The organism is Nesterenkonia alkaliphila, from assembly GCF_009758175.1.
Taxonomy (GTDB): Bacteria; Actinomycetota; Actinomycetes; order Actinomycetales; family Micrococcaceae; genus Nesterenkonia; species Nesterenkonia alkaliphila.
This window is the reverse complement of the sequence record NZ_WRPM01000069.1, coordinates 1-57,671: the sequence shown is the minus strand read 5'-3', so window position 1 is coordinate 57,671 and position 57,671 is coordinate 1. Positions and strand designations below refer to the sequence as shown.

The 57,671-nt window shown below is 65.0% G+C and carries 50 protein-coding genes and 1 tRNA gene (1 of these 51 running past the window's edge); 35 read left to right on the top strand and 16 right to left on the bottom strand.

Annotation, left to right across the window (positions count from 1 at the left end):
- From GNZ21_RS09770 to hutH, 4 genes are all read left to right on the top strand, one after another.
- Window positions 1-1,504, top strand: the 3' portion of a protein-coding gene (locus GNZ21_RS09770; RefSeq protein WP_157323746.1) for a urocanate hydratase. 188 nt of this gene lie to the left of the window's left edge; 1,504 of the gene's 1,692 nt are visible here — the last part of the coding sequence; the start codon falls outside the window, past its left edge; the stop codon is at window positions 1,502-1,504.
- Between the two features lie 51 nt (window positions 1,505-1,555).
- A complete protein-coding gene (locus GNZ21_RS09765) occupies window positions 1,556-2,890 on the top strand; it encodes a YjiH family protein (RefSeq protein ID WP_157323744.1) in 1,335 nt (444 codons plus the stop codon).
- Between the two features lie 61 nt (window positions 2,891-2,951).
- The gene (gene hutI / locus GNZ21_RS09760) at window positions 2,952-4,157 is read left to right on the top strand and encodes an imidazolonepropionase (RefSeq protein ID WP_157323742.1); all 1,206 of its coding nucleotides are present in this window, start codon (window positions 2,952-2,954) and stop codon (window positions 4,155-4,157) included.
- Window positions 4,157-5,752, top strand: coding sequence for a histidine ammonia-lyase (gene hutH, locus GNZ21_RS09755; protein ID WP_157323740.1), 1,596 nt, complete (start codon window positions 4,157-4,159; stop codon window positions 5,750-5,752). Before hutI ends, hutH begins: the two co-directional genes overlap by 1 nt.
- Before the next feature lie 15 nt (window positions 5,753-5,767).
- On the opposite strand, the gene GNZ21_RS09750 is transcribed toward hutH, so the two are convergent.
- From GNZ21_RS09750 to sdhC, 4 genes are all read right to left on the bottom strand, one after another.
- Complete coding sequence (locus tag GNZ21_RS09750; protein ID WP_157323738.1) at window positions 5,768-6,556, bottom strand: succinate dehydrogenase iron-sulfur subunit; 789 nt, start codon at window positions 6,554-6,556, stop codon at window positions 5,768-5,770.
- Window positions 6,556-8,343, bottom strand: a complete 1,788-nt coding sequence (sdhA, locus tag GNZ21_RS09745; protein ID WP_157323736.1) for a succinate dehydrogenase flavoprotein subunit — start codon at window positions 8,341-8,343, stop codon at window positions 6,556-6,558. Before sdhA ends, GNZ21_RS09750 begins: the two co-directional genes overlap by 1 nt.
- An 83-nt stretch (window positions 8,344-8,426) precedes the next feature.
- On the bottom strand, window positions 8,427-8,936 hold the full coding sequence (locus tag GNZ21_RS09740) for a succinate dehydrogenase hydrophobic membrane anchor subunit (RefSeq protein ID WP_157323734.1): 510 nt from the start codon (window positions 8,934-8,936) through the stop codon (window positions 8,427-8,429).
- A gap of 3 nt (window positions 8,937-8,939) precedes the next feature.
- Complete coding sequence (sdhC, locus tag GNZ21_RS09735; RefSeq protein ID WP_268234854.1) at window positions 8,940-9,344, bottom strand: succinate dehydrogenase, cytochrome b556 subunit; 405 nt, start codon at window positions 9,342-9,344, stop codon at window positions 8,940-8,942.
- 225 nt (window positions 9,345-9,569) lie between these two features.
- On the opposite strand from sdhC, the gene GNZ21_RS09730 reads away from it, so the two are divergent.
- From GNZ21_RS09730 to GNZ21_RS09710, 5 genes are read left to right on the top strand one after another with little or no spacing between them, the layout of a single operon-like run.
- Window positions 9,570-10,724: a mannose-1-phosphate guanylyltransferase gene (locus GNZ21_RS09730; RefSeq protein WP_188503721.1), complete on the top strand. Its 1,155-nt coding sequence runs from the start codon at window positions 9,570-9,572 to the stop codon at window positions 10,722-10,724.
- Window positions 10,714-11,952 carry an amidohydrolase gene (locus tag GNZ21_RS09725; protein WP_157323732.1) on the top strand — a complete coding sequence of 413 codons (1,239 nt, stop codon included), beginning with the start codon at window positions 10,714-10,716 and terminating at the stop codon, window positions 11,950-11,952. Before GNZ21_RS09730 ends, GNZ21_RS09725 begins: the two co-directional genes overlap by 11 nt.
- 9 nt (window positions 11,953-11,961) lie before the next feature.
- Window positions 11,962-12,360: a cytidine deaminase gene (locus tag GNZ21_RS09720; protein ID WP_157323730.1), complete on the top strand. Its 399-nt coding sequence runs from the start codon at window positions 11,962-11,964 to the stop codon at window positions 12,358-12,360.
- Window positions 12,361-13,743, top strand: coding sequence for a thymidine phosphorylase (locus GNZ21_RS09715; RefSeq protein WP_188503720.1), 1,383 nt, complete (start codon window positions 12,361-12,363; stop codon window positions 13,741-13,743). It abuts the gene before it with no gap.
- Window positions 13,744-13,765: 22 nt separating this feature from the next.
- Window positions 13,766-14,518, top strand: coding sequence for a DedA family protein (locus GNZ21_RS09710; protein WP_157323728.1), 753 nt, complete (start codon window positions 13,766-13,768; stop codon window positions 14,516-14,518).
- Here GNZ21_RS09710 and GNZ21_RS09705 read toward each other — a convergent pair.
- Both GNZ21_RS09705 and GNZ21_RS09700 read right to left on the bottom strand, forming a co-directional pair.
- Complete coding sequence (locus tag GNZ21_RS09705) at window positions 14,515-14,952, bottom strand: MazG nucleotide pyrophosphohydrolase domain-containing protein (protein WP_157323726.1); 438 nt, start codon at window positions 14,950-14,952, stop codon at window positions 14,515-14,517. The genes GNZ21_RS09710 and GNZ21_RS09705 overlap by 4 nt on opposite strands.
- Window positions 14,945-16,087 carry an adenosine deaminase gene (locus GNZ21_RS09700; protein WP_157323724.1) on the bottom strand — a complete coding sequence of 381 codons (1,143 nt, stop codon included), beginning with the start codon at window positions 16,085-16,087 and terminating at the stop codon, window positions 14,945-14,947. The genes GNZ21_RS09705 and GNZ21_RS09700 overlap by 8 nt, the downstream gene beginning before the upstream one ends.
- Window positions 16,088-16,249: 162 nt before the next feature.
- Between GNZ21_RS09700 and GNZ21_RS16315 the strand changes: the two genes are divergently transcribed.
- The 9 genes from GNZ21_RS16315 (at window position 16,250) to GNZ21_RS09650 (ending at window position 24,160) form a co-directional block, all read left to right on the top strand.
- On the top strand, window positions 16,250-16,804 hold the full coding sequence (locus tag GNZ21_RS16315; RefSeq protein ID WP_373868449.1) for a matrixin family metalloprotease: 555 nt from the start codon (window positions 16,250-16,252) through the stop codon (window positions 16,802-16,804).
- Entirely contained in the window at window positions 16,791-17,336 is a 546-nt protein-coding gene (locus GNZ21_RS09690) for a hypothetical protein (protein WP_157323720.1), read from the top strand. The genes GNZ21_RS16315 and GNZ21_RS09690 overlap by 14 nt, the downstream gene beginning before the upstream one ends.
- A gap of 102 nt (window positions 17,337-17,438) precedes the next feature.
- The gene (gene eno, locus GNZ21_RS09685; RefSeq protein WP_157323718.1) at window positions 17,439-18,719 is read left to right on the top strand and encodes a phosphopyruvate hydratase; all 1,281 of its coding nucleotides are present in this window, start codon (window positions 17,439-17,441) and stop codon (window positions 18,717-18,719) included.
- 221 nt (window positions 18,720-18,940) lie between these two features.
- The gene (locus GNZ21_RS09680; RefSeq protein ID WP_157323716.1) at window positions 18,941-19,561 is read left to right on the top strand and encodes an FtsB family cell division protein; all 621 of its coding nucleotides are present in this window, start codon (window positions 18,941-18,943) and stop codon (window positions 19,559-19,561) included.
- A gap of 11 nt (window positions 19,562-19,572) precedes the next feature.
- Window positions 19,573-20,190: a DUF501 domain-containing protein gene (locus GNZ21_RS09675; RefSeq protein WP_188503719.1), complete on the top strand. Its 618-nt coding sequence runs from the start codon at window positions 19,573-19,575 to the stop codon at window positions 20,188-20,190.
- Entirely contained in the window at window positions 20,187-21,185 is a 999-nt protein-coding gene (locus GNZ21_RS09670) for a Ppx/GppA phosphatase family protein (protein WP_157323714.1), read from the top strand. Before GNZ21_RS09675 ends, GNZ21_RS09670 begins: the two co-directional genes overlap by 4 nt.
- A gap of 2 nt (window positions 21,186-21,187) precedes the next feature.
- Entirely contained in the window at window positions 21,188-22,678 is a 1,491-nt protein-coding gene (locus GNZ21_RS09660; protein ID WP_229659535.1) for a S8 family peptidase, read from the top strand.
- Between the two features lie 25 nt (window positions 22,679-22,703).
- Complete coding sequence (locus tag GNZ21_RS09655) at window positions 22,704-24,080, top strand: NAD(P)/FAD-dependent oxidoreductase (protein WP_157323712.1); 1,377 nt, start codon at window positions 22,704-22,706, stop codon at window positions 24,078-24,080.
- A gap of 6 nt (window positions 24,081-24,086) precedes the next feature.
- Window positions 24,087-24,160: transfer RNA gene (locus GNZ21_RS09650), tRNA-Leu, on the top strand.
- 39 nt (window positions 24,161-24,199) lie between these two features.
- On the opposite strand, the gene GNZ21_RS09645 is transcribed toward GNZ21_RS09650, so the two are convergent.
- Window positions 24,200-25,177: a hypothetical protein gene (locus GNZ21_RS09645; RefSeq protein ID WP_157323711.1), complete on the bottom strand. Its 978-nt coding sequence runs from the start codon at window positions 25,175-25,177 to the stop codon at window positions 24,200-24,202.
- Window positions 25,178-25,345: 168 nt separating this feature from the next.
- Between GNZ21_RS09645 and GNZ21_RS09640 the strand changes: the two genes are divergently transcribed.
- A complete protein-coding gene (locus GNZ21_RS09640) occupies window positions 25,346-26,401 on the top strand; it encodes a hypothetical protein (RefSeq protein WP_157323709.1) in 1,056 nt (351 codons plus the stop codon).
- Window positions 26,402-26,404: 3 nt separating this feature from the next.
- Here GNZ21_RS09640 and GNZ21_RS09635 read toward each other — a convergent pair whose 3' ends face one another.
- The 6 genes from GNZ21_RS09635 to GNZ21_RS09610 form a co-directional block, all read right to left on the bottom strand.
- Window positions 26,405-29,371: a BTAD domain-containing putative transcriptional regulator gene (locus GNZ21_RS09635; protein ID WP_157323707.1), complete on the bottom strand. Its 2,967-nt coding sequence runs from the start codon at window positions 29,369-29,371 to the stop codon at window positions 26,405-26,407.
- A gap of 45 nt (window positions 29,372-29,416) precedes the next feature.
- A complete protein-coding gene (locus GNZ21_RS09630) occupies window positions 29,417-31,636 on the bottom strand; it encodes an LCCL domain-containing protein (protein ID WP_157323705.1) in 2,220 nt (739 codons plus the stop codon).
- Window positions 31,637-31,644: 8 nt separating this feature from the next.
- Window positions 31,645-32,229 (bottom strand): hypothetical protein, encoded by a 585-nt coding sequence (locus GNZ21_RS09625; protein ID WP_157323702.1) that lies wholly within the window; start codon window positions 32,227-32,229, stop codon window positions 31,645-31,647.
- Between the two features lie 122 nt (window positions 32,230-32,351).
- Window positions 32,352-32,927, bottom strand: a complete 576-nt coding sequence (locus tag GNZ21_RS09620; RefSeq protein WP_157323699.1) for a hypothetical protein — start codon at window positions 32,925-32,927, stop codon at window positions 32,352-32,354.
- A gap of 103 nt (window positions 32,928-33,030) precedes the next feature.
- On the bottom strand, window positions 33,031-33,654 hold the full coding sequence (locus GNZ21_RS09615) for a hypothetical protein (RefSeq protein WP_157323697.1): 624 nt from the start codon (window positions 33,652-33,654) through the stop codon (window positions 33,031-33,033).
- A 23-nt stretch (window positions 33,655-33,677) separates the two neighbouring features.
- Window positions 33,678-34,370: a hypothetical protein gene (locus GNZ21_RS09610; RefSeq protein WP_157323695.1), complete on the bottom strand. Its 693-nt coding sequence runs from the start codon at window positions 34,368-34,370 to the stop codon at window positions 33,678-33,680.
- A 141-nt stretch (window positions 34,371-34,511) separates the two neighbouring features.
- Between GNZ21_RS09610 and GNZ21_RS09605 the strand changes: the two genes are divergently transcribed.
- The 7 genes from GNZ21_RS09605 (at window position 34,512) to ilvA (ending at window position 40,931) form a co-directional block, all read left to right on the top strand.
- Window positions 34,512-35,033: a TetR/AcrR family transcriptional regulator gene (locus GNZ21_RS09605; protein WP_157323693.1), complete on the top strand. Its 522-nt coding sequence runs from the start codon at window positions 34,512-34,514 to the stop codon at window positions 35,031-35,033.
- A 36-nt stretch (window positions 35,034-35,069) separates the two neighbouring features.
- Window positions 35,070-35,702, top strand: a complete 633-nt coding sequence (locus GNZ21_RS09600; RefSeq protein ID WP_157323691.1) for a biotin transporter BioY — start codon at window positions 35,070-35,072, stop codon at window positions 35,700-35,702.
- Window positions 35,703-35,733: 31 nt separating this feature from the next.
- Window positions 35,734-36,441: an energy-coupling factor ABC transporter ATP-binding protein gene (locus tag GNZ21_RS09595; protein WP_229659534.1), complete on the top strand. Its 708-nt coding sequence runs from the start codon at window positions 35,734-35,736 to the stop codon at window positions 36,439-36,441.
- Window positions 36,438-37,082: a CbiQ family ECF transporter T component gene (locus tag GNZ21_RS09590; protein WP_229659533.1), complete on the top strand. Its 645-nt coding sequence runs from the start codon at window positions 36,438-36,440 to the stop codon at window positions 37,080-37,082. Before GNZ21_RS09595 ends, GNZ21_RS09590 begins: the two co-directional genes overlap by 4 nt.
- A 73-nt stretch (window positions 37,083-37,155) precedes the next feature.
- Window positions 37,156-38,061: a Bax inhibitor-1/YccA family protein gene (locus GNZ21_RS09585; RefSeq protein WP_229659532.1), complete on the top strand. Its 906-nt coding sequence runs from the start codon at window positions 37,156-37,158 to the stop codon at window positions 38,059-38,061.
- A 96-nt stretch (window positions 38,062-38,157) separates the two neighbouring features.
- Window positions 38,158-39,663 (top strand): AI-2E family transporter, encoded by a 1,506-nt coding sequence (locus GNZ21_RS09580; RefSeq protein WP_157323689.1) that lies wholly within the window; start codon window positions 38,158-38,160, stop codon window positions 39,661-39,663.
- The gene (gene ilvA / locus GNZ21_RS09575) at window positions 39,660-40,931 is read left to right on the top strand and encodes a threonine ammonia-lyase (RefSeq protein ID WP_157323686.1); all 1,272 of its coding nucleotides are present in this window, start codon (window positions 39,660-39,662) and stop codon (window positions 40,929-40,931) included. Before GNZ21_RS09580 ends, ilvA begins: the two co-directional genes overlap by 4 nt.
- Window positions 40,932-41,045: 114 nt before the next feature.
- Here the strand turns inward: ilvA and greA are convergent, their stop codons facing one another.
- Both greA and GNZ21_RS09565 read right to left on the bottom strand, forming a co-directional pair.
- Window positions 41,046-41,549, bottom strand: a complete 504-nt coding sequence (greA, locus tag GNZ21_RS09570; RefSeq protein WP_188503718.1) for a transcription elongation factor GreA — start codon at window positions 41,547-41,549, stop codon at window positions 41,046-41,048.
- A gap of 288 nt (window positions 41,550-41,837) precedes the next feature.
- Window positions 41,838-42,278 (bottom strand): DUF4307 domain-containing protein, encoded by a 441-nt coding sequence (locus GNZ21_RS09565; RefSeq protein ID WP_157323684.1) that lies wholly within the window; start codon window positions 42,276-42,278, stop codon window positions 41,838-41,840.
- Window positions 42,279-42,299: 21 nt separating this feature from the next.
- On the opposite strand from GNZ21_RS09565, the gene mca reads away from it, so the two are divergent.
- The 4 genes from mca (at window position 42,300) to GNZ21_RS09545 (ending at window position 47,670) form a co-directional block, all read left to right on the top strand.
- Complete coding sequence (mca, locus tag GNZ21_RS09560; RefSeq protein WP_157323682.1) at window positions 42,300-43,298, top strand: mycothiol conjugate amidase Mca; 999 nt, start codon at window positions 42,300-42,302, stop codon at window positions 43,296-43,298.
- Between the two features lie 151 nt (window positions 43,299-43,449).
- Complete coding sequence (locus tag GNZ21_RS09555; protein ID WP_157323680.1) at window positions 43,450-43,854, top strand: hypothetical protein; 405 nt, start codon at window positions 43,450-43,452, stop codon at window positions 43,852-43,854.
- Window positions 43,855-44,194: 340 nt separating this feature from the next.
- Complete coding sequence (locus tag GNZ21_RS09550; RefSeq protein WP_157323678.1) at window positions 44,195-45,181, top strand: PDDEXK family nuclease; 987 nt, start codon at window positions 44,195-44,197, stop codon at window positions 45,179-45,181.
- 146 nt (window positions 45,182-45,327) lie between these two features.
- Window positions 45,328-47,670 carry a thioredoxin domain-containing protein gene (locus GNZ21_RS09545; RefSeq protein ID WP_157323676.1) on the top strand — a complete coding sequence of 781 codons (2,343 nt, stop codon included), beginning with the start codon at window positions 45,328-45,330 and terminating at the stop codon, window positions 47,668-47,670.
- 116 nt (window positions 47,671-47,786) lie between these two features.
- Here the strand turns inward: GNZ21_RS09545 and trhA are convergent, their stop codons facing one another.
- Window positions 47,787-48,473 carry a PAQR family membrane homeostasis protein TrhA gene (trhA, locus tag GNZ21_RS09540; protein WP_157323674.1) on the bottom strand — a complete coding sequence of 229 codons (687 nt, stop codon included), beginning with the start codon at window positions 48,471-48,473 and terminating at the stop codon, window positions 47,787-47,789.
- An 84-nt stretch (window positions 48,474-48,557) separates the two neighbouring features.
- On the opposite strand from trhA, the gene uppS reads away from it, so the two are divergent.
- The 5 genes from uppS (at window position 48,558) to GNZ21_RS09515 (ending at window position 57,621) form a co-directional block, all read left to right on the top strand.
- Window positions 48,558-49,403: a polyprenyl diphosphate synthase gene (uppS, locus tag GNZ21_RS09535; RefSeq protein ID WP_373868446.1), complete on the top strand. Its 846-nt coding sequence runs from the start codon at window positions 48,558-48,560 to the stop codon at window positions 49,401-49,403.
- Window positions 49,404-49,714: 311 nt separating this feature from the next.
- On the top strand, window positions 49,715-51,157 hold the full coding sequence (locus tag GNZ21_RS09530) for a PhoH family protein (protein ID WP_157323670.1): 1,443 nt from the start codon (window positions 49,715-49,717) through the stop codon (window positions 51,155-51,157).
- 201 nt (window positions 51,158-51,358) lie between these two features.
- Window positions 51,359-52,084: a hypothetical protein gene (locus GNZ21_RS09525; protein WP_157323668.1), complete on the top strand. Its 726-nt coding sequence runs from the start codon at window positions 51,359-51,361 to the stop codon at window positions 52,082-52,084.
- Entirely contained in the window at window positions 52,081-56,370 is a 4,290-nt protein-coding gene (locus GNZ21_RS09520; protein WP_157323666.1) for a hypothetical protein, read from the top strand. The genes GNZ21_RS09525 and GNZ21_RS09520 overlap by 4 nt, the downstream gene beginning before the upstream one ends.
- Before the next feature lie 204 nt (window positions 56,371-56,574).
- Window positions 56,575-57,621 carry a hypothetical protein gene (locus GNZ21_RS09515; RefSeq protein WP_157323663.1) on the top strand — a complete coding sequence of 349 codons (1,047 nt, stop codon included), beginning with the start codon at window positions 56,575-56,577 and terminating at the stop codon, window positions 57,619-57,621.
- The last annotated feature ends 50 nt before the right edge of the window (window positions 57,622-57,671 follow it).

The following is a 57,671-nucleotide window of genomic DNA, read 5'->3' as shown; positions in this document are numbered from 1 at the left end:
CTGGGAGGCATATGACGCGATCGTGGAGACGCTCAAAGATCTCGAAGAGGACGAAACTCTGCTGGTCCAGTCCGGTAAGCCGGTGGGCGTCCTCCGGACGAACACGTGGGCCCCACGGGTGCTGATCGCCAACTCCAACCTGGTCGGCGACTGGGCCACCTGGTCCGAGTTCCGCAAGCTGGAGGCCGAGGGGCTGATGATGTACGGGCAGATGACCGCCGGCTCTTGGATCTACATCGCCACCCAAGGCATTCTCCAAGGCACTTTCGAGACCTTCGCCGCCATCGGGCGAAAGCGCTTCAATAACACTCTCGCCGGCACACTGACCCTCACCGGCGGCTGTGGAGGTATGGGAGGCGCACAGCCGCTGGCGGTGACCCTCAATGGGGGAGCGGTGCTCATCGTGGACGTCTCAGAGGAACGCCTGAACCGCCGAAAGTCCAAACGCTACCTCGACGAGGTGGAGACCGATCTCGAGACAGCCCTGGCCAAGGTCGCCGCAGCGAAGCAGGAGCAGCGGGCGCTGTCGGTGGGGTATGTGGGCAACGCGGCCGAAGTCTTCCCAGAGCTGCTGCAGCGCCAGAAGGCCGGGGACGTCTCCTTCGACATCGTCACCGATCAGACCTCGGCCCACGACCCGTTGTCCTATCTGCCTGTGGACTACACCGTGGAGGAGTGGCAATCTGCGGCCGAAGAGGACCCGACCGGTTTCACCAAGAAAGCTCAGGAGTCCATGGCACGTCACGTGGAAGCCATGGTGGGTTTCCAGGACCTCGGCGCCGAGGTCTTCGACTACGGCAACTCCATCCGCGATGAAGCCCGTGCTGCCGGTTACCAGCGAGCATTCGATTTCCCCGGGTTCGTCCCGGCATACATCCGACCGCTGTTCTGCGAGGGGCTGGGTCCGTTCCGCTGGGTGGCTCTCTCCGGAGACCCAGAGGATATTCGTGTCACCGATGAGGCCATCAAAGAGCTCTTCCCAGAGAATAAGCACCTGCACACTTGGATCGATGCGGCAGCAGAGTACGTCGAGTTCGAGGGCCTGCCCGCCCGGATCTGCTGGCTCGGCTACGGGGAACGCCATAGGGCCGGACTGCTGTTCAACCGACTGGTCGCAGAAGGGAAGGTCAAGGCACCGATCGTCATCGGCCGTGACCACCTTGATTCTGGATCAGTGGCTTCCCCCTACCGTGAGACGGAGGCGATGCTCGACGGTTCGGACGCCATCGCAGACTGGCCGCTGCTGAACGCGCTGACCGCCACCAGCTCCGGGGCGACCTGGGTCTCGATCCATCACGGCGGGGGAGTGGGTATCGGCAGGTCCATCCATGCCGGCCAGGTGGGCGTGGCTGACGGCACCGAGCTGGCTGCTGCCAAGCTCGAGGCGCTGTTGACCAATGATCCAGCCATGGGCGTCATCCGGCACGTCGACGCCGGCTACGAGCGCGCGGCTCAGGTCTCCGCCGAGCGCGGAGTCCGCATCCCGATGAGCCCGGCCGGCTGATGACAGGCTCACTTCACCAACCTCCCCTTGAGAGACCGTAAGCGAGAGATCATGACCACAGCAGAAACTCCCCCGACCACCCCTGCGCGGCCCCCGGCTGTCTGGCGGTTCTTCCTCTACAGCGGCATCGGCGTCTTCATGTTCTTCGTCCCGATCACCATCGGTGAGAACAGCACGATCCCCCTGGATCACCTCGTGACCTTTCTGCGCGAAGGGCTCGGCGACGCCGACAGGTATGTCGCGCTAACCCTGATCGCCGCCGGCACGGCCTACCCGTTCGTCTCAGGCCGGTGGCGGCAGTCACCGCTGCGGACAGTCTTCGCTTTCCTCAACATCCTTGGGTTGGTGGCCGGGTCAATGATTGTCTCCGACTACGGACCGGGGTGGCTCTTCGACCCGGATCTGGGGCCGTTCCTCTACAATGCCCTGGTCATCCCGGTGGGGCTGCTGGTGCCTGTCGGCGCAATCTTCCTGGCCCTGCTGGTCGGCTACGGGCTCATGGAGTTCCTCGGGGTGCTGCTGCGGCCGGTGATGCGTCCGCTGTGGCGAACGCCGGGACGCTCAGCAATCGATGCTGTGGCCTCCTTCGTGGGCAGCTACTCGGTCGGGCTGCTGATCACCAACCGGGTGTACAAAAGCGGGCGGTACAACGCCAAGGAGGCAGCGATCATCGCCACGGGGTTCTCCACGGTCTCCGCCACCTTCATGATCGTGGTGGCCAATACCCTGGACCTGATGGGCATCTGGCTCTGGTACTTCTTCCTCACCCTGGTGGTGACCTTCGCAGTCACCGCTATCGTGGTGCGCATCCCGCCGCTGCGCACTATCGGTGAGGACTACTATCCCGGCGTCGAGCCCAAACCGGAGGAGAAGATCACCAACGGTCGGGTCAACGCGGCCTGGGGTGAGGCCGGTCAGGCACTGCGTACTGCTCCGCCGCTGTGGAAGAATGTGCTGACAAACTTCCGAGACGGTCTGCTGATGTCGATGCAGATCCTGCCCTCCATTATGTCGGTGGGGCTCATCGGACTCGTGCTGGCACTTCACACCCCGGTCTTCGAATGGATCGGCTATCTCTTCTACCCCTTTGCCTGGGTCGTCCAACTGCCAGACCCGGGGCTGGCCTCCACAGCTGCCGCAGTCGGCGTGGCTGAGATGTTCCTGCCGGCTACGCTCGTAGCCGGCCACGAGTCCGAGGTGCTGCGACTGGTCATCGGCGTGCTGTGCGTCTCGGCAGTGATCTTCTTCTCCGCGATGGTGCCCTCGGTGCTGGCTACAGAGATTCCGGTGAAGCTCTGGCACATGCTTGTCATTTGGTTCCAGCGTGTTGTGCTGTCGCTGGTGATCGCCACCCCGCTGGCCTATCTCATCGTGGCTCTCACATGAGGACTGACCAGAAAATCTTCTCAACCTTCACACCACAGCTTCGCTGCGAGAGGAGCTCGCTATGACCACCACGCTCATTACGAATATTGGGGAACTGGTCACAGTGGATCAGGCTGACCGGGTGCTGCGTGATGCGGCCCTCATTATCGAGGGCGGCCGCATCGCCTGGATCGGATCCGCTGACCAGGCCCCCCCGGCCGACGAGAGGTTCGACGCCGCCGGCCGGACTGTGCTGCCCGGCTGGGTGGACTCCCACACCCACCTGGTCTTCGACGGCGATCGCAGTGAAGAGTTTGAAGCTCGGATGGCGGGGGCCGACTACGTGGCAGGTGGGATCAGCACCACGGTGGAAGCCACGCGGAAAGCCTCCGACGCACAGCTGAAGACCCTGGTGAGTCGACGCATCGCTGAGGCTGTCGCAGGGGGGACCACTTACCTGGAGACGAAGACCGGCTACGGACTCAGCCTGGATGAGGAAGCCCGGCACGCCCGGCTGCTGGACGAACTGCGACAGGCAGGTGAGGTCGACGCCGTCACCTACCTGGGTGCCCACCTCGTTCCTCCGGGTGAGAAGGCGGAGTCCTACACCGCCCTGGCAGCCGGCCCCATGTTGGAGGCTGTCAGCCAGCACGTCCAATGGGCCGACGTCTTCTGCGAGGAAGGAGCCTTCACCGCCGACCAGTCGCGGCAGGTGCTCAGCGCAGCGAAAGAGGCAGGCCTCGGACTGCGAGTTCACGGAAACCAGCTCGGCCAGGGCCCCGGTGTGCAACTGGCCGTGGAGCTCGGCGCAGCCAGCGTCGACCATGTCAACTACCTCAGTGAAGCTGACATCGAGGCACTGCAAAGCACCTGGGCGGGCTGGGACGCCGGGCAGGCCGAAGGCACCCCCGGGACCACGGCCACATGCCTTCCTGCCTGCGACCTCTCCACCCGTCAGCCCCTGGCCCCGGCCCGGCAGCTGCTTGACGCAGGAGTCGCCATCGCGCTGGCCTCCAACTGCAACCCCGGCACCAGCTACACCACCTCGATGAACTTCAATGTCAGCACAGCCGTGCTGCAGATGCGTCTGAGCCTCAAGGAAGCCATCCGTGCCGCCACCTTCAGCGCCGCGGTCTCTCTGGGGGCTCACCACGAAGTCGGCTCTCTCGAAGTCGGCAAACGTGCGGACCTGCACATGCTGGACGCACCCAGAGCCATCCATTTGGCCTACCGTCCAGGGATGCCGATGACGTATGCAGTGTGGCGCAAGGGGCAGCGCCTGCGCTGATGGAACCACTCCCACCGAAGAACCCCGGACCCGAAAGGAAACCTGTGGAAGCCGTCATTCTGAACCCCGAGACGCTGAGCCCGGCGGAGGTCGTGGCAGTGGCCCGATTCGGTGCCCGGGTAGATATCGACCAGGACACGCTCCGCGGCGTCGCTGACTTCCGAGGAGCAGTCGAATCCCTCGCCGGCCAGGACCGCCCGGTCTACGGGGTGTCCACAGGTTTTGGGGCGCTGGCCCAACGGCATATCCCACAGCCGCTGCGCGCCCAGCTGCAGAAGTCTCTGGTCCGCTCCCACGCTGCCGGGATCGGCCGGCCCGTTGAGCGGGAAGTGGTCCGCGCTCTGATGCTGCTGCGCGCCAAGACCCTCGCCTCCGGCCGGACCGGAGTGCGGCCACAGGTGCTGACCACCTACCTGGACATCCTCAACGCCGGCATCACACCGGTAGTGCCCGAGCACGGCTCCCTGGGCTGCTCCGGTGACCTGGCTCCCTTGGCGGCATGCGCCCTGGTGACGATGGGAGAGGGTGAAGTCCTGGACAGCCAGGGGCGCTCGATGCCCGCCGCTGAGGCGCTCGCCGAGGCCGGCATCCCGCCGGTCGAGCTGGCGGAGAAGGAAGGCCTGGCCCTGATCAATGGGACCGACGGCATGCTGGGGATGCTCATCCTTGCACTCCGGGATATGGAGAACCTGCTCACCGCTGCAGACATTTCGGCTGCGATGAGCGTGGAGGCCCTCCACGGAACCGACCAGGTCTTTCTGCCGGAGCTCTTCGAACCGCTGCGTCCGCACCCGGGTCAGACATTGAGCGCCGGCAATATGAGAAACCTCCTGCGGGACTCTGGGATTGTGGCCTCACACCGAGACTCGGACCATCTGGTGCAGGACGCCTATTCGCTGCGGTGTGCACCCCAGGTGACCGGCGCCGCCCGGGACGCTCTGGAGTATGCCTACCGGGTGGCCTGCCGGGAGCTGCGCGCAGCCATCGACAATCCGGTCGTCCTGGACTCCGGGGGTGTTTCATCCAACGGCAATTTCCATGGTGCACCCCTGGCGCACGCCCTGGACTTTCTAGCTATCGTGGCAGCCGATGTGGCCTCGATCGCCGAACGCCGAACCGACCGGCTGATGGACACCAGTCGGAACCAGGGACTCCCACCGTTCCTCGCCGACGATCCCGGTGTCGACTCCGGCCTGATGATCGCCCACTACACTCAGGCTGCACTGGTCTCGGAGACCAAACGACTGGCAGCGCCGGCCAGTGTGGACTCCATCCCCAGCTCAGCCATGCAGGAGGACCACGTTTCAATGGGATGGTCCGCCGCGCGGAAACTGCGGCAGGCCCTGGAGAACCTTACCGCGGTGCTCGGCGTGGAGATCTGCGCAGCAGCCCGGGGAATCGACCTTCGACAGGCCGCCCCATCGCCGGCCACCGGCGCAGTGCTGGAGACGCTGCGCACCCGCATCCCCGGCCCAGGGGCCGACCGGTTTCTGGCCCCTGAGTTGGCAGAAGCCACAGAGCTGGTCGCCTCCGGCAGCGTCGTCGCGGCTGCAGGTTCCGTGGTCGAACTGAGCCACACTGTGTCGCTGGACTGATCCGCCGCCGCTGCCTCAGAGTGAGCGGGCGATGATCGCCGTCTTGACCTCCTGGATGGCCTTGGTGACCTCGATGCCGCGGGGGCAGGCCTCCGAGCAGTTGAAGGTGGTGCGGCAGCGCCACACGCCCTCCTTGTCGTTGAGCACCTCCAGGCGCATGTCCCCGGCGTCGTCGCGGGAGTCGAAGATGAACCGGTGAGCGTTGACGATGGCCGCCGGTCCGAAGTACTGGCCGTCGGTCCAGAACACCGGGCAGGAGCTGGTGCAGGCCGCACACAGGATGCACTTGGTGGTGTCGTCGAACCGGGCCCGGTCCTCCGGGGACTGCAGCCGCTCCGCAGAGGGGGCGGGGGAGTTGTTGATCAGGAAGGGCATGATCTCCCGGTAGGACTGGAAGAACGGCTCCATGTCTACGATCAGGTCCTTCTCCACCGGCAGGCCCTTGATCGCCTCGACGACGATCGGCTTGGAGGTGTCCAGGTCCTTCAGCAGGGTCTTGCATGCCAGCCGGTTGCGGCCGTTGATCCGCATGGCGTCGGAACCGCAGATGCCGTGGGCGCAGGAGCGGCGGAAGCTCAGGGTGCCGTCGATCTCCCACTTGACCTTGTGCAGGGCGTCGAGCACGCGGTCGGTGCCGTACATGGTCAGCTGCCATTCGTCCCACCAGGCGTCCTCGGCGCGCTCGGGGTCGTAGCGGCGGACCTTCAGGGTGATGGTGAACTCCTGGATGGCTCCGGCGCCCTCTCCGGATTCCGCCAGGTCCACCTTGGAGGCTGGCTCTTGCTCAACAGTTGCAGTGCTCATCAGTACTTACGCTCCATCGGCTCGTAGCGGGTGAAGATGACCGGCTTGGTGTCGAAGCGGATACCCGTCACACCCTCGGTCTCGGCGTCGGGATCCTTGTACAGCATCGAGTGCAGCATGAAGTTCTCGTCGTCGCGCTCCGGGAAGTCCTCCCGGTAGTGCCCGCCGCGGGACTCCTTGCGGTGCAGGGCAGCCACCGTCATCACCTCGGCCATATCAAGCAGGAAGCCCAGCTCCACGGCCTCCAGCAGGTCCAAGTTGAACCGGCGGCCCTTGTCCTGCACGGTGATCTGCTTATACCGCTCCTTCAGCTCGGCGATCTTGTCCAGGGCCTCCTTGATGGTCTCCTCGGAGCGGAACACCTGCATGTTTAGGTCCATGGTGTCCTGCAGCTCAGCGCGGATGGTGCCCACCCGCTCCGAACCGCTGGCCTCGCGCAGCATGCCCAGCTGTTCGGTGACGAAGGTCTCAGGCGACTCCGGGATCTCAACGAACTCGGCACCCGTGGCGTACTCGGCGGCGTAGATGCCGGCGCGTTTGCCGAAGACGTTGATGTCCAGCAAGGAGTTGGTGCCCAGGCGGTTGGATCCGTGCACTGAGACGCAGGCCACCTCGCCGGCGGCGTAGAGGCCGGGCACCACAGTGTCATTGTCCTGCAGGACCTCAGCCTTGATGTTGGTGGGGATCCCGCCCATCGCGTAGTGGCAGGTGGGGAATACCGGCACCGGCTCAGTATGCGGCTCCACCGCCAGGTAGGTACGGGCGAACTCGGTGATATCCGGCAGCTTGGCGTCGATGTGCTCCGGCTCCAGGTGAGTCAGGTCCAGCAGCACATAGTCCTTGTTGGGGCCGCAGCCGCGGCCCTCACGGACCTCCTGGGCCATGGAGCGGGCCACAATATCGCGCGGGGCCAAGTCCTTGATGGTGGGGGCGTAGCGTTCCATGAAGCGCTCACCCTCGGAGTTGCGCAGGATCCCGCCCTCACCGCGGGCCGCCTCGGAGAGCAGCACGCCCAGGCCTGCCAGGCCGGTGGGGTGGAACTGGACGAACTCCATATCCTCCAGCGGAATGCCCGCCCGGTAGGCGATGGCCATACCGTCGCCGGTCAGTGTGTGCGCATTGGAGGTGGTCTTGAAGATCTTGCCCAGCCCGCCGGAGGCGAAGACCACCGACTTGGCCTGGAAGATGTGCAGCTCACCTGAGGCCAGATCATAGGAGACCACACCGGCCACCCGCTTCTGCTTATACGGGGTGCCGTCCTCGCGGGTGGCATCCTCCTCCACGGTGATCAGATCCAGCACGTAGTACTCGTTATAGAACTCCACATTATGCTTCACGCAGTTCTGGTAGAGGGTCTGCAGGATCATGTGCCCGGTGCGGTCAGCGGCGTAGCAGGCCCGGCGCACCGCGGCCTTGCCGTGATCGCGGGTGTGTCCGCCGAAGCGGCGCTGATCGATCTTGCCCTCCGGGGTGCGGTTGAAGGGCAAACCCATCTTCTCCAGGTCCAGCACCGCGTCGATGGCCTCCTTGGCCATCACCTCTGCGGCGTCCTGGTCCACCAGGTAGTCACCGCCCTTGACGGTGTCGAAGGTGTGCCACTCCCAGTTGTCCTCCTCGACATTGGCCAGGGCGGCACACATACCGCCCTGGGCGGCGCCGGTGTGGGAGCGGGTGGGGTAGAGCTTGGTCAGCACCGCAGTGCGTGCGCGCTGGCCGGACTCAATGGCGGCACGCATCCCTGCGCCGCCGGCGCCGACGATCACAACGTCGTACTTATGAACCTGCATGTTCTTCTTCGGCTCTCTTTTCTTAGGTGCGTTGGAGTGCTTGGTGCTGGTGCGCAGCTACCTGCGCTGCGGCGTCGTCGTCATCAATTCACCGCTGTCTCGCAGAAGCTGGGTGCATACTCGAGCAGGTTGCCGGCCTCGTCCACCAGGCAGGGCTCGAAGGTGAAGATCACAAGGGTGCCCAGGATGATGATGACGGTGGAGGCTAGGTAGAGGATGGACTTCAGCGCAAGCCGGGTGGAGTCCTTCTCGGCGTAGTCGTTGATGATGGTGCGCATGCCGTTGGCACCATGAAGCATCGCCAGCCACAGCATGGTCAGGTCCCAGAACTGCCAGACCGGGTTGGCCCATTTGCCGGCCACGAAGGCGAAGTCGATCTGGTAAATACCATCGCCGACCATTAGGTTGGTCCACAGGTGGACGAAGATCAGGATGACCAGGGCGGCCCCGGAGACCCGCATGAACAGCCAGGCCCACATTTCGAAGGCACCCTTGGAGGGGTTCGAGCGCAGGTACTTGGGATCGACCCGGCCGGAGCGGGGGGCCTCGGTGCCCTGGCTCGGCAGTGTTGCCTCAGAGTTGGTGGCAGTCATCGCTTAGAAACCCTCCCAGCCTTCGAAGAAGATCATCAGGTGGCGCACGGAGAAGGCCACCATGGTCACCAGCCACAGGGTGAGCACGGCCCAGAGCATCTGGCGGTGATAGCGGGTGCCCTGCTTCCAGAAGTCCACCAGGATGATCCGCAGCCCGTTGAATGCGTGGAACACGATGGCGCCGACCAGGCCGATCTCGCCGAGAATCATGATGGGGTGCTTATAGGCACCGATCACTGCGTTGTACGCCTCGGGGGAGACGCGGACCAGCGAGGTGTCCAGGACGTGGACCAGGAGGAAGAAGAAGATGCCTACGCCGGTGATCCGGTGCCCCACCCAGGACCACATGCCTTCGCGGCCCTTATAGAGCGTCCCCCTTCCGCCCGGGGTGCTTTTTGTCTGCGTCACTTGGGTTTACCTTTCGATGCGTCGTCGCACGTAGTTGCCCACCATCCTAATCTTTTGCCGGCCCAGCTGTTTTCTACAACGTGTAGAAATCGGCGGGATCGGCCTGCTGGCCGTTCATCGCTCAGGGCATGCTCCGGCGAGCCTGAGGGTCCGCCTCAGCTGGATGGGTGCCCAGAATCGTGCTGCGATCTCCGCAGACCCGAGGTTGGCGCTACCCTAGGACCAGTGACTTCTGCCTCTGATTCCGTAACGGCCGCGTTGGCCAGGTTCCATGCGGTGATTCCTGCCGGTGGGGTGGGGACCCGGTTGTGGCCGCTCTCCCGGGCGGATGCGCCTAAGTTCCTTCATGACCTCACTGGTTCAGGCACCACCTTGATCCGTTCCACCTACGAGCGGCTGGTCCCGCTAGCTGGAAACAATGTGATGGTTGTCACCGGAGAGTCCCATCACGGGGCGGTTACCGGGCAGATCCCGGAGCTGCGTGCCGGGGACCTGGTCCTAGAGCCTGAGCCGAAGGACTCCGCGGCTGCCATCGGGCTGGCCGCAGCCATCCTCGATGCCCGGGACCAGGCCGCCGGACGCACCGGGGATACCGGCACGATTATGGGTTCCTTTGCCGCGGATCATGTCATCGCCCCGGTCTCTGTGTTCCAGGGCGCAGTACGCGAGGCGGTGGCCACTGCTGCTACGGGCAAGATCGTGACCATCGGGATCAAACCCACCCACCCCTCCACCGGATTCGGCTACATCCGGCAGGGAGATACCTACGAGGTCGCTGGAGCACCACATGCTCACCACGTGGTGGAGTTTGTGGAGAAACCCGAAGAAGCGGTGGCCCAGGACTATGTCGCCAGCGGGGACTACCTCTGGAATGCCGGGATGTTCGTAGCCCCGGTCGCTGTGATCCTGCAGCACCTGGCCGCAGCCGAACCTGAACTGCATGCTGGACTCACTGAGATCGCAGCAGCCTGGGGTACTGAGCATCAGCACCAGATGCTGACCCGTATCTGGCCGGGGCTGCCTAAGACCGCCATCGATTACGCAGTGGCTGAACCAGCCGCTGATGCCGGTGATGTGGCAGTCATCCCCGGCTACTTCACCTGGGACGATGTAGGTGACTTCGCCGCTATCGCCCGGTTGAACCCCGCCGCCCAGCAGGAGGGCATGACCGTGATCGGCCCCAAGGCCAGGGTCTATTCCGAAGATGCCAGCGGCGTGGTGGTCTCAGACACCAAACGAGTGGTAGCACTGATCGGTGTGGAGAACATCGTTGTGGTAGACACTGAGGACGCACTCTTAGTCACCACCACCAACCATGCTCAAAACGTAAAGAAAGCGGTGGAGGCGCTGAAGGAGAAGGGAGACTCAGATGTCCTATGAGGCCGAGGCCATCGATGTGACCGCGCGGGTCGACGCCGAGGTGGACCGCGCCACCCGGGCTGAGGTCACCGCAGCTGAGATCATCGATGAGCTGGAGGACACCCTGATCGAGTTCAGGCGGGATCTGCACGCCCATCCGGAGCTGTCCTGGCAGGAGGAGCGCACCACTGAGCAGATCGTCGCCAGACTCCGTGAAGCCGGCCTGGAGCCGGTCCGGCTGCCGGAGACCACCGGCTGCTATGTGGATGTTGGGCCCGCCGAAGCGCCCATCGCCGCGGCCTTCCGAGGCGACATCGACGCGCTGCCGATCATCGAGACCACGGGCCTGGAATACGCCTCCACCACCGAGGGGGTGGCGCACTCCTGCGGCCATGACATCCACACCACGGTGATGCTGGGCCTGGCATGGACCCTGCAGCGTCTTCGCCCGGAGGCACGGGTCAGAATCATTTTCCAGCCCGCGGAGGAGCAGTTCCCCGGCGGCGCCCAGGAAGTGGTCAAACACGGTGTGCTTGAGGGTGTGCCAAAGATCTTCGCCCTGCACTGCGACCCCAAGCTGACCGTCGGGGCGATCGGCACTCGAATCGGTCCGATCACCTCAGCCTCCGATCTGGTGCGGGTGGAGGTCACCGGCCGCGGCGGCCACACCTCGCGGCCCCATCTGACCGAGGATGTGGTGGGCGCCCTGGGGCATATCGCCACCAGCGTGCCCGCAGTGCTGGCCCGGCGCATCGATGCTCGCAGCGGAGTCTCCCTGGTCTGGGGGCACATCCATGCCGGGAATGCGGCCAATGCAATCCCCTCCGAGGGCACCCTGCACGGGACCATGCGGATCCTGGACGCCGATGCATGGAAGGAGGCCGGCGGAGTGCTGAGCCCGGTGGTTCAGCAGGCGGCGGCAGCCTACGGCGTGGATGTGAACCTGGACCATGTGCGCGGGGTGCCTCCGGTGGTCAATGACGAAGCCTGCACCGGTATTGTGGACCGCGCCGCCAAGCGGGCCCTGGGCGAGGACTCACTAACCCTGGCCGAGCAGTCCATGGGTGGGGAGGACTTCGGCTGGATGACCCAGGAGGTCCCAGGCTCTATGTTCCGGCTGGGCACCAAAACCCCAGGCGGGGAGTCCTATGACCTGCACCGCGGCGACTATATTCCCGACGAACGTGCCATCGCGGTGGGCGTGAAGGTTATGGCCGAAGTGGCGCAGGCCCGCCTGGCGGCTCGATAGGCTAGGTTTATGTCAGAGGTTGATTTTGCGGCGCTGACCCAGGCCGCCCGCACAGCGGCAGAGCATGCTTACGCACCCTACTCCGGCTATCCGGTCGGTGCCGCCGCCTTGACGTCACAGGGTCGGCTGATCACCGGCTGCAATGTGGAGAACGCCAGCTATGGGCTGGGCCAGTGCGCGGAGAACACCCTGGTGGGCCAGCTGCACCTGACCGGGGGCGGCAGCATCGCCGCCTTCACCTGCGTCAACGCCAAGGGCGAGACCATCATGCCCTGCGGCCGCTGCCGGCAGCTGCTGGCTGAGTTCGCAGCCCCCGACTTCCAGATACTCACCCCGGAGGGCATCAAAGATATGTCCGGAATCCTTCCCCAGGCCTTCGGGCCCGCCGATCTTGCCGAGGTGGTCTGAGTGACCGGCACCCATGACGCGGTGGACATCATCCGCACCAAACGTGACGGCGGCGCCCTCACCCAGGACCAGATCGACTGGCTGATCCGCGCCTACACCGCCGGCACTGTGGCCGAGGAGCAGATGAGCGCGCTGGCCATGGCCATTCTGCTGCGCGGCATGTCCCGGGAAGAGATCGCGCATTGGACCGCTGCGATGATCAGCACCGGTGAGCGGATGGACTTCAGCTCCCTGACCAAGCCGGACGGCAGCCGCCGGCTGAGTGCGGATAAGCACTCCACCGGGGGAGTGGGGGATAAGATCACCCTGCCGCTGGCGCCCCTGGTGGCATCCTACGGAGTGCCCGTACCCCAGCTCTCCGGCCGCGGGCTGGGCCACACCGGCGGCACCCTGGACAAGCTCGAAGCCATCCCCGGTTGGCGGGCGCAGCTGTCCAACCAGGAGATCCTGAACCAGCTGGACACTGTGGGCGCAGTGATCTGCTCCGCCGGTGCGGGATTGGCTCCGGCGGATAAGAAGCTCTACGCGCTGCGCGATGTCACCGGCACTGTGGAGGCAATTCCGCTGATCGCCAGCTCCATCATGTCCAAGAAGATCGCCGAGGGCACTGATGCCCTGGTCCTGGACGTCAAAGTCGGCACCGGTGCCTTTATGAAGACCTACGACGACGCCGCCGAGCTGGCTCGCACGATGGTTGCCCTGGGCACCGACGCCGGGGTGCGCACCACCGCGCTGCTCACCGAGATGTCCACCCCGCTGGGGCTGACTGCCGGCAATGCGGTGGAGGTCGAAGAGTCGCTGCAGGTGCTGGCCGGGGGCGGGCCGGAGGACGTGGTGGAACTCACGGTGGCCCTGGCCGCTGAGATGCTCGCCGGCGTGGGCTTCACCGGGGTGGACCCCGCGGAGAACCTGCGCAACGGCAAGGCCATGGATTCCTGGCGGGCGATGATCGCCGCCCAGGACGGGGACCCCGAGGCCGCGCTGCCGGAGCCCAAGCACAGCCACACCATCACCGCAGAGGCCTCCGGTACGCTTACCCGGTTGGACGCCTATGCGGTGGGCATCGCGGCCTGGCGGCTGGGCGCCGGCCGTGCCCGCAAGGAGGACCCGGTGCAGGCTGCTGCCGGAGTCAGACTGCACGCCAAGCCGGGTGACACAGTCCGCGCCGGTGCGCCGCTGATCACCCTGTGCACCGATGAGGCCGAACGGATACCGCGAGCCGAGCAGGCACTCGAGGGGGGCTTGCAGATCAGTGCCGAGGGCGGCGTCGTCGAATCCCCCTCCCTGATCAAAGCCCGGATCACCGCCGAGGACTGTATTGGCGCTGAGGGCGGGACACCCCGGGCGGGCGCTTGGCCGGATTCCGCCGGGCATCACGCCTAGAAGGCGGGTCGGTTCCCCGAGCATGCCGGAATTTCTCAACTCGCTGGACGAACTGGTGCTGGAGGCAGCCTCTGGTTGGTGGACGCTGCTGGGGCTCTTCGGGTTCGTCACCATTAACGGGTTCTTCCCGCCATTGCCCTCTGACTCCCTGATCATCGCCCTGGGCTCTGTCCAGGACGAGCCAGGGACCCCCTGGTGGCCTTGGGTGATTTTCACTGCGGCGGCAGCTGCCCTGTTGGGAGACTTCATCGCCTACCGGTTCGGCCGGGCCATCGGTACCGAACGGTTCGGCTGGATGCGCCGGCCGACTATGCAACGCACTCTGACCTGGGCCCGGCACGGGCTGGACCGCCGGGGTGTATTGGTGATCTTCGTGGGCCGGTTCGTGCCCGGGGCCCGGGTGGGCATCAACTTCGTGGCCGGCTCCACCCGCTACTCACTGCGCCGGTTTCTACTCATCGACGGCGCAGCAAGTCTGCTCTGGGCCAGCTGGCTGATCGGGCTGGGCATGGCCGGTGAAGCGATCTTCGGCAATATGCTGTTGGCCATGGCCGTGGGCATCGGGGTGGCGATCCTGGTGGGACTGGGCTGCGAGCGGCTGTTCAACCTGCTCACCCGGTGGCTGGACCGCCGCGGTGTGCACCTGGACCCGGAGGGCTACCAGGACATTGGCGAGGTCCCCGTGGAGCCGCCCATCCATCTGCGCCGCCGTGGAGGGAGACCACGAAAGTGGAATGAGAACGATGAAGGAAGGGCCGAGGAAAAGGGTTCCTAGTACTGGGGAGAATCGGGACCGTGGAGCTCGTGCTTCTCCTGTGCTTTGATCCGGTCCCAGGCGGCGTCGATCTCCTCCACTGTGGCCTCCTGGGGATTCAGAGTGCCGTCGGGCTCAAAGACGTGCGGATTTCGGCGGATGAGCTTTGCGCTGATCGCCTCCGCGACTCCGTCCAGATCGAACTGGTCCCGCTCAGCGGCGATGGCGGCGTGCAGCACCACTTGGAGCAGTACATCGCCGAGTTCTTTCCGCAGGGGCTCCCCGGTGATCCCGGCGCCGATCTCCGCGGCCACTTCCTGGGCCTCCTCCAAGAGGTAGGGGGTCAGCGACTGGTGGGTCAGCTGGGCCGTCCAGGGGCAGTGCTCACGCAGCTGCTCGATGATGGTCACCAGCCGGGTCATATTCGGCAGTGCTTGGGGCTGCTGCTCAGGCATTCCACGCTTCCAGCACGGCTGCGGTCAGCGCCTGCCGGTCCTCGTAGTCCAGGAAGCTGGCCTCAATGGCGTTGACCTGGAAGTCGGCGAGCTCCGCGAGGCTGTAGTCGAAGGCCTCGGCGAGTGCGGCCAGCTCGCCGCTGAGCGTCACTCCGGAGACCAGCCGGTTGTCGGTATTTACCCCGATGTTGAAGCCCAGCTGGTAGAGCATGTCGAAGGGGTGGGCATCCATACCGCTTTCAGCATCACCGGTGAGTGCGGAGACTGCCCCGGTGTGCAGATTGGAGGTGGGTGAGGCCTCCAGGTGGATCTGCCGATCGCGCACCCAGCGGGCCACGGGCCCAAGCTGCACCTCGATGAGGTCCTCTCCCCCGTCACCGGTCTTCGAGCGGGAGTCCGGACCGGTGGTCACGGTGATGTCCTCGGCCACCCGGATTCCGTGGCCCAGCCGCTGGGCCCGGCCGTGGACCAGGGCATCGCGGACTGACTTGATGCCGTCGGCCTCGCCGGCGTGCACGGTGGCCGGCAGCATCTGCTCGGCCAGGCGGGTGAAGCTGGCGGCGAATTTTGAGGGGGGGAACCCGGCCTCGGGCCCGGCGATGTCGAAGCCGACGACGCCTTTCTCCCGGTGCCGCAGGGCCAGTTCCACGATTTCGGCGGCGTTGTCATTCTGCCGCATGGCGGAGATCAGCTGACCCACTGCGATGGCGCCGTCAGCGGCTGCCACCGCCTCCACGCCCTCGGCCAGTCCGGCCTGGACCGCCTCTACTGCTTCATCCAGGCTGAGCCCGCCGGCGGTGTGCTGCTCGGGGGCCCAGCGGATCTCGGCGTAGACGATCCCGTCTGCTGCCAGATCCTCCACGTACTCCCGGGCAATCCGCTTCAGGTTCTCGGCGCTCTGCATCACTGCAGCGGTGTGCGCGAAGGTCTCTAGGTACTTCACCAGGTCCCCGGAGTTGGCATTGGTGCGGAAGATCTCCTGCAGCTGATCCGGATCAGAGCTGGGCAGTTCATGGCCGACCTCGGCGGCCAGCTCGATCAGTGTGGCCGGACGCAGGGAGCCGTCCATGTGATCATGCAGGGAGACTTTGGGCAGTTCACGCAGCTGGGCCTCCAGGCCCTCATAGGTGCTCATGGCACCTAGCCTACCGGTGGGCGCTCAGCCGGGTGGGCGGCGTCGTCGACAGCTCGGAGCGTTCGACTGTTGAATGCCCGAGGGTAGCTAATTCTGTCACTAAAATGTAATGTGTGTCACAAGTCGAGTCGTTATAACTACAGTCGCTGGGAGGGGTTGGAAATGGTTGACAGTGAGTCCACGAGTTCCGCAACCTTGCGTTCGAGAGTTTTCGTTGTGTTGGCCTCTCTTGTGCTGGTGCTTATTGGCGGAGCTGCACCTGCGCAAGCAAGTCATGGTGGCGGGGCCAATTCGGGGATCCTGTACACGCCCCACTGGACCGTTTGTCAGCATCAAGGGAATCACGTCGCTGTTGCTTGGGCCATGAATCAAATCGCCGACGGAACGCCAGTCACCACGACGCACCGAGTTTGCCGATCCTCGTACAATGTGGGCGTCAATCGAGCATCCTATCCGGAGTCTTGGTTTGGAAGCGTCAGCTGTGGTGGCGGAGTCTCCAACGGAATATGCAACTCGAGAAAAAACATTCGGCTCAACTCGCGTACTCTCATGACTGCCCAACAGTGGAGAAAGACAGCTCTGCACGAATTCGGGCATGTCGCGGGGCTGGGGCATCGGAACACCAATTCCTCAGCTATGACGTCAGGGAGTTCACCTCCAATTTCTCAGTATCTCGACGCGCACGATAGGGCGATGATCCGCAATGCTTACCAGTAACAAACCCTTTGCTCTTGTGGGGTGTGCCGCCCTCATAGCTGCAGTTATCGGATGTTCAGATGATTCAGTTCAGGAAATCGATTTCGACGAGCCGTATGGTCACGCATCTTTGCAAGAGATCGGGGTCGCAGCAGATCTTGTCGTCAGAGGAGAAGTTGCAGGTCTCGAGACTGGTGTGAGGATCGGTGAAGATCGAAGTATCGAATATAGGGTCTATACCGTCCGTGTTGCACAAACCGACCCTCAGGTTTCAGATGACACGATCCGTATAGCAATCTCTGAGGTGATGGACGGGCAGGCGTTCCAAGTCGCTGGCAGGGCGAGTCTTGATGAGGGTGACCAGGCCATCTTTGCCCTGACTGAAATCGACGAGAGTTTCGAATTTGAAGGGTTCGTTCTGGTGAACTCTCAGTCAATATTCCCAGTCGAAGGTAATAATGAGGTCCAACATGACGGGGAGGGAACCCTGTCCGATCAGGCTGACGGTTCCACACCGGAGGATGTCTTCGACGAACTGGTCTCTCACCGGTAAGGCGGGCAACTATCTTGTTGTGGGATTGGGGGACTAGGCTGGGAGATGAGTCAATGGTGACCGCTGTCCCATCACCCTCATCTACTCCAAGGAGACCCACCCATGTCCCTAATCGCCAGTGTCTACGGCCGTGAAATTCTCGACTCCCGCGGCAACCCCACTGTTGAGGTCGATGTTCTGCTCGATGACGGCAGCTTCGGCCAGGCTGCGGTACCCTCCGGTGCCTCCACCGGCGCCTTCGAAGCTGTGGAGCGCCGCGACGGCGATAAGTCCCGCTACCTGGGCAAGGGCGTGTCCGAGGCTGTGAAGGCCGTCAACGAGATCATTGCCCCGGCACTGGAAGGCCTGGACTCCACTGAGCAGCGCTCCATCGACCAGGTGCTGCTGGACCTGGACGGCACCGAGAACAAGGGCTCCCTGGGCGCCAACGCCATCCTGGGCGTCTCCCTGGCCGTGGCCAAGGCCGCAGCTGATGCCTCCGACCTGCCGCTGTACAAGTACCTGGGCGGGCCCAATGCCCACCTGCTGCCGGTGCCGATGATGAACATCCTCAACGGCGGCAGCCACGCCGACTCCAATGTGGACATCCAGGAGTTCATGATCGCCCCGATCGGCGCGGCCACCTTCTCCGAGGCGTTGCGTGCCGGGGTGGAGGTCTACCACTCCCTGAAGGCCCTGCTGAAGGAGAAGGGGCTCTCCACCGGCCTGGGCGATGAGGGCGGCTTCGCCCCTGACCTGCCCTCCAACCGGGCGGCCCTGGACCTGATCACCGAGGCGATTCAGCGCGCCGGCTACCAGCCCGGGGCAGATATTGCCCTGGCCCTGGATGTGGCCGCCACCGAGTTCTACGCCGACGGGGTGTACACCTTTGAGGGCGAGCAGCGCAGCCCCGAGCAGATGAGCGACTACTACAAGGAGCTGGTGGAGGCCTACCCGCTGGTCTCCATCGAGGACCCCCTGGATGAGGACGACTGGGCCGGCTGGAAGACCCTCACCGAGGCCATCGGTGCCAAGGTCCAGCTGGTCGGCGATGACCTCTTCGTCACCAATCCCGACCGGCTGGCCAAGGGCATCGACTCCGCCACCGCCAACTCGCTGCTGGTGAAGGTCAACCAGATCGGCTCGCTCACCGAGACCCTGGACGCCATCAGCCTGGCACAGCGCTCCACCTACACCACTATGATCAGCCACCGCAGCGGTGAGACTGAGGACACCACGATCGCTGATATCTCCGTGGCGGTCAACGCCGGGCAGATCAAGACCGGTGCCCCCGCACGCTCAGAGCGTGTGGCCAAGTACAACCAGCTGCTGCGCATCGAGGAGGAGCTCGGTGATGCCGCCCGCTACGCAGGAAAGAGCGCCTTCCCACGCTTCAGTGCCTAATCCCGGCGGCGCGCACATGTCGCGCTCGCCTCTCCCTCGGCTTACGCCGAGCTTCACGCCGGATAAGTTCCGGACATTCCGCGTGTCCTGGGGGCTGCTTATACTGCCCCGCAACTAGGGTGAGGTTCTGTAACTGAACGCTTCCCATCAGTGGTGTGCTCGGCGGTCCGGTGCTTCAGCCGGACCGCCGGGGCGCACCTAGTTAAGGCGGTGATGAGCCCATGGCGCGCCATGCCCGCACCTCCGGCACCACTGCCGAACCGCAGGATCTCTCCGCCCGGCAGCGTCGGTCCCAGCAGCGAGCCCAGAAAGCTGAACGCCGCCGATTGGCCGAGCGGGAACAGGTCTCCGGACAGATCCGCACCCCCGATGAGATCACCGCACGCCGTGCCCGCCGCGCAGACAAGCCGCAGCAGCACGCCCAACGGCCCTCCCGCAGGACCCCCGTCTCCGCGCGCACTCTGGTCCCGGAACGGACCTTCTCCGGGCGGATGATCGTGCTGACTATCGTCACCCTGGTGGTGATCTCCTTCCTGGTGCCCACCGTGCGCAGCTATATGCAGCAGCGCGCCGAGCTTTCGGCCCTCCATGAGCAGATCGCCGCCGAGGAGCAGCGCCAGGATGAGCTGTACTCCGAACTGGCCCGGTGGGATGATCCTCAGTTTGTCCAGCAGCAGGCCCGCGAGCGGATCAACCTGGTGCTGCCGGGGGAACGCCGGTACCACGTGATCGGGGATCTCGCCGAGGCGGAGGTGCAGACCGACTCCGCGGAGGAGGCTGCAGAGGATGCTGACTGGACCGATGAGCTCTGGGAGTCCGTGGTCGAATCCGCCGAGCAGTAGACTTACCTGCTGTGAACCGCCCCCGCGCCACTGGTCAGCCGATTCCCACCCCACAGGACCTCGATACGCTCAGCCTGCAGTTGGGCCGGCCCGTGCGCGACGTGGTGGAGATTCCCGCCCGCTGCCGCTGCGGCAACCCCCTGGTGGCAGCCACCGCCCCGAGGCTGAGCAACGGCATCCCCTTCCCCACGACCTTCTACCTCACCCACCCCACCCTTACTGCCGCAGTCTCCCGGCTCGAGGCTGCCGGGGTGATGGCCGAGATGACCCAGCGCCTCCAGGACGACGACGCCCTGGCCGCCCAGTACCGGAAGGCTCACCAGCACTACCTGCAGGAGCGGGAGAGGATCCGCCAGGCAGCCGGACTCGGCCCGGTCTGGGAGATCGAGGGGGTCAGCGCCGGCGGAATGCCCGAACGCGTCAAATGCCTCCACGTGCTGGCCGGCCATGCCCTGGCTGCGGGCCCGGGAATCAATCCGCTGGGCGATGAGACCCTGGAGCGGATCAGCGCCGAATGGACCCCGGAGACCTGCACATGTGACACTGCCTGGGACCACCGCGCAGAGGTCCCCACCGAGGACCTCTCACGCCATGTGCGCCGCCTCCAGGAGAGAGAAGAGCCATCATGACCGAATCCGCCCAGGCCCCACTCCGGGTGGCAGCCATCGACTGCGGCACCAACTCGATCCGCCTGCTCATCGCAGACGTGGACCTTCCCGGCACCGGCTCGGTCACCGATGTGGTGCGCCGAATGACTGTGGTGCGGCTGGGCGAAGGTGTGGACACCACCGGGGAGTTCTCCGCCCAGGCGCTGCAGCGCACTTTCGCCGCGGTGGAGGACTACGCCGAGCTCATCCGCCGCCACCAGGTGCAGGCTGTGCGTTTCGTGGCAACCTCGGCCTCCCGGGATGTCAGCAACCGGGAAGAGTTCATCGCCGGGGTCAAGGACCGCCTGAGTGTGGAGCCCGAGGTGATCCGCGGCTCCGAGGAGGCCGGGCTCTCCTTCGCCGGAGCGGCCAGCGTGCTCAACTGGGATGCGGCCCGCAAGGTCCTGGTGGTGGACCTGGGCGGGGGATCCACCGAGTTCGTGCTGGGCACCTCTGCCGGCGCCGAGCACGCCATCTCCACAGATATGGGTTGTGTCCGGTTCACCGAACGGCATATGCGCAGCGATCCCCCCACGGAGACCGAATGCTCTATGGCCGCCTTCGAAACCCTCAGCTTCCTGGAGAATGTGGCGGAGGTGATGCCGCTGCACGAGACGGAGGCTGTGGTGGGAGTGGCAGGCACGGTCACCACTGTCACCGCCCATGCGCTGAAACTTGAGGATTACGACGCCGAGACCATCAACGGTGCCGAACTTTCCCTGGATGCGGTCCACCAGTCTGTGGACCAGCTGGTGCACAGCACCCGCGCCCAGCGGGCAGCCATGCCGTTCATGCATCCGGGACGGGTAGATGTGATCGGCGCCGGAGCACTGATCTGGGGGACCATTCTGGACTACATCAACAAGATCACAGAGAACCGCGTGGCCACCGCCATCGCCTCGGAGCACGACATCCTGGACGGATTGGCGATGTCGGTGGCACAGGAGCAGCTGGAGAGTATGGGGAACGAGAAGTGAGGATGCGGCGTCGTAGTGTATGGGCCATCAGTGCTGCAGCCGCACTGGTACTGACCCCGCTGATGTCCGCACCGGCCCATGCCGTGGAGGTCCGTGAGCAGCAGTACTGGCTGGAGGACTACGGGGTCACCGAGGCCTGGGACACCACCCGGGGCGAGGGGGTGACCATCGCGATCATCGACACCGGTGTTGACGGGTCTCACCCGGGGCTCAACGGCGCGCTCACCGGAGGCACCGATTTCTCCGGCGGCGGCGACGGCTCCGGCGGGCCGGTGCAGCAGACCAGCACCGAGCACGGAACTCTGGTTGCCTCCCTGGCGGTGGGCCGGGGCGAGGAGCTGCCCGAACCGGAGGTGATCGAACCGGAGAGTCTCGAGGATATGTCCCAGGAGGAATGGGACGAATGGTTCGACCAGTTCCTGGCCGAGCTGGAGGAGATCCACGGTGAGGACTGGGAAGAGGTCATCGACGAGGAGCTGCTCGACGAATTCTACGAGGAGCGCACCTTCCCCGGCATGGAGGAGGAGCTCGAGCTCGATGACGAGGATCTGGCGCCCGAGGCACCAGATGTGCCCTGGAACCAGCGGCCGGTAGGCGTAGTAGGGGTGGCCCCGGAGGCCAATATCATCTCCGCGTCACTGGTCCTGGAGGATCCCAATCCCAACGGCCCCGGCACTGAGGAGCAGATCGCCCAGGCCGTGGTCTGGGCTGTGGACAACGGGGCCGACATCATCAACATGTCCATCGGCTCCGGGGTGCAGGACTGGCCGGAGAGCTGGGATGAGGCCTTCCTGCACGCCGAGGAGAACGATGTGCTGGTGGTCGCCGCCGCCGGCAACCGTGCAGCCGGGCACTGGTCCGTGGGCGCACCGGCCACCATCCCAGGAGTGCTCACCGTGGCCGGGGTGGACGAGAACCGCAATATCAGCGAGGAATCCTCCTCCCAGGGCATTGCAGTGGACATCGCCGCCGCCTCCGAGCCGCTGGTCGGAGCATTGCCGGGGGAGGGGTACGCCACCTGGACCGGCACCTCAGGGGCCACCCCCCTTGTGGCCGGTGCCGCGGCACTGGTGATGGCCGCCCATCCGGAGCTTTCGGCTCAGGAGGTCAAGCACCGGCTGTTGGTCTCTGCTGACTCCGAGGGGGCCGAGGGGGTTGACCCCGAGTACGGGCACGGGGTGATCAATGTGGCCGAGGCGGTCAACGGCAACCTCCCGGAATTCAATGCCGATGACTATGACACCCTGGCCGACTGGATCCGGGTGCACCGGCGCGCCGATGATGGGGTGAACGGCAATGGTGCCGATATTCCCGAGGACGCGGAGGTGATCGCAGGACCCGAGGGAGAGCCGCGTGAGCTGCCCCGGGCTGCAGAGGTTCGCTCAGCCCAGGACTGGGCTGGTCCGGTCACCGTGGCGGCCGGCGGCCTGGTGGTAGTCATCCTGATGACTCTGGCCGCAGTTCATCTGATCTCCCGGCGCAGCCGAACCTGACCCAAACCCCGATAGGATGGAGCCCATGGCACTCAAGCTCTCAGAGAAACCCCGTGTTCTGATCGTCGGCGGCGGCTACGTCGGCCTCACTGTGGCCCAGCAGCTGCAGAAGAAGATCAAGGCTGCCGGCGGCATAGTCACCCTGGTGGACCCGCTGCCCTATATGACCTACCAGCCCTTCCTCCCCGAGGTGGTCGGCGGGCACATCGAAGCCCGCCACGCCGTGGTGCCGCACCGGCGGCACCTGAAGGACACTGAGGTGATCACCGGCAAGGTGACCTCCGTGGACCATCAAGCGAAGATCGCCGTAGTGGGACTCGGCGAGGGCGAATCCGTGGAGATCCCCTACCAGGACATCGTCATGGCCGCCGGCGCCACCACCCGCACCTTCCCCATCGAGGGACTTGCCGAGAACGGCATCGGTCTGAAGACCATCGAGGAGGCCCTGGGGTTGCGCAACCATATCCTGGAGCGCCTCGAAGCGGCCTCTGTAATGACCGATGAGGCTGCCAAGCGCCGTGCGCTGACTTTCACCGTGGTCGGCGGCGGATTCGCCGGCATCGAGTGCATCGCGGAGATGGAAGACATCATCCGCGCCGCAGTCAACGAGAACCCCCGGCTCAGCCAGTCTGATGTGCGCATCGTGCTGGTGGAGGCGATGGGCCGGATCATGCCCGAGGTCTCCGAGGACCAGGCAGTCGGTGTGGTCGAGCACCTGCGCGGCCGCGGCATAGAGGTCCTGCTCAACACCTCGCTGAGCTCTGCAGTGGACGGAGAGCTGACCCTGATCTCGATGGCAGATAAGTCCGAGGTGGACAAGTTCGGCTCCGACACCCTGGTATGGACCGCCGGTGTGGCCGCCAATGCAGTGGCCCGCAGCTCTTCCTTCCCGGTGGATGAGCGCGGTCGGATCACCGGCTCCGCGACCCTGCAGATACTGAATGAGGACGGCGACGTGATCGAAGGTGCTTGGACGGCCGGTGATATCGCCGCAATCCCGGACCTCACCGGAGCCGGTCCCGGCGGGTTCTGCGTGCCCAACGCCCAGCACGCCTCCCGGCAGGCCAAGGTGCTGGCCAAGAACCTGTTTGCGGTCCGCTACGGCACCGCTGAGGTTGCCGAGTACAAGCATGAGTCTCTCGGAGCTGTGGCGGGACTGGGCCTCTACAAGGGCGTGGGCAACCCGATGGGCGTCAAGCTCAAGGGCGTCCTGGCCTGGGCCGCCCACCGCGGGTACCACGGTATGGCTATCCCCACCATCGAACGCAAGGCCCGGGTGGCCGGCGGCTGGGTCAACGAGATGGTCTTCGGCCGTGACGTCACCCCGCTGCGCGATTTGGAGAACCCCACCAAGGCGTTCTTCGAAGCCGCCGGTGGCGGCAAGAAGAAGGCCACCAAGTAGAAGGCGCCCCCTGTAGCCCAACCGGCAGAGGCAGTCGACTTAAAATCGATACAGTGTGGGTTCGAATCCCACCAGGGGGACCGGGTATCTCCGGCGAGGACAGGCACCGTGTCCGAGGTTCAGGGGGCACTGGGCGTCTGTGCGGTGCCCTCTTGGTGTCGCCGTCCCCAATCCCGGGCTTTGGACCCCATCTCACCGAACTTCCTGCTGGCCTGCTGCAGCTTGCTCTCCCATTCCGGGTTGGGCACCTGACCTGCGGTCACCTTGGCCCAAACCTGCAGCATGGCTGTGACGGCGAAGGGCTCCACCACGGCCAGTTTGACCGCCCAGGTAAGGCACAGCGTGAGCAGCAGGGGCACCAGGCCACCGGTGACCGGCAACAGCCACACCACCAGGGCGACCGGTCCGACCAGTGCTAAGAAGATCAGCAGAGTCAGCCCCCATACGCCCAGAGTGAGCTTCACCGCGTTCTTCAGGAACTGCTTGTAGTTCTGCGCATACAGGATCAGGCCCTGCCGGCTGGTCTCCCACGGGTTGGTGGAGCGTACGCGCAGATTGTGGCCCAGGATGGTCTCATCCACGTAGGTCAGCGAGCTGTTGACCACGGCGTTGCCGATCTTGGCAACCTTGGCTGCCCCTGGTATGGGCAGGAAGTCCGCCACCCGGACCACCAGCCGGTTGAACGCTTTGAGGATCCCCTTGATGACGGCATCGACTCCGAAGAGCACCGACATCTCAACAAAGCGCTCCTTCACCGCCTGTTGTCCGTACTTGACCTGACCCTGCCCCGCCGGGAGTGTGCGGCCGTCGATGGCCTCCACCAGTACGGCAATATGCGCGGATTTGACCATGTAGAGCAGGTAGCGGCGCAGGAAAGCTAAGATGCCAATGCAGGCGACGAACCCGATGAAGCCGCCGATGGTGGCGCCGGCGGCGGTGGATCCGCCGACTGCTCCGACCATGGCTCCGATGCCGGCCCCAATGGCGGTAATGATGATCCAGCCGACCGCAATGCCCAGGTAGACCAGAAGCCGGAAGATCAGGAACGGCATGGTGCGTAGGAGCAGCTTCAAAGTTCTGGCGTAGGAGAAATTCATGGCCGTGGGTCCTCTCTCTTTGGGTGTGTGCCCCAACGGTAGGTACAGGGGTGTAAATCCGGTGTAATGCGCCGGGTGCCTGCGCTTTACGGGCGCATTACGGGTCTCAGGTGAGGATGAGACCTATTGCGGGGCCGGTATTCCCGCTTGAGCATGAGAGGACACACCATGAAGAGGACATCGACTGCGGCCCTGTTGGCCGGCACGGCCACACTGCTTATGATCAGCGGCTGCAGCCAGGCCCAGGAGATCGGCGAGCAGCTTGAGGAGTTCGGCGACGCTGTGGAGACCGGACTGGAGGAGGTCAATGAGGAGATCGCCGCGCAGCAGGAATCCGCAGATGCGGAGCCGAGCCAGACAGAGGACGACGCCGCAGAGGTCGAGTTGGCTGCTGCTGAGGAACGCGTCATCGGGCTCACCGGGCACCAGGCCGGGGTGCACTATGAGGTGGAGACGGTCAGGACGATTCCGCAGGAGGACGGCAGTCTGGTGGTCGAGGCCGATATGCGCTTCACCAATCCCTCGAACTCCAACCGAACGGTTGTATCCGGCTACGAGCTCCGCTGGCAGGCGGGGGCCGACACCTATGCTGCTCCCGGCTTCGCCACGGATTTCAACCAGATCCCGGCCAACGCTTCGAACAGCGGGCAGATCGAGATCACGGTCCCGGCCGCAGACGCAGAGGGGTTCACGCTGGACGAGGCGGTGCTGCTGATCGGCAACGCCGGCAGCAGCGCTGCCGAGATTGCGCTCGGTCCTGAAGGGGACACCATCTCCCGGGTGCCGATCGAGATCTCCGACCTGATCGGAGCAGAGGCCCAGCTACAGGATGAGGACGTCGATGATCTGGTGACCATCAGCTATGCTGAAGTCCGCTGGGGCGGCCCGGACCTCACACCGCTTCCCGACGGGCAGGCACATATCCTCTTGGAGTACACCGTACAGAACCGGAGCGATGCGCAGTCCTGCAGCACTCGCAGCTCGGGCGGCTGGAGCCTGGAGCAGCCTAACGGCGACTCGGTGCTTGACGACGGAGTCTCCGAGCGCTGTGCGCGTGGCGGGGAGACGGTTAGCGAGATCCTCACCGGATTCACCGTCGACGCCGAGGTGGTCGGTGACTACACCATGACGCACACCCGCTCCCGGGCCGGGGAGGCCACCGGTGAGTGGACCTTCTCCATACCGGACCCCAGCGAGCTGGACTTCGACCTCTCCGAGTGGTGAGGCTCAGCGTGACAGGTGTGCGCAGGCCTCCTGGGCGCGCCGCAGCGCCACAGGACCGGTCTGCGCCGCACCGTGGCTGAACTCGGCCTCGTAGGTCGCGCCTCCGAGGGTCTGCTGAAGCGATTCTATCGTGGCAGCCAGGCCCGGCACGCTCTGCTGGTTGTGGCCCAGGCCGGACCGGCTGCGCAGGGCATCTGCGGCACCGATAAGTCGGGTGGCTGCCAGCAGGCTGCCCTGCTCCACTAGCAGCACAGCGGCCAGTTCGAGCAGCCCGGGGATCCACCACGCGTCAGTGAACCGGTGTTCCTGAGCGAGTCTCATGGACTGGAGCAGGTGCTCGCCGGCGGCTGTGAAGTCCTTGGCCACCAGGGCGCTGATGCCCAGGCTCCAGTAGCTGCGGCACAGCTCCAAGGGTTCGCCGAGTTCCAGCCGGATCTCGTGCGCAGTGCGGACCAGGGCCGCGGCGGCAGAGGCATCCCCGCCGTCGGTCGCCACATAGGAGCGCCGCTCCAGAACCAGCGCCTCAAAGCTTCTAGCTCCGGTGCGACGAGTAGCCCCAAGGGCTACCAGAAGGTGCCGGTCCGCGTCCTCCAGCCTGCCCAGCTTCTGTGCGGCGATCCCTGCGTTGACCCCGGCGCGGAGCATTCCAGAGTCATGGTCGAGCTGCTCGAATGTATGCTGGGCTTCGGCAAAGATCGCGTAAGCGTGGCCGTGATCTCCGCCGTGGGATACTGCGGCGGCCAATAGCAGCTTGGCGGTCGCGATGCCGACAGCGTCCCCGGCCTTCTCACGCAATTCGATACATTTAGCAGCGGCCTCTCTGGCCTCCCGCGTACCGCCTCCGCCGTCGAGGTAGAACCATGCGGTGGTCTCGAAGAGGTCGGCCAAAGTCTCTGTGCTGATCCCGTCCTGCCGCTCCAGGAGTCGCTCAAGGCGTCGAATTACTTCACGGTGGGTACGTCGAGACGTCCAGTAGTGTCGCAGCTGAGTGCACATCTGGGCTGCCGCGTGGGGGTTCTCCCGTTCGGTCTTCTCCAATACTCCACGGACGTCGTGGGCGTAGGCGTCAAGTCGGGCGAAAAGGGCGGGTGCCTGGGTGCTCTGGCTTCCTTCACTGGTGCGTTTGATCAGCGTCTGAACGGCGTCGTGGTACCGCTGCCGCACTACCTGTGCTTCTTTGGACTGGTCCAGGAGCTCGCGCGCCACCGCATGTACTGGGGCCAGCAGCCGGTACCAATAGGTCCCGTTCCGCTGGTCTATCTGTATCAGGGAGCTGGCTACCAGTCCCTCCAGATGTTCGGCCAGGTTCTGCTCGGTGAGCGGACCACCGAGGCAGACGTTCTGCACTCCGGTGAAGTCGAAAGCGCCGTGAAAAGCCGCCAGCCTGAGTAACAGCGTCTGCTGGATGGCTGGGAGCGTGTCGATGGTCCACCGCAGGGCGATCTCAATCGATCGATGCTGCTTGGGGCGGTCATGTTCCTTCCCTTCAATCGAGGTGCCTCGGCGCAGCTGCTCAACTATGTCGGCCACCGAGAATATCGAACACTTGGCCGCTGCGAGTTCGATGCCCAGGGGATGGCCGGCCAGCAGCCGGCAGGCCTCAGCGATCTGCGGGGCGGTGCTGTGGTCAAGCTGCAGGTGATCAGTGACGGTCTTCGCGCGGGTGAGGAACAGCTGGGCTGACTCACTGCGTTGACAGGCCTCAGGAGTGTCCTCCTCCGGCAGTTCCAGCAGCGGAATTGGCCAGCTGCGCTCAGCCTGCAGCTGCAGGGCGGTGCGGCTGGTCACCAACAGGGTGAGGTTCGGGCACTGGGTGATCAGCGTTTCGGCCGCTTCAGCCACGGCGGCTACCAAGTGCTCCGCATTGTCCAGCAGGATCAGCATGCGTGAACTGCCGATTTCCGCGGCCAGGCTCTCGACGGTCTCAGCCCGGCTGTCTGCTGCCTGGGCGATCTTGGCCGGGACCACGGCGTCGTCCTCAACTGGCCCCAATGCTACGAAGGTCACCCCGTCGGAGAAGTCCTCGGCCGCGGCCCAGGCTGCCTGCACCGCCAGGCGGGTCTTGCCTGAGCCCCCCAGGCCCGTCACAGTGATCAGGCGGCAGGTGGAGACCAACTCGGCGAGCTCAGTGACCTGCTCGGCGCGGCCGATAAACTCCGTGGTGTAGCTGGGCAGGTGCACTGTGGCCGGTGAGGGCGGTGCAAGCCGGGGGTCCTGGTTGAGAATGGCGGTCTCGGTCTCCACCAGGGAGGGGCTGGGGTCCAGTCCGAGTTCGTCGAGCAGGAGGATTTTGGCACGCTGAAAGGCCTCGAGCGCCTCGGCCTGACGGCCAGCCCAGTACAGGGCGGTCATCAGCAGCTCCCAGGCCCGTTCCCGGTAGGGATAACGCTGGACAAGCTCCTCCAGGGCAGTGATGTCTGGAGGCAGTCCCGCGGCGTGCAGGCGGGCCTCGGCCAGGTGCAGCTCTGCCTCCTCCTTGGTGGTGGCCAGCGTCGAGCTTTCTAGCTGGAGGATGCCGTGATCGGGCCACTGGGGGCCGCGCCAGAGGGCCATGGCCTCCTGCAGGGTTTGGTGAGCGGCGGAGTGGCGTCGCTGGCGGAGGAGTTCGTGCCCCTGCTTGGCCAGGGTACGGAACTGGCAGACGTCCACCTGCTTGGGGTCCACAGCAAGTCGGTATCCGGTCTCGGTGGTTTCCAGCAGGTCCTCGCCGAGCGTCTTGCGCAGCTGGGAGATTAGCACGCGTAGAGAGGTAGCCGCCGTCGGCGGGCTCTCATCACCCCAGACGGCATCGACCAGGCGCTCGCGGGGCACCGGCTGACCGGCGTTCAGCGCCAGGGCGATCAGTGCTGCCTCGCGCCGCTCGCCCCGGACGCTCTCCGTACCCCCGGCCGATTCCACCGAAACCGTCCCCAGGATCGTGATCCTGGAGATCCCTCGGGCAGTCTCGAGCGCAGCCTCGGTGGTGGTCATAGTGGCACCAGCCTACGCCGCGCCCAGCCCAGTGTCAGCAAATTTTCAGGAATTGTTGTGTGTTGTGAACTGGAATCCGCTTGCCGATCGTGCCCACTGCCGTGGGTCGATGCCGTTGCGAGACTCCACCTCGATGTCTCGATGAGCGATGTTGTCGAGCAGCTCCACTTCGAAGGTTCCGCCTTCCTCCAGGGTGGCCAGCCCGGCATGAACCGCCGCGGCGCAGACCGGGGAGCGGGACCAGTAGATGTTAGTGCCCCAGATCCGGGTATTGGTGCGGCCTTCGCCCTCGGCTTCGGGCGGGCACGTGACCTCGAACCGGTCTCCTGCCTCGAGCCCATACTGGTCCCGAATGCTGTCGACGGGGGTGTTCCAGGTGGCCTCGATCGCGCCATCCGGCAGGGCATCATGTTCCCAAGCGGACCAGGGAGCGAACTCCGCACCGTCCACCACCTCGCCCTCACGGACCTGCCGTACGCGGTCGGCCGTCTGCGCAGACAGGACCACGGAGATATCGCCGGTGGCCCAGTAGTCCAGGATGCAGTAGGTGAGGTTCGGCTCCGCCTCGATGCCTGCGACGCGGCAGACCGCCTCGGCATGGGCGACCTCCGGGTCCTCTCGGTCGAGGTCCTCGGCCTCGACACTGTTGCTCGGAGGGAAGCTCAGATCGGTGTAGGTGGCAGTGGACTCGCCCTCGGGGTAGTCGAAGAGCGACTCATCCTCGGTGATCCGCCAGGTCTCGCCGAACTCCTGGTATCTGGTGGTTCGGTTGGCGACCTGCCTCAGGCCGAACTCTTCACCGTCACGGCTCATCCACCTGGGCTCATCGGGGTGGGCGCCGCCCAGCAGGCCCACGAATCCCGGCAGCTCATCCGCGAGGTCGACATAGACATCGAGGTATTGGTGGTCGGAGCGATTGCGCAGTGTCACTGACACGGCATGTCCTTGATCGGTGATGACCTGCAGGTAGGTGTCGTCGATCACCGAGGCCTGCCAGCCTGCCGCCTCCAGTGCGGAGTGCAGGGCAGCTGAGGCAACAGGCTCGCCGTCGACCCGGGAGACGGCTTCGCCGTTCTCGAAGGCGATGGTCACCCGGCGGCCCTCGGACTCGATGGCCACACCGGTGTTGAAGGCGAGGCCGTCCAGATAGGCCGGTGCCATCCGCACCTGAACCTCCAGATCGTCACCGGAGGTCAGGACGAACTCTCCGACCAGGTGAAACTGGACTGTGCCGCCATGGTAGGAGGCCAGGTAGGGATCGCCGTGGGTGCTGCCGCACGGCGGGTACCTGCAGCTCGGATTCGGCGGCGGGGGCGGAGAGCAGTTGGTGCCGATATCGCCGTTGCACAGGGCATTGTCCCAGCTGGATCCGCCGCCCCCGCCTGGTCCGAAGTTCCTGAACCAGTCGACAATGCATTGAATCGGTGAGCAGTCGCTCACCGCATCCTGCATGCCTTCGATCATGTCGTGGGACTTCGCCGGCAGTCGCGACCGGTCGGAGCCCGACACGACGGCGGCCAGCTGATCGCTGAAGGTGCCGGGCTGGATCTCGCCGTCGTCGTCACGATAGCCGGCGTAGAGATATCGTTCGGCCTGAAGCCGGTGGCTGAGCATCTCCAGGCCGCTGAGGTCGGCCTCGTCATCAGGTTCTTTCGCCGGGAGGCTCTGCAGGAACGCCAGGTGGTAGCTGATCACATCGCCGGCCCGGATGCCTTCGACCGAGGTCAGGTCCAGGTCCAGATGGTCCTGGTGGCCAATATGCTCGGCACCCTCATGGACAGTGCCGAGCACAGCGAGTGCCTGTGCATCCTCGAATTCCACCCAGCCGGCAATGACCTCCACATCCTCGCGGGGGACCTCGTCCGGAGCCAGGATTTGGGCATCCAGGGCCTCAACTACGTGGAAGCTGGCGCCGCCCGGCAGTTCTACGGTCTCTTCGGCCTCAGAGGCTAGCCAGGCGAAGATCTCATCGTCTATGGTCCCGGTGTCTTCGGCGCCGACCACGGTAATCTCTTGGAACAGCCAGAGGTCCTGAACGTGCTGAGCACTGCCAGAAACAGTGGAGACCGTGTCCGCTTCTTCTTTCGCCTCAGGCTCTTCCTCAACGGCGTCGTCCTCGGTTTCTTCAGCGGGCTGATGCTCAGCCTCCTCCTCAGAGGCGCCCGGTGCAGGCAGAGGCGGCTCAGCATCCGGCTCAGGGCCGCCGCAGCTGACCAGAATCAGTGCCGCGACCAGCAGGATCGACCAGTACTTTCGGGTTCCCATCGGGCTGCTCAACAGGTGAGGGCGAAGGTCACCTGGCCGCCTCCGGGGTTGACCTCGTCAGCGCGGCTGACACTGTCGGGATCCAGGTGGAGGCTGCCGGAGACGGCATCGGCATCACCGTCGGCTTCAGCGCCGAACGCGGTACTGCCCTGGTAGCCTTCGCCGTCGCCGATGGTTCCGCCCTCGCCGTGGAAGAAGATCTCGACCCCCACGTCGTCGCTGGCAAGGACCACATTGTCCTCGTCGCTGGCATCACGATCGAAAACGAGCTGAACGGTGAGATCGAAATCCTCCCCGCCGGCTCGGATCTGCCTGATGTCTGGTTCCGGGCGTCCGGTGCCGCAGCTGACCCACTCGAGGCTGAGCTCCTCGCCCATCCAGGTCGCCTCGCCGTGACTCTCGGCTTCTTCGGCGGGCTCGTCCACGGTGTCTGCGTCCTGTTCCTCAACGTCGTCCTGGTTGTTACTGTTGCTGCCCTCTGCTTCGACTGGAGCGTCGTCGTCGTTGCTGGTGTCGTCCTCGGAAGTGTCGCAGGCAGCGAGCGTCAGGCCCAGGGCGAGCACGCCGACTGCTGCGCCGATTCGGTGCATCATGAGTCTTTCCTCCTCAACTGGTGAGCCGGAGTCGCACTCCGACGCGGTGCCCCCTCAGTCTGGAGCGCACCCCGTAAAGCACGTGTAAAACTGCGTGTACTGTCGGGTTACCCTCTGGCTGCTCAACAGGTGAGGTCGAAGGTCAGCTCGCCACCGTCGGGGTTGATGTCGTCGCCCTGGCTGACGGCACTGTCGAGATCGAGGTGGAGGCTGCCTGAGACGGAGTTGGCATCGCCACTAACGCCGGTGCCGAGTTCGGTGCTGCCTCGGTAGAGCTCATAGTCAGTCGTGCCGATCTCCCCCGGGAGGTCGAGTACTACCTCGACATCATCGGTTGCGAGGACCACGTTGTTGTCATCGCTGGCATCCGGGTCGAACCCGAGGAGTACGTTGAGAGTCACGTCGTCTCCGAGCGCACGGACCCACCGCACGTCTGGCTCAGGATCTCCAGTGCCACAGCCGGATCGCGTGAAGTTGAGCTCCTCGCCCATCCAGGTCGCCTCGCCGTGACTCTCGGATTCCCCGGCGGGCTCGGCCCCGGTGCCGCCGTCCTGCTCCTCGGCGTCCTCATTGTTATTGCTGTCTGCGTTGCCTGGAACGTCGTCGTTATGGTTGGTTTCGTCCTCAGAACTGTTGCAGGCAGCAAGCGTCAGGCTTAGGGTGAGTCCGCCAATGGCAGCTGGAAGTCGGTATATCATCAGTTTTTCCTCTTCATCGTGAATGCCAGAGCTCCCTCCGGCCCGGTGTCCCCTCAGTTTGAAATGCGGCTCCTAAAGCGCGCGTAAAACGGTCGCACCGTCATCAGCGGCAGGTGGCTGTCTCGGCGGGCACGCCTAGTTCGAAGTCGAGCTGGAGCTGCTCCTCCTGGGTCCATGCGTCAACCAGAGTGGCTGATCCCAGTACGCTGGACTCATCGGCGCCCCAGGTGATGTTCGCCTCACCGTCGCTGCCGAAGACGCCCTCCGGGCCGGCCCAGGAGACATCATGGAACGGGGCGCCGGCGATTGTCTCGATATACACATCGACCTGTACGCGTTCGCCGTCATGCTCACCGAGTCCCTGTAACTCCAGCTCGCGCTCGATGAACTCATCGTCATAGGGTTCGCATTTGCGCAGCTGCGTAATGGTGTAGGTGATGGAGTCGTTGATCCGCACCGTCCCGAGCGCTTCGTCGGAGCTCACCGCCTCAGGCTCTTCCGCCGAGTCCTCGGCGGTGTCGGTCTCTGCCGCCGGAGGCTGCTCGGGCTCGTCAACTTCACTGTCAGTGTCTCCTCCGGAGGCAGCGAAGTCGTTCACCTGCTCCGGTTGGACGGTCGCAGACGTGGCGTTTCCAGGCTCGGCTCCGCCGGTATCTCCCGAGGTCGAGCAGCTGGTCAGGATCAGGGCTGCGGAGAGCGCCCAGGCGTTAGTGGTGATCAGTTTCATGGTGTGTCCTTTCGGGGCGCGGATCAGCATGCGACGGCGGCGATGAACGGACCCTCAGTGGGCGCCTCGGCAAATGGGATTCCGGTCAACACTCCGGATGCTGTGGCCTCACTGCCCACCACCCTGATCAGGGGCGATGTGCCGGAACCGTGGAACCATTCCGGAGCTGCACCGCGTTCGCGGTCATGCTGCGCCATCGAGTTACTGTACTGATCAAGCTCACCCTCGTCGCCAGGTGTGGTCAGCAGTGACAGCTGGACATGCTCATCCTCCCAATTGAAACCGATGTTCTCCCCGATGGACCGACTGAAGTACATAAGATGACCTGTGGCCTCCTCGACCGCGGTGACCGCGAAGTGCTGTTGGTCTGGTTCGTCGACGATGCTGCAGCTGACGTCACCGAACTCAAAGCGCTGCCCGTCCACCTCGATGTACGCGGAGCTCGGGGATGCTGAGGCGATTCCGTTATGCACAGAGTCGGCGAACAGGGTGTCCAATGGGTCCGTGGCAGGCTGCGGCGCGTCGGCCGCGTTGCTGGCTTCCTCATCCTCCTCTTCCGGAGCTGCTGGCTCCGGCTCCGGAGCGTCTTCCGATTCCTGGTCGTCGGTATCACCGTTGTTCGCTCCGGCCTCCTCAACCAGTGCCGGTTCGGCGGCTTCGGGGCCAGTGCCCTCGTCGCCCGCGCAGGCTGCAGCCAACAGGCTCAGTGCGAGCACGCCTGCAATTCTTTGTCGGTTCTTCAACTGTCTCTCCCGGTCAGCAGTGCCGCCGCGGACTGCGGCAACGTTGAGCGTCAGTGTGCACGCCCTTGTGTAAAGCGGCGGTAAAGCGCCCCGCTGCGTCCGTATGCTAAAGGCATGGCACTGACTGCGGCAGAGATCGTCGAGACTGCCCACGAGTTGGTGGGGGACTATGGTCTTCAGGATGTCTCGATGCGCAGGGTGGCCGCAGAGCTGGGTGTGGCGCCCGGTGCTCTGTACTACCACGTGCCCAATAAGCAGGAGCTGCTGCGGCGGGTCGGACACCGCATCCTGCAGCCGCTGCACCGAGCCGAGGGCGGCCCGTTGGCCCTTTTTAGCCGTCTGCGGGAGGCAGTTCTGCCGTTCCGCGACGGCGCAGACCTGATCCTGATCGCCTACGCACTGGACCCGCAACTGCCGCCAGTGCCTGCCCTGCAGGCGGCATTGGCCCAGGATGAGTACGAGGCCGCCCAGGCGGCCGAGACCGCCGGGCAGCTCATGCGCTATGCCCTGGGCGCCTTGGCGGTGGAGCAGAATGCGGTCCTCTTCGGTGCCTCGGGCCAGGACGGCGAGCCGCTCTACACCGCCGGGCTGCAGAGGCTGCTGAGGACAGGACCGGTAAGCGACGAGCCCGGCTGATTTGAACACCGTTCAATAGCTCTCTAGAGTGCTGCTATGACTACGCATCCCGCCGAGCAGCAGACCCCAGCTCCCGACGTTCCTCGGCGGCGGCGCAGCCGCGGCGGGATCCCTGCGCAGAGCATTGCGCTGATCGGTGTGTTCGCCGCGCTGATCGCTGTGCTCGCCTTTGCTCCGCCGATCCCAGTGGGCAGCTTCGGAGTGCCGATCACGCTGCAGACCATGGGGGTGGCACTGGCCGGACTGGTGCTGGGGCCTTGGCGGGGACTGGCCGCCGCCGGCCTCTACGTGGCCCTGGGGCTGCTGGGCCTGCCGATCTTCGCCGGGTTCGCCGGCGGCTTCGGCGTACTCGCCGGGCCCTCGGCCGGATACCTGCTGGCATTCCCTATCGCCGCCCTGGTCAGTGGCCTCATCGCCCGGGCAGTGGTCCGCCGGGCGGCGAGGCGCTGGTGGATGCCGCTGCTGTTCCTCGCCGCGATCACCGGCAGCATCCTGGCCACGCACCCTGCCGGAATCCTTGGGCTGAGCCTGAACCTGCAGATCGGGGTGCGGGAAGCACTGATGATGGACATCGTCTTCTGGCCCGGGGATGTGGTGAAGTCCCTGACCGCCGCTGCAGCCGCTGCGCTGGTCCACCGGGCCGCACCATGGGTCTTGGTCCGGCGCTGAGTCCGGGCCAGTGCCGCTAGAGTCTTCTGCTGTGACAGAGCATCCTGAGGCCATCACGTTCCGCAACGTCCGTGTCCTGGCCGGTCAGGGGCAGCTGCTGGAGATCCCACACCTGGACCTCACCGAGCAGCGGATCAGTGTGATCGGCCCCAACGGCGGCGGAAAGTCCACCCTGCTGCAGCTGGTCAACGGGCTGGTCGAACCCACTGAGGGCAGGGTGAGCACAGAGGGGCTCGACACTGTGGAGCAGGGCAGGCAGCTGCGCCAGTGCACCGGATTTGTGTTCTCCAACCCGGCCGCCCAACTGGTGATGCCCACCCCCCTGGAGGATGTTGAGCTCTCCCTGCGCCGCAGCGTACGCGATTCGGCCCAGCGCCGCCGCGCCGCGCTTCAGACTCTGGCTGAGCTGGGCATCGCTGATTTGGCAGAGCGCAGCAGCCAGGAACTCTCCTCGGGCCAGCAGCAGCTGGTTGCCCTGGCCACCGTGCTCACCCTGCGCCCCCGGACTCTGCTGCTCGATGAGCCCACCACCCTGCTTGACCTGGCCAATGCGGCACGGTTCACCCAGTTGGTGCGCAGTATGGAGCGGAAGCACCGCATCCGCACGATCACCGCCACCCATGACCTCGAGCTCGCAGCCGCGGCTGAGCGCACCCTGCTGGTGGCCGGCGGCAAGGTGGTAGCCGAGGGTGAGCCGCAGGAGGTCATCGCCGCTTACCGCCGGTGCAGTACAGGATGAGAGCACGACGCCGCCCCCGCCCCCTGCCTGCCAGGGAACAGGTGCTGGGCCGCCGCGCCCCGGGCAACGGGTTCCTGCACCGCAGTCCGGCCGGACTGAAGGTGGCCATGCTCGCCCTGTTCACGGCGCTGGTACTGGTGGCTAGGGAGCCTGTGGTGAGTGCGGGCGGCGTCGTACTGGTGCTGCTCACTGCTTTGGCGGCACAGGTACCGCTGCGGATGCTGCTTGCGCTGCTGCGCCGGCTCTGGCTGCTGCTGGTGGTGCTGGCCGCCCTGCAGCTGCTGCTCAACGATCCGTTGACCGGTGCAGAGGTGCTCAGCCGTATCCTGGCCACACTGTTGGCCGCCCAGCTGCTGATCCTCACCACTGCTCCGGCGGAACTGGTGGCAGTTCTCCGGGTGCTGCTTGCCCCACTGCGGGTCCTGGGCCTTGAGCCGGGCCGGGTGGCGCTGGCCGCTCTGGTGATGCTGCGCAGTATTCCGTTCCTGGCTGATCAGTTCCGTATGGCCGGCCGACAAGCTGCCGCCCGTGGGCTGGAGCGCAACCTGAAAGCACGCACCTTACCGCTGCTGCTGGGAGCCGTGGAGCACGCCCGGGACACCGGCCGCGCACTGAGCGCACGCGGAATTGACCAGGTCTGAATTCAGTTAGACTAGTCACAAGCTACGGATTCGCCGTTACTGACGAACCCACATGAAGGAGAGCGGAACCCACATGGCCATGCAATTCGGCAACTCTTCCAACCCGGTCTTCCGGTCCGGGGCTATGCCTGACCAGTTCAACGCGGACAAGCGCCGCCGTTTCTACATGGACTCCAACGCAGGCACAGTGCGCGAGGATACCCAACAGACTTACGCCCAGCAGCACGGGGTGCCCGGCCCCGACCAGCTTCAGCAGCAGTACAACATGCCTGCCCATGCTGGTCGCGAGGGTCTCCCGATGACCTACGACGATGTCATCCGCAAGACGGTCACCAGCTTCGCTGTGGTTCTGCTCGGCGCCGGTGCCGCTGTCACCCTGGCCACTATGATGCCCGGCCTGGTGATGGGGCTGACCGTGGTAGCTGTACTGGCCGGCCTGGTGCTCGGCCTGGTCAACGCTTTTAGGCGTGAGCCCAACCCCGGCCTAATTCTGGCTTATTCCGCTACCCAGGGTTTCTTTCTGGGTGCCATCACCTGGGTACTGGAGCTGCAGTTCCCCGGCATCGCCTTCCAGGCGGTGGCCGCAACCCTGATCGTCTTCGGCTGCGTGCTGGTGGCCTTCAAGTCGGGCAAGATCCGCGCCACCCCCAAGCTGAACAAGATGTTCATGATCGCCCTGGGCGCCTACCTGATCTTCGCACTGTTCAACTTCGGCCTGATGCTCTTCGGCGGCACCAGCTCCATGTTCGGGCTGCGCACCGAGTTCAGCCCCTGGATCGGCATCGCCATCGGCGCCTTCGCCATCCTGCTGGCCACCTACTCCCTGGTGCTGGACTTCACCAACATCGATGAGGGCGTCAAGGCCGGTGTGGAGCAGAAGTACGGCTGGGCCGCAGCCTTCGGCCTGACCGTGTCCCTGGTGTGGCTCTACATCGAGATCCTCCGCATCATCGCGATCGTCCGCTCAATGGCTGACTGATCCCTTCTGCGCACAGAAGCGGCCCGTCGGTCTCCGGCGGGCCGCTTCTGTCGTATCCTGAGGTATCCGCCGCCCCACTCGTGACAGGATAGGTATATGAGTACTGGTTCCGCGCCGGAGAGCACCGGAGAAGCCACACCTACCTACGCTGCCGCCCAACCGCCGGCTGAGGAGTCTGCGCCCCCGGTGGCCGAGAGCTCGCTGGGCCCGACCAAGGAGGCCGAGGAGCAGCGGCTGCGTGAGGATATCCCCTGGGGAGTGCGGATCGCTGCGGAATGGTCCTGGCGGATCATCATCATCCTGATCGCCGCCGGTGTTGCCATCTGGCTGCTCGGGCATGTGATGCTGTTGCTGATCCCGCTGATGGTCGCCGGCCTGCTCTCCACGCTCCTGCGGCCCCTGCACAACGTCTTCCGGAAGCTGAAGTTCCCGCGGATTCTCGCCTCCATCACCACGATTGTGGTGTTCCTGGGCGCAGTGTTGGGTCTGCTGACCCTGGTGGGACAGCAGATCTTCCAGGGTTTCGCTGAGATGGCTGACCAGGTGATGGCCGGTATCTATGACCTGATCGACTGGGCAGACGAGACACTGCAGGAGTTCGGCATCGAGGTCTCCACCGATGAGTTCAACCAGGGCATCGATGAGGTGATCGGCTGGGTCCAGGATAACCAGGGCACCATCATGTCTTCCGCCGGGGCCTTCGGGTCAGCAGCCACCAACTTCGGCGTCGGCGCTGTCCTTGTCCTGTTCACCCTGATTTTCTTCCTCTCCGACGGCCCGCGGATCTGGGACTCGCTCACCAACTTTGCTCCGGCCAAGCACCGCCCCGCCATCCACGGCGCCGGCCGGCGCGGTTGGAAGTCGGTAGGCACCTTCATCCGGGTTCAGGTCTTCGTGGCCTTTGTGGATGCCGTCGGCATCTACCTGGGCGCGGTGATCCTGGATGTTCCGCTGGCCCTGCCGATTGCTGTGCTGGTCTTCTTCGGCGGGTTCATCCCAGTGGTCGGTGCCGTGGTGACCGGCGCTGTCGCCGTACTGCTGGCCTGGGTGGCCCACGACTTCATGACGGCCTTCCTGATGCTCCTGGTGGTCATCGCGGTCCAGCAGATCGAGTCCAATGTGCTGCAGCCGATCATCATGGGCAAGGCGGTCAAGCTGCACCCGCTGGCCGTGGTGCTGGCCGTGACTGCCGGCACCTCTCTGCTGGGCATCATCGGCGCGCTCTTCGCGGTACCGGTCCTGGCCTTCATCAAGCGGGCCACCGAGTACCTGAACAAGGAAGAGTGGCGCGGCGACCCCGAAGCGCTGGAGATGGAGCGCGAGCTCAAGGAGGAATCCCTGCGCCGGGAAGCCCAACGCGAGATTATCGAGGCCGAGGAACAGGCCAGCCTGCGCACCCTAAAGCAGCGCATCTTCGACACCATCCCGGGGCTGGACCCGGAGAAGCACGGCTTCGGTCGCAATAGGAACAGCGGTGAGGGAGCCGCTGCCGGCACAGCGCAGCAGACACCGGCTCCTGTGCCCGCCACCGCAGAAGCGGACCCAGCGGCGAGCCCGGAGACTCCTGAGGCCCCGGAGCGGGGGGACTCCAGCAAGAAATGACAGACACTGTTGCATCTTCAGTCCCAGGCCATCAGCTCAGCGTCCAGCTCGAGGACGTGCGCGCCGCACGCACCCTGCTCGAGGGCGTCATTGTGGATACGCCCATGGAACACTCCCGGGCCCTGGGCCGCATGCTGGGGAGCACAGTTCATCTCAAGGCTGAGAACCTTCAGCGGGCGGGCTCCTTCAAAGTCCGCGGTGCTTATGTGCGCATGGCCCGGCTCAGCGAGGAGGAGAAGGCCCGAGGAGTAGTGGCAGCCTCCGCCGGAAACCACGCCCAGGGCGTGGCGCTGGCGGCTAAGAAGCTCGGGGTCAGAGCCACCATCTACATGCCCAGGGGAGTGGCCCTGCCCAAACTGGCTGCGACCCGAGACCATGGGGCCGAGGTGGTCCTGCACGGTTCCAATGTGGATGAGGCCCTGGCCGAAGCCCAGACATTTGCCGATGAGTCCGGGGCAGTGTTCATCCACCCGTTCAACCACACCGATGTGGTGGCCGGGCAGGGCACCATCGGCCTGGAGATCCTCGAGCAGCAGCCCGATGTGGACACTGTGGTCATGGGCATCGGCGGCGGTGGTCTGCTGGCCGGATCAGCAGTGGCGATCAAACAGGAAGGCGCCCGGCTGGGGCGTGAGATCAAACTGATCGGTGTGCAGGCGGAGAACGCCGCTGCCTATCCGCCCTCCCTGGCCGCAGACGCCCTGGTGCCGCTGCAGGCAGTGCGCACTATCGCCGACGGCATCGCAGTGGGCCGGCCCGGTGAGATCCCCTTCGAGATCATCAAAGAACTGGTCGATGATGTGGTCACCGTCAGCGAGGATGCCATCGCCAAGGCGCTGATCTTCCTGCTGGAACGCTCCAAACTGGTGGTGGAGCCAGCTGGTGCGGTCAGCGTGGCAGCCCTGATGGAGGGCAAGCTGGATGAGCTGGGCATCCGCCCCGAGAGTGTGGTGGCCGTGCTCTCCGGCGGAAACATCGACCCCATGCTGATGCTGCGGGTGATCCAACACGGGCTCTCGGCCGCTGACCGGTTCCTCACCCTGAGGCTCATGCTCAAAGACCGCCCAGGAGAACTGGCCATGATCTCCCGGATCATCGCCGAGACCGACGCCAATGTGATCGGGGTGGACCACTCGCGGATCGGTGGGGCGCTGTCGATGGGCGATGTCTCCATCGAGATCAATATGGAGACCAAGGGGGCCGAGCACTCTGCTCTGGTGCTCAACTCGCTGCGCGCCGAAGGCTATGAGCCGCTCGTTCAGAGCTAATCCCGGCGACGGGTGCACGCCCCGCTCGCCTCTCGCCGGGCAAGGCGTTGCCCGCCATCGCGACTTAAAGTCGCAGCATCGCCTGCGGCTCGCTGCTCACCACGGCGTGGACGTTCAGCCCTGGTACGGCTCGGCGGAGAGGATCTCGACCTCGATGGTGCTGCCATTGGGGGCGGTGTAGCTGACCTTGTCCCCCTCCTTGGCGCCGCCGATGGCCTCACCCATGGGGGAGGCGTCAGAGTAGACGGCCAGGTCCGTGTCCCCGGCGATCTCGCGATTGCCGAAGATGAACTCCATCTCACGGCCGGCGACTTTGGCCTTGACCAACATGCCAGGCTCCACCACACCATCGTCCGGGGGAGTTCCGCCCACATTGGCGTTCTCCAGCAGGTGCGAGAGATAGGCGATGCGCGCCTCGATCTTGCCCTGCTCCTCCTTGGCCGCGTGATAGCCGCCGTTCTCCTTCAGATCGCCTTCCTCGCGGGCAGAGGCAATCCGGTCCACCACCTCCTGGCGGCCGGGGCCCTTGAGCTGCTCCAGCTCGGCAGACAGGCGGTCATAGGCCTCCTGTGACAGCCACTGGCCGGTCTCTTCAGCTTCGGGGGTGTTGATCGACACGGTACTCTCCTCTGTGTTGGTCCCGGTGGCGCGCACAGGTCGCGCTCACCTCTCGGCGGGCAAAGCTATGGCCGCCTTCACGCCTCCAAGTCGGCTCAGTCGCTATGCTCTGAGCCTCCCCAGACATTAACGCTTGCCTTCTTCAAATACAGACCCCGCCGGGGAGATCCCTGGCGGGGTAGTTGCGTGTTGAAACATACTAGGCCTGCCGGCCCGGAAACTCAATGGTCCTGGGTGTATTGCGCCTATTGTGAACAGCGGGCAGGCAGGTGGGCCGGCGGCGTCGTACTAGTCCTCCACCAACCAGCAGGAGTCCACTATCCCGGTTACGCCCCGGTACTCGGTGCGCAGCTCCGAGCTGTAGTACTGGCTGCGATCGGCCTCCGTGCTGCCTTCGTGCGGGCCGATGGTCACAATGCGTGCGCCCACAATCGCGTATGAATCGTCCAGCGCATGCAGCATGCACTCCGCGGTGGCGTCGAAGTCTTTGGTGACCTCATAGTCCACGCTGACTCGGGTGTCCGACTCGATGGTGTAGCCCACATCCTGGAACTCGAGTCGGCCCACATTCATGCTCACAGTAGACCAAACGGCGGTGGCCACAGCCACCACCAGCGCCCCGATCACCGCGATTCGCTGCGCCATGGGGGACATTCCGCTGCGGCCAGTCCCGTAGCGGGCCGGCAGATCGGAGGTCCCAGTGTTACCGGAAGAATCAGAGAGGCTCACAAGGCACTATTCTAGGTGTTCATGTCAGAGACTACGCTGCCGCAGGACGATGCCGTCTCAGTTCCCGCCGGAGGATCCCGGCACGACGCCGCTACCGCCGAGTTGGCCCGGCAGGCACCACAGGTACCCGCCCGAGTCCCGGACTCCGCAGGACTGCGGCTCCTGGCGGTACACGCCCACCCGGATGACGAGTCCTCCAAGGGGGCGGCGATGATGGCCGCCTATGTGGATGCCGGGGCGCGGGTGATGGTGGCCACTGCCACCGGCGGTGAGGAAGGCAGCCTGCTCAACCCGGCCGCCGGCGAGATTCAGCAGTGCCACCGTGATCTGACCGGAGTGCGCCGCCAGGAGATGGCCCAGGCTGCAGAGGCCTTGGGCGTGGAGCACGTCTGGCTGGGGTTCGTGGACTCCGGGCTGCCGGAGGGCGACCCCACCCCACCGCTGCCGTTCGGGTCCTTCGCCACCCTGCCTCTGGAGCAGGCCGCCGAGCCCCTGGTGCGGCTGATCCGCCGCTTCCGGCCACATGTCATCACCTGCTACGACGAGTCCGGCGGGTATCCGCACCCGGACCACATCATGAGCCACCGGATTGCGGTGGAGGCCTACCACGCGGCTGGTGACCCAGAGCGCTACCAGGGCACCGGGGAGCCCTGGGCGCCGCAGAAGCTCTACTATGACCGGGCCTTCAACCCCGGCCGGCTGCGGGCGCTGCACTGGGCACTGGTGGAAGCCGGCATCGAATCCCCCTACGAGGAGCGGCTCACGCGGTGGGAGGAGGGCGATCGCCCAGACTGGCTCACCACTCACGAGGTCACCACGCAGGTGCCGGTTGGCGACTACCTGGAGGCCCGCGACGCCGCGCTGCGGGCACACCGCACCCAGGTGGAACCTTCGGGGTTCTTCTTCGCCACCCCGAACGATTTTCTGCGTGAGGTCTGGCCCTATGACGACTTTGTGCTAGTGGACTCTCGGGTGGAGACCTCAGTGCCCGAGTACGACCTCTTCGCCGGGCTGCGCTGAGTCAGTTCCAGGACCGCCGTGCACGCCGCCGCCCGCTCGGCCGCGTGGCCGCGGCCTTCACCACCTAAAGTCGGCTGACACTGCGAATACGGACCTCACCCGTTTCTGGTCAGTCTCTCGTCTGTCGTTCAGAAGGCCGTAGAATAGGAATGTGGCTCTTTCTTTCGATGCGCTGATCTCCGCCGGCACCCAGTGGTGGCCCGGTGGCGGGGGCGGCGAGACCCCCGATCTGCGCGACGGGCTCACCGAGGACCAGATCACCCCCGGCATTGAGGGCTTCCTCTTCACCCTCTTGGTAGTGGTTATGCTGATCTTTGTGGTCCGGGACCTGGCCAAACGGGCGCGGAAGATGAAGTACCGCAGCCAGGTGGAGGCCGAACTCTCCGGTGAGGAGCCGGAGTTCCCGGGCGAAATCACCCCAGCCAGCATCTCTGAGGCCCAGCAGCACGCGCGCTCCTCCGCCGCCGAGGCCCGCTTCGGCAAAGCCCCGGATTCCGTCTCAGAATCCGAGCCCCCCGCAGCGGACTCACGTACCGGCTCCCGGCCCCCGGTTTAGGCTGCGACTGGCACCGCTTAGTTGATGTGCCAGATCTCGTCGCTAAAACCTCGCGCGGGCCGGAAATGGCACCGAAAAATGGTGCAGCAATTCCTGAATCTGACTTGATGCGCCCGGCAGTATAGTGCCGGGGTTCATAACGGCATAACGGCTGCGGCGGCTTAGTCAGCGTTGAGTTCTGGCCAGCGCGACTGCGTACCGTGCTGTGGCCTCCGCCGGGGCACCCCCGAGGCCGGCTCCCGGTCGTCCGGAAATCGCATGAGCTGGTGTATCGCAACAGTTATCCACAGGCCTGTGGATTCTCTCAGCAGCACAGGCCGATGCACGCGAGACTTGACTTATGAGACCAGCCCAACCGCTGCCGACTTCTCTGTGGAAACGTGCCTTCAGCCTTGCTGAGCTGCGGCGGCTTGGCGTATCGCCCGAAAGAGTCAGGCGTGCTGATGTAGTGCCGCTGGGTTCCGGAATCTATGCGGCGGCCTCGCTGGTCGAGTCAGTTGACGATATGGGGTTGCACCGGTTGCGGGCTCTGGCCGTCTACCGGGAGTATCCGCACGGGTGGTTATCGCACAGCTCGGCGGCACGTCTGATGGACTGTCCGCTTCCGTCGAGACTCAGTCGCGAGACGGTGGTGCATCTCAGCGTGGTCCGCGGTCAGCCGCGCTCACGGCGCAGCGGAGTGCGCACCCATCTGGTCTCGGATGACCTCGGCTGCGCTGCTGCACACCCCGAGTTGCCCGAGGTGAGGTTGAGTTCCCCGGAACGGTTATACCTGGAGCTCGCTGCCAGCTGCTCCGTAACGGAACTTGTGGTGGTTGGTGACTGGCTGGTTCGCCACCCCAGGTACCGGTTAGAGCGTCGCGACGAGGCATATTCCTCCATTGAACGGATCCAGAATCTAGTCGCTACCACGGGGAAGGTTCCGGGAAAGTCCACCGCGTTGGAGGCTCTGAACTGGGTGCGAGTCGGCGCCGATTCGCCCAAAGAGACTGCGGTCCGGCTGGCGTTGATCCGAGCCGGGCTCCCTGAGCCGGAGCTTCAGGTACGTCTGGACGTGTTGGGGCCGGTGATCAGATATGCCGATGCTGCCTACCCGGAGCACCGGATTGCCCTTCAGTACGACGGCGCTGGCCACTTCACGCCGCAGCAGGCACGGGCGGATCAGCGTCGAGATAACGAGTTCGCCGCCGCCGGCTGGCTCGTCATCCGGCTCAACCTCAGCGATGACCGCGAGAGCTACGCGACTGCGGTGCACCAGGTGCGGCAGGCTCTGCTGGCCCGTGGCTGGACTGGCCAGCAGTTGATGCGCCGAATTGCGGTGTTCTGAGGGGCGAAAACGCGGAAATAGCACCGCAATCTGGCACAGCAACGGGGAGAGGCCCCGGACGGATGGGGTGATGCCCAGCCGAGCGCTCCAACAGGCCCAGACCGGCCGCTAAGGAACAGGTCAGGCAGATGCCCTACCGTGGAGGGATGGGTAATCGTCTCGGAAGTGCACAGTCAGCATATCTGCGGCAGCATGCGCAGAACCCGGTGGACTGGTGGCCCTGGGGCGCGGAGGCCTTCGCGGAGGCGGCCCGGCGCGATGTGCCGGTATTCGTCTCCATCGGCTACGCCGCCTGCCACTGGTGCCACGTGATGGCCCATGAGAGCTTTGAGGACAACGACGCCGCAGCCTTCCTCAACGCCCGGTTCCTCAGCATCAAAGTGGACCGCGAGGAGCATCCCGATGTGGATGACGCCTATATGGCAGCGGTCCAGGCGATGACCGGGCAGGGCGGCTGGCCGATGAGCGTCTTCACCCTGCCGGACGGCCGGGTCTTCCATGCCGGCACATACTTTCCGCCGCAGCGGCTTGGCCAGGTGCCTTCCTTCATGGAGGTGCTGCATGCAGTGCATGAGGCATGGACACATCGGCGGGTTCAGGTTCAGGAGCAGGCAGCTCGGATTGCCGAGGCCCTGGGCAGCCAACGACGCCGCCAGGCCCAGTTGGCCACCACAGCCGCCCCCACCCAGGGAGGGGAAGAGCCCCGGTCCAGTCTTGACTCTGCTGAAACGATTGGTCTCAACGGAGGCATCGGTGCCAGTGCCGGTTCGCCGGGTCTGAGCCGGGCCGGGTTCGCCGGACTGGCTGATCAGGTGCTGGAGGTGCTGGCAGCGGATGAGGACACTGTGCACGGCGGGTTCGGCGCGGCGCCGAAGTTCCCGCCCTCCCCTATGCTGACTTGGCTGTTGGAAGAATCGGCCTGGGCTCAGCGGCCCGAGACTGCTGCAGAACCTGGCTGGCCTGCGGATGCTGCTCACCTCAGTGTGGAGCCTGCGGCAGACCGTGCCGGAGGATTGGCCATGCACACGATGGAGGCGATGGCTCGCTCAGCCCTGTTTGACCAGGTGGAGGGCGGGTTCGCCCGCTACACCGTGGACCGTGCCTGGCAGCTGCCGCACTTCGAGAAGATGCTCTATGACAATGCCCAGCTGCTCGGCGCCTACGCGCGGCTCTCTGTGCACCCCGCAGCAGAGCTTGCTGTGCAGGAGACGGCGTCTCGAGCGGCCCGGATGACCATCGACTGGCTGCAGCGCCGGATGCTCACTGACCACGGCCTGCTGGCCTCCTCATTGGACGCTGACACGGTGACTGAGGGCGGCAGCAGGGAAGAGGGCGCCACCTATCTGTTCAGCGACCAGCAGCTTTTCCAGGCTGGGCAGGAGGCCGGGCTCAGCGAACCCGAGAGCCGGCGGCTCGCAGAGCTCAACTTTGGAGTTCCAGCCGATGAGCATGCCCTACGCTCCGGTGCGCCGCTGAACATCACCGACCAGACGCCCCGGACCCTGCACTTTCAGGACCCGCTCTCCACTGTCGACCAGCAGCTGTGGGAGAGAGTGCTCCCACAGCTGCGTCAGATCCGGGCCGCCCGGGTACAACCTGCCCGGGATGACAAGGTCGTCGCGGCGTGGAATGCCCAGGCGGTGCGGTCCATTGCCGAGGCCGCAGCGCTCTGGAACGACCCCGAGCTGCTGGTCTTCGCCGAGGTCACCGCAGACCGACTCTGGCAGACTCACGCCCAGGCCCACACCAGCGATTCCGCCGCGATCTTCCGCACCTCCTACCAGGGCGCCCACGGCGGGGGACTCGGTACGCTGGCTGACCACGCCCAGGTCGCAAACATGTGCTTCGCGCTGGTCAGCGCCGGGGCGGAGGGGACCACCTGGCTGGACCGGGGGACCAGCGTGCTGCGGTTCGTGCTCAACGAGTTCGTTGAAGCGGGAGCGGATCAGAGTGCACTCCAGGTACTGGACACCCTGGACACCGATGGGCTGCTGGCAACTGTCCAGGGTGGAGCCGCTGAGGCCACGCCGGTGGACGGCCCTGAACCCAGCAGCATTGCAGCCCTGGCTCAGGCGCTCCAGCAGGGCGAGGCCCTGGGCCTGGCTATGCAGCTGCCCGCGGTCAAGCCGGATCCACACCCGGGGAAGGAAGGCGTCCTGCTGCCGCTGCAGCCAGCCGATCTGCTGCACCACCTGGCGCTGATCGGGCCCCAAGCGCCGCTGGCCGTGGGCGGCTCACTGCTGGCCGCGGGCCGGGCAGTGCAGAGGTCACCAGCCTTCCGGGTCACCAGCGGCAGCGCTGAGGATATCGCCGAGGTGCGGCAGGCGGGCACTCTGCTGGGCATTCCGGTGGAGCCGCTGGGCCACGGCGTCGTCCCTTCCCCTGACCAGGAGCTGCAGCTGAGCATCTGCCTCAACAGCACCTCCGGAGGGATGTGCCTGGCCTCGCAGAGCACCGTTGCCGCAGCCCTGGCCCAGCTCAACGTCTGATCAGCTTAGTATCCCCATCACAGATCCCCACGCCCGGCCCGCAGAATTGCAGGCATTTCCGCGGGTCCCTGCCGGGCGTGTGGGCCCTTACCTGCGATTGTGACGGGGATCTCCAGTCAGAGTATCCCCATCACAATCGCGATGTAATGGCAGATGAACCCGACCAGAGTGCAGGCGTGGAAGAGTTCGTGGAAGCCGAACCACTGCGGGGAGAAATTGGGCCGCTTCAGGGCGTAGAAGACCGCGCCGGTGATATAGGCAGCCCCGCCCACGCAGACCAGCACGGCCGCAGCGATATCGGCGGCGAAGAAGTCCCCGATGAACCAGACTGCGGCCAGGCCCAGCACAATGTAGAACACCGTGTAGAGCCAGCGCGGTGCATCGGTCCAGAACAGCCGGAAAGCCACCCCGCCCAGGGCGCCGACCCAGACCGCGGTCAGCAGGATAGTGCGTGCAGGGTCCTCCAGCAGAGCCAGCGTCAGCGGGGTGTAGGTTCCGGCGATGATGAGCATGATGTTGGTATGGTCCAGCCGTTTGAGCACCCGGGCAGTGGGTGGCGACCAGCGGCCCAGGTGATAGGTCGCAGAGACCGCGAAGAGCAGCAGCCCGGTCAGTGCATAGATCGCTGAGGCGATCCGCAGCTCCGTGGTGGGGGAGAGGACCACCACCACGATCCCCGCAGCCAGCGCTAGGGGGACCATCCCAGCATGCAGCCAACCGCGCATCCGGGGCTTCAGCGGCACATCGGTGTCGAAGAGCCGGTCCGCCGGAGCCGTATCGCCTGTTGGAACATCCTTATCCATACCTCTAGTCTAAGACCAGAAGTAACCGGCGAGTAACTTAACTGCTGAGGGGGCTCAGTGATGTTCATCCCCTACAGTGGAGCTGTGACTGAACGGGGACCCATCAAGCGCTCGCTGCGCGGGCTGACCCATGTGGCCTATGCGGTCTATGAGCGCCGGCTCCGCACCGAACTGAATTCGGACCGAATCCCGCAGCATATCGGTGTGATGGTGGACGGCAACCGGCGTTGGGCCAAGCTCGCCGGCGCACCGACTGCTGCCGGGCACCGGGCTGGTGCGGACAAGATCGTGGAGTTCATCGGCTGGTGCGCGGAGCTGAACATCCCCACGGTCACCCTCTATATGCTCTCCACCGACAACATGAACCGCTCCGAGGATGAGTTGGAGCAGCTGATGGAGATCATCGGCGACACTCTGGACCGGCTCGCCGAGTCCCGTCCCGGCGGGCGGCCGGTGCGCGTGCACCCGGTGGGCCAGCCGGAGCTGCTGCCCGAGCCGCTGGCCGCCAAACTCTGGGACATCACCACCGCCACCGGAGCCATCCCGCGGGTGAGCGCTGACGGTGAACCTGCCGGGGAGGACCCCTGTGTGCACGTCAATGTGGCTGTCGGCTACGGCGGCCGGCAGGAGATCGTCGACGCAGTCAAGGATCTGCTCCGCGATGCGGGCAAGCGGGGCAGAACCCTTGCCGAGGTGGCCGAGGAGCTCAGCCCCGGCAGAATCAGCGACTGGCTCTACACCCGCGGCCAACCGGACCCTGACCTGATCATCCGCACCTCCGGGGAGCAGCGGCTCTCCGGGTTCCTGATGTGGCAGTCGGCCTACTCGGAGTTCTACTTCGCTGAGGCGCTCTGGCCAGACTTCCGCCGGGTGGACTTCCTGCGCGCCCTGCGCGACTTTGCGACTCGTCAACGCCGGTTCGGAAGTTGAGCTGGGCCGGGCGGCGTCGTTAACTGTTATTTACCCAGATGTCACAGAGAGTTCCGTGTGTTGTCCGGCATGAGGGTGGCCGCGGGTCTACATTGGGGAGTGTCAGCACATTGACCGGAAGGCCCACAGCTTGACGCCACATGGCAGAGGGGGCCGGTTCGGTCCCTGGCCAGGCAGCTGGTTGCGGACTGACCGACCACCCACCGAGAACCGTTGCGCGGACGCACCAGGTCCTGCGGCTGCGGATTGGGATCACGACGTCGAGGACCTCGATGTGGAGTTCGATCTTGGGGAAGATATCGAGCTTCATGATGAGGACGACGACGCCGCCCCGGTCTGCTCAGCTGCGGGACCTCTTCTGTTTCCGCCGCGGCAAAACCCCGTTTGGAGATACTGTGGCCTCCTTGAACACCACTGCCCCCGCTGAGGACCTCGACACGGCTGTAGCCGCCGAGCTGGCGCAGAAATCCTATGTACTGGACACGTCGGTGCTGCTCTCCGACCCCAAAGCTGTGATGCGTTTTGCAGAGCATGAGGTGATCATCCCGATTGTGGTGATCTCCGAACTGGAAAAGAAGCGCCACGATTCCGAACTGGGCTACTACGCCCGCTCCGCGCTGCGGCTGCTGGACGAGCTTCGGGTCAATCACGGAGCGCTGAACCAACCGATCCCGCTCAATGATCAGGGCGGGCATCTGCTGGTGGAGCTCAACCACATCAACGAGCAGGTGCTGCCGGCCGGGTTCCGCCACGGTGACAATGACTCGCGGATCCTGGCAGTGGCCAAGTCATTCGCTGACGAGGGCCGGGAGGTCACCGTGGTCTCCAAGGATCTGCCGATGCGGGTGAAAGCCTCCGCCATGGGCCTGGATGCCGATGAATACCGCAATGAGTGGGTGGCCGACTCCGGCTGGACCGGGATAGCTGAGATCACCGCCACCGAGGAGCAGGTCTCTGAGCTCTACGACGGTGAGCGGATCGAGATCGATCAGGCAGAGGATCTGCCCACCAACACCGGCCTGGTCATCTCCTCCGGGCACGGCTCCGCACTGGGCCGGGTGAAGATTGATGCAACCTCCAAGAAGCACGTTCAGGTGGTGCGCGGGGATAAGGAGATCTTCGGTCTGCATGGGCGCTCCGCTGAGCAGCGGCTGGCCATCGACATGCTGATGGACCGCGAGATCGGAATCGTCTCGATGGGCGGCCGGGCCGGCACCGGTAAGTCTGCGCTGGCGCTGTGCGCTGGGTTGGAGGCGGTGCTGGAGCGCCGCGAACACAAAAAGATCATCGTCTTCCGGCCGCTCTACGCCGTGGGCGGCCAGGAGCTGGGCTACCTGCCCGGCACCGAGGCGGAGAAGATGAACCCCTGGGGCCAGGCGGTCTACGACACCCTGGGCGCGCTGGTCAGCGAGAACGTGCTGGAGGAGATCATGGCCCGCGGTCTGTTGGAGGTGCTGCCGCTGACTCATATCCGCGGACGCTCCCTGCATGATGCCTGGGTGGTGGTCGATGAGGCGCAGTCCCTGGAGAAGAACGTGCTGCTGACCGTGATGTCCCGGATGGGTCAGAACTCCAAGATCGTGCTCACCCATGACATCGCCCAGCGTGACAACCTGCGGGTGGGCCGGCATGACGGTGTGGCCGCCGTGGTGGAGATCCTCAAGGGCAACCCGCTCTTCGGCCACATCACCCTGACCCGCTCCGAACGCTCCCGCATCGCAGCCCTGGTCACCGAACTGCTCGAGGAGGGCTGAGCCCGGCGCTGGCGCATTGATCGGGGTTTCCGAGTTTCCGCGTTTTCCGGTTCCGGGCCGGAACCGCTTCGGAACAGCCTGAGCACTCCTAGGCTCTGAAGCAGCTGCCCCACCGGGCAGCGCCGCATCGCCGGGGACATCATGAGGGAGAACTGTGCCGCGGCAGGTGCGATCCTCGCCCCTGTGTGAAGAGAGAGCTGCGTGAATCACCCCGGAGCAGCACTCGCCGTCCTGGCGGGTGCAGGCCTGTTGCCCCTGTCCACTGTGCCCGCCGAAGAAGACGCTTTCACTGTCGACCTGTCGGTCCCCGATGGGGCAACAGCGGTCTGGATAGACCTGGAGTCCGCGGAGGTTGCCGCCTCGCTGGTGACCGGCTACCTGGACGGTGCCGCGCTAGACCTTCAGGACACCGCCTTAGGCGTCACTGCCATTGCTGAGGTCTCACCCGGCGAGACGGTCCTGGGCATCCTCACCGATGAAGAGCTGGACGTCGACCTCTACATCGCCTTCACCGATGAATCAGGCAACATCCTCAGCTGGCAGAGCAGCAGCGAACAGCTCGTCCCGGAGATCCCGGACGGCGAGGAGGGCCCAGAAGAGACTCCCGCGCCCAGCCCCACACCCACGACGACGCCCACCCCCACTGACTCCGGCAGCCCCAGTGCTGAGCCCTCACCGGATCCCTCCGGCTCCCCCTCGCCGCAGGAGGATGGCTCCACGGAGCCGGACCCGGCCGGGACCACCAGCGAATCCCCACCCTCAGCCCCGCAGTCAGAAGCTGCCGAGGATGAGGAGGACGAGGCTTCCGGAGGCCTTGCGGCAACTGGTGCCGTGATCGCCTGGACCGTGGCCGGGGCCGCAGCGCTGCTGCTCGCCGGCGCCGCCCTGGCCTACGCGGCCCGCGCCCGGAAGGGAGGCGCGTTGTGAAGCTCCGACGCTCAGCCCAGGTCCTGCTGACCGCCGCTGTCTCGGCCGCCATGCTGCTCACTGCCACCGCCCCGGTGCAGGCCGATGAGGACATCACAGGTGAGCCCTATGCGCTGACACCGGTCCCCGAGGCGGTCAGCATCGAGACCGCCTACCACCGACTGCCCACAGTGGACTCCGCAGCCGGGCACGGTACACGGCTGGGCGAGGACACCCCAGCGGTCAGCATCCCAGGACTTCCCGAAGGGCACGACGCCGCCCTGATCCGGCTGACCGGCTTCGACGCGGCTGAGCACACCACCGTCTCGGCAGCAGACGCACCGGCTCTGAGCGTGGCCGCCGGAGCCTCGGCCTCCACCACAGTGCTGGTGCCGCTGGTTGAGGGGGCCGTGGAGCTGAGCTCGGATGCCGGGATCGACGTTCGGATCGAGCTGCTGGCCAGCTTCGCCGGGGACGATGCGGCCCCGGGTGCCACGATTGCGCTGCCCGAACCCGTCACCCGGGCGCAGACCGCCCAGGGGCTCGGCGGAGACAGCCTGAGCGCCGAAGGCACGGAGATCGGAGTCACCGGACAAGGGGGAGTGCCGTCCACCGGGGTGCGCGCGGTATGGCTCACCGCCACTGTGCGCACCGACTCAGCCGGTGAGCTCAGCATCGGCTCCCAGCAGGTGAGCCTCCCAGAGGGCACGACGACGCTGACCACTGTGGTGCCGGTCCAGGCAGGCTCTGTGCCCTTTGCCTTCACCGGGGGAGAAGCAGACCTCCAGGTGGATGTCCGCGGATGGTCCCCTGAGGCGCCGCAGAATGCAGAGGCTGCGAATGTCCGGGGAAGCTATGTGCCACAGCCGGTCGGGGCACCACAAGACCTGACTATCAGTGACCAGTCCCCGGCAGAGGTGCCCCCTGCTAGCTATGCCGATGCGGAGAGCGTCGTCGTTCTGGTCTCCGCCCAGCCGGGCGGGCAGCCCACCTTCCTCGGGGACGATCTCGATGCTGAACTGCGTGGCTCCGGGATCTATGTGGACCCCGTGGTTGGCGCTTCAGCACAGCTTGCGGTGCTGGACGCTGAGCAGGCCGCGCTCATCTCCAGGCGGGGTGACGCACAGGCTGCCGTGCTGCCGTTGGGCAGCTTCCTGGCCGCAGAGGGGGCAGCTTCTGCGGAGGTCCCTGAACTGACCATCACCTCCCATTCGGACGGCGGAACGGTGGAGCTGGGTGAGGACGCGGTCACCGTGCTGGAGGGAACGGTGGACTCCTCCTGGGCTGCGCAGGCTGTGCTCATCTCGGTGAACGGGGAGCAGGTCGGCACTGCTGAGCTGGACTACTCCGGTGACACGGTCACCTGGAGGTTCACCACCGGAGCCCCGGCAACGGCCTCCTACGCGATCACCGTCGAAGCGGTGGACCGCAGCGGCGCGGCTGGCAGCCAGACGCTGACGCTGGAGCTGGTTATCCCCGGTCAGGATGAGGTCCTGATCCACCCCGACACCGTGATCCAAGATGAGCAGGCCGTTGTCCACGAGTTGACCGACGACTACGTGGTCCTGGCGGGAGCGCCGGAGGCTGAACCAGGCGACATCCTGGTCTCCGGTTCCGTGGCGGGCGCTGAGGAGGGGTTCCTGCGCCGGGTGATCGCTGTGGACGAGACCGATGAAGGCTGGGTGGTGCACACCGACTGGGCCACCCTGGACGAAGCGATCCTGCAGGCCGATGTGGAGAGTGAGATCCTCTGGACCGGAGTGGAGGGCCTGGAGTTTGAGCAGCACTCTGAGGATCCCGATGCCGGAGATGTTGAGATCGTCGATGACGGGGATATCTTCGTGGAAGTCGTGGAAGCACCGGAGGAACTGCCTGCATCATCAGGTTCGGCAGAAGCCGCCGGTGCCTCTTTGGCTCCGTTCGCCCATCCCGGGGCGGCGTCATCCTTGATCAACCCTCATAGCCGGCCCATGCCGGCAGGCTTCAGCCTGAACAACCGGCGCCAGCAGTGCGTGAACATGAATCCCAAATTCGCCATGGACAGCGATGGGGCCAAGTTTAATATGGCCAGCGCCGAAGCCAAGTTCCGGGATAAGCGGGCAGAGATCCTCGGCGACGGCGGCATCACCGTCGAATCAGACATCACCCACTGCACCACGCTGACCTTCGGGCTGACCATCGAGCTGCAGCGGACCTTCGGCGTACCCACCGGTGTCGAGGTGACCCGCTTCGATTTTGTGGTCAGCTCGTACACCATGTTCGACAACACACTCGGCGTGAACTACGCCATCAGTGACAGCGAACGGATGCGCTTGTTCACCATGCACCTGCCGCCGATCAACTTTGCCATCGGGCCGGTTCCGGTGACCCTGACCATGGAAGCTGGGATGGACTTCACAGCGGCATGGTCGGTGGAGGGCCTCGCGGAGGTCAACTACACCGCCGCGCGCAGCCAGGACGTGGGATTCCGGTATCGCAACGGACGTTTCAACGCGGTGAATCCCACTCCGGACTGGAGCTTCCCCACCACCGTGGGTGACGATTTCTCCGCCACAGCGAGCATCACCTCCGATGCCAGTGTGGGACTGAATGTTGCGATGAGCACCAAGCTCTACGGTGTGGTCGGCCCGGAGGTCGGCCTCGGTGCTGCCATCGGCATGGACGGAGAAGTCGACTTCAATGTTGGTGAAGCCGCCATCGAGTCAGCATCCTTCGAGATCTATGCCGAACGCACTGCTTCGGCCGGCGTCAGATTCCGTGTGCCGATCATCAACCGCACGATCCTCGAGGTCAATGACATCATCCGCTTCGACCGCCGCGGCACTCTCTACGAGCTCTCCTACACCCGGGAGGAGGGCTCTGGGGACCAGGAATCCCCAGAGGCTCCGGACCCTGATGAGAGCCCGGAGCCAGAGGAGCCTGATGCACCTGGCTTTTCGGGGGTGATTATCCATCCCGGAGCCGAGGGAGGGTTTGGGGACACATCGAATGCCAAGGGATCCCTGCACGATATGAAGATGGATCCGAGAAACGGCCGGGGCTACGCGGTTGGTATTACACCTCCAGGAGTTCCACCCCAGGAAGTGAACTCCCGGGAGAACCGCCAGGAGCTTTCGATGCTTTCTGCTTCCGGCCTCCCGAGCGGGGTGCGGGTTCAGCTCCCCGAGCCTGTTTTGGCAGGAGCCTGGGATATTGATCCCGTGGCTGATCGCATGATTTATTACGTATGGCCGGAGAACAACCATCTTGATGAGGTGCCCGGCGAAGTGATAGAGCTGCGCACTGTGGACGGAGCTAGTGCGGAATTCTCTGATCCCATCAGCGTGGCCCTCCCAGAGTGTCAACGGGCCTTCGTCGAATGGCTCCATGTTGATCCCTACCGCGGCCACATTATGATCAACGGCCATAACTGGCAGGGCTCCACGGAACAGAGCGGCGAGGGGTGTACCTGGGATGAGGAAGCTTTTTATCGCGGAGAGGAGTACTCAGCTGTCACTTGGGTGGTGAGCAAGGAGTTTGAACTTCTTGGGTATACCGAGCACGAGGGGTACGCGTATGACTTGTTCAACTGGGTCACACCCTGGGAAGGTGCGGAGTGGCCCAGCTATAACCGCCCCGGTGGAGTTGACTCTGGAGACTATGGCCGTGGCGACCTGACCCTGGTGTTTGATCCGGAACGGCAGCAGGCTTATCACCTTTATCATTCTTGGCTTCATTCAGAAGAGATGGAACTCCGGCTTGCCACAGTCTCTCTCAGTGATGGAAGCAGGACCAGCACATCGCTCCACGGGGTCGCAAGGGTTCAAGATGCAGAGCTTCACCCCGAAACGGGAGACCTCCTCGTTGCCGGATATGCCCAGGACAGCTACTGGGAGGACAGGGCAGGTGAAGGAAGAGTGCTGGAGCACAACTTGTGGCAAGTGAATCCCCATACCGGGCAGGTGCTGACGGAGCCGGGGATAAAGGATGCTGAGCCCTGGCAAGCCGATGAAAGCCTCGCAGAGGAGGCACGTAGATACACGCGAGTATTCTCCACTGTGGTTTTCGACGAACATGGTCAGTTGTACGGACTGGCTTCTCCCTCAGGAGATACGTGGTCTTCTTCTCCAGACACCATCTGGTTCTCATCCACTGGGAGGGCTGAAGGTCTCGCCAACGTGCCAATTACCCAGGTGACTGACAGAATTCAGCCTCCCCGGGGCCGCGGTGCTGGTGCAGGAGGCCAATTATTTGCCGTGGAGCCGGGATACCTCGTTCATTGGGACAGAATCGGCAACTCGCACATCCTGGACTTTGTCGATGACTGAGTTTGCGCCGGAGCCACGCTGCTGGCCTGCTCGCCACACCGACTATAGGGGAAGAAACTCGTCATGATGGCTTCATCTGCTTCACGGATCGCTGCCGCAGCGGCAGCGGCTCCGCTGCTACTTCTGACTGCCTGCGGTGAATCTCGCTCAGTGGAGGCCTACTGCGATGTGATCAGTGATCACCTCACTCAGTATGAGTCTGCAATGTCTGAGGCAATCTCAGCAGAGACTATTCTCGGCTCGTTCAGCCACGGGGCCACTGCCAGTGCCGGGATCCAGAGCATTTGGGAGGACGCCGCTGATGCCGCGCCCGGCGAGATCCAGACGGAGATGGAACTGGTCCGCGACACCTGGAACGGGACCCTCTTCGACGAGGTAGACAGCGGCAATCTGCTCACCGCAGCCGCCGAGGCCTTCGGCGTGGCCGAGGACTCCTATCTGGCCCATATCGCAGTGGGGGAGTACACCGAAACCCACTGCGATGCCGTCAGCGGCAATCCCACAGCAGCCCAGGAAGAGCCCGAAGAGGCCGAGGAGGAGACAGCCGCCGAAGCCGCTGAAGAGCCTGGCCCCACGGAGGAAGAGCCGGGCACGGAGCCCGAGTCTGAGGAGGCTGAGCCGCAGGAACAAGATGTCGATGTGCTCTACGCGGGCGACTGGCAGACCTTCGGCCCGTTCCTCCAGGACCCCTATACAGCAACAGGTGGCACTGTGGTGCGGCTGCCCGGAGAGGCCGCTGTGGAGATCGTGATTGCTGATCTGCTGCCGGGTGAGGATGTCCTCAACACCGTGTTCAGCTACGGCTACGAAGCGGGGGAGGATCCATACCTGGTCGCCGTGGTGGAGATCCGCACACCGGCCAGCGGCCTGAACCCTGCCGGTGAGCACCACGAGGCGCTGGTCATCGATATCGCGGAAGGGGAGCCCGAACTGCTCAGCCGCAGTGAACTGCCCGAGCTCGACGTAATGGTGGAGGAGCTCAGCCCGGTTTCCGGGGGCGTCGTCGTGCTCTCCGGTGAGCAGTTCACCGACGAGGGCAATATGGCATACCAGACTGTTGGGATTGACGTGCACACCGGCGAGCTGGTGTGGGAGACGGCAGACCAGCTGATTCACCATGACGGGGATCGAGCGGGCGTGCGGGTGCCCGACTCAACCGGTGACACTCACTGCACGCAGGAGCACCGGGTGATCGAGATCGCCACCGGAGACACCCTCAGCACCGTGGTGTTCCCGGAATTATCCGGCTAATTGGGGTTCTTTTGGGCTATTGGCCGGTTAATCTTTTCAGCGGCGCAGCC

Bases quoted from the DNA above. Each gene is read 5' to 3' on its own strand.
- GNZ21_RS09765 (WP_157323744.1), top strand. From the start codon at position 1,556: ATGACCACAGCAGAAACTCCCCCGACCACCCCTGCGCGGCCCCCGGCT.
- hutI (WP_157323742.1), top strand. From the start codon at position 2,952: ATGACCACCACGCTCATTACGAATATTGGGGAACTGGTCACAGTGGAT.
- hutH (WP_157323740.1), top strand. From the start codon at position 4,157: ATGGAACCACTCCCACCGAAGAACCCCGGACCCGAAAGGAAACCTGTG.
- GNZ21_RS09750 (WP_157323738.1), bottom strand. From the start codon at position 6,556: ATGAGCACTGCAACTGTTGAGCAAGAGCCAGCCTCCAAGGTGGACCTG.
- sdhA (WP_157323736.1), bottom strand. From the start codon at position 8,343: ATGCAGGTTCATAAGTACGACGTTGTGATCGTCGGCGCCGGCGGCGCA.
- GNZ21_RS09740 (WP_157323734.1), bottom strand. From the start codon at position 8,936: ATGACTGCCACCAACTCTGAGGCAACACTGCCGAGCCAGGGCACCGAG.
- GNZ21_RS09725 (WP_157323732.1), top strand. From the start codon at position 10,714: ATGTCCTATGAGGCCGAGGCCATCGATGTGACCGCGCGGGTCGACGCC.
- GNZ21_RS09720 (WP_157323730.1), top strand. From the start codon at position 11,962: ATGTCAGAGGTTGATTTTGCGGCGCTGACCCAGGCCGCCCGCACAGCG.
- GNZ21_RS09710 (WP_157323728.1), top strand. From the start codon at position 13,766: ATGCCGGAATTTCTCAACTCGCTGGACGAACTGGTGCTGGAGGCAGCC.
- GNZ21_RS09705 (WP_157323726.1), bottom strand. From the start codon at position 14,952: ATGCCTGAGCAGCAGCCCCAAGCACTGCCGAATATGACCCGGCTGGTG.
- GNZ21_RS09700 (WP_157323724.1), bottom strand. From the start codon at position 16,087: ATGAGCACCTATGAGGGCCTGGAGGCCCAGCTGCGTGAACTGCCCAAA.
- GNZ21_RS16315 (WP_373868449.1), top strand. From the start codon at position 16,250: ATGGTTGACAGTGAGTCCACGAGTTCCGCAACCTTGCGTTCGAGAGTT.
- GNZ21_RS09690 (WP_157323720.1), top strand. From the start codon at position 16,791: ATGCTTACCAGTAACAAACCCTTTGCTCTTGTGGGGTGTGCCGCCCTC.
- eno (WP_157323718.1), top strand. From the start codon at position 17,439: ATGTCCCTAATCGCCAGTGTCTACGGCCGTGAAATTCTCGACTCCCGC.
- GNZ21_RS09680 (WP_157323716.1), top strand. From the start codon at position 18,941: ATGGCGCGCCATGCCCGCACCTCCGGCACCACTGCCGAACCGCAGGAT.
- GNZ21_RS09670 (WP_157323714.1), top strand. From the start codon at position 20,187: ATGACCGAATCCGCCCAGGCCCCACTCCGGGTGGCAGCCATCGACTGC.
- GNZ21_RS09660 (WP_229659535.1), top strand. From the start codon at position 21,188: ATGCGGCGTCGTAGTGTATGGGCCATCAGTGCTGCAGCCGCACTGGTA.
- GNZ21_RS09655 (WP_157323712.1), top strand. From the start codon at position 22,704: ATGGCACTCAAGCTCTCAGAGAAACCCCGTGTTCTGATCGTCGGCGGC.
- GNZ21_RS09645 (WP_157323711.1), bottom strand. From the start codon at position 25,177: ATGAATTTCTCCTACGCCAGAACTTTGAAGCTGCTCCTACGCACCATG.
- GNZ21_RS09640 (WP_157323709.1), top strand. From the start codon at position 25,346: ATGAAGAGGACATCGACTGCGGCCCTGTTGGCCGGCACGGCCACACTG.
- GNZ21_RS09635 (WP_157323707.1), bottom strand. From the start codon at position 29,371: ATGACCACCACCGAGGCTGCGCTCGAGACTGCCCGAGGGATCTCCAGG.
- GNZ21_RS09630 (WP_157323705.1), bottom strand. From the start codon at position 31,636: ATGGGAACCCGAAAGTACTGGTCGATCCTGCTGGTCGCGGCACTGATT.
- GNZ21_RS09625 (WP_157323702.1), bottom strand. From the start codon at position 32,229: ATGATGCACCGAATCGGCGCAGCAGTCGGCGTGCTCGCCCTGGGCCTG.
- GNZ21_RS09620 (WP_157323699.1), bottom strand. From the start codon at position 32,927: ATGATATACCGACTTCCAGCTGCCATTGGCGGACTCACCCTAAGCCTG.
- GNZ21_RS09615 (WP_157323697.1), bottom strand. From the start codon at position 33,654: ATGAAACTGATCACCACTAACGCCTGGGCGCTCTCCGCAGCCCTGATC.
- GNZ21_RS09605 (WP_157323693.1), top strand. From the start codon at position 34,512: ATGGCACTGACTGCGGCAGAGATCGTCGAGACTGCCCACGAGTTGGTG.
- GNZ21_RS09600 (WP_157323691.1), top strand. From the start codon at position 35,070: ATGACTACGCATCCCGCCGAGCAGCAGACCCCAGCTCCCGACGTTCCT.
- GNZ21_RS09590 (WP_229659533.1), top strand. From the start codon at position 36,438: ATGAGAGCACGACGCCGCCCCCGCCCCCTGCCTGCCAGGGAACAGGTG.
- GNZ21_RS09585 (WP_229659532.1), top strand. From the start codon at position 37,156: ATGGCCATGCAATTCGGCAACTCTTCCAACCCGGTCTTCCGGTCCGGG.
- GNZ21_RS09580 (WP_157323689.1), top strand. From the start codon at position 38,158: ATGAGTACTGGTTCCGCGCCGGAGAGCACCGGAGAAGCCACACCTACC.
- ilvA (WP_157323686.1), top strand. From the start codon at position 39,660: ATGACAGACACTGTTGCATCTTCAGTCCCAGGCCATCAGCTCAGCGTC.
- mca (WP_157323682.1), top strand. From the start codon at position 42,300: ATGTCAGAGACTACGCTGCCGCAGGACGATGCCGTCTCAGTTCCCGCC.
- GNZ21_RS09550 (WP_157323678.1), top strand. From the start codon at position 44,195: ATGAGACCAGCCCAACCGCTGCCGACTTCTCTGTGGAAACGTGCCTTC.
- GNZ21_RS09545 (WP_157323676.1), top strand. From the start codon at position 45,328: ATGGGTAATCGTCTCGGAAGTGCACAGTCAGCATATCTGCGGCAGCAT.
- trhA (WP_157323674.1), bottom strand. From the start codon at position 48,473: ATGGATAAGGATGTTCCAACAGGCGATACGGCTCCGGCGGACCGGCTC.
- GNZ21_RS09530 (WP_157323670.1), top strand. From the start codon at position 49,715: ATGAGGACGACGACGCCGCCCCGGTCTGCTCAGCTGCGGGACCTCTTC.
- GNZ21_RS09515 (WP_157323663.1), top strand. From the start codon at position 56,575: ATGTCTGAGGCAATCTCAGCAGAGACTATTCTCGGCTCGTTCAGCCAC.